The organism is Pseudomonas sp. FH4, assembly GCF_000510915.2.
Classification (GTDB): Bacteria; Pseudomonadota; Gammaproteobacteria; order Pseudomonadales; family Pseudomonadaceae; genus Aquipseudomonas; species Aquipseudomonas brenneri.
The window spans coordinates 226,049-282,625 of sequence record NZ_AOHN01000007.1 but is presented as its reverse complement, the minus strand read 5'-3'; the positions used below and the strand labels follow the sequence as shown (position 1 = coordinate 282,625).

At 61.1% G+C, this 56,577-nt stretch carries 55 protein-coding genes (2 of these 55 only partly in view); 37 read left to right on the top strand and 18 right to left on the bottom strand.

The genetic code is table 11. The annotated features are described in order from the left end of the window. The 5 genes from H097_RS06170 to H097_RS06150 form a co-directional block, all read right to left on the bottom strand. Positions 1–552, bottom strand: the 5' portion of a protein-coding gene (locus tag H097_RS06170) for an SIS domain-containing protein (RefSeq protein WP_156356776.1). It extends 471 nt beyond the left edge of the window; only the first 552 of its 1,023 coding nucleotides appear in the window; the start codon lies at positions 550–552; its stop codon lies beyond the left edge, outside the window. Further along, positions 533–1,639, bottom strand: coding sequence for an N-acetylglucosamine-6-phosphate deacetylase (nagA, locus tag H097_RS06165; RefSeq protein ID WP_032858258.1), 1,107 nt, complete (start codon positions 1,637–1,639; stop codon positions 533–535). The genes H097_RS06170 and nagA overlap by 20 nt, the downstream gene beginning before the upstream one ends. Positions 1,640–1,648: 9 nt before the next feature. Continuing rightward, positions 1,649–2,407 (bottom strand): GntR family transcriptional regulator, encoded by a 759-nt coding sequence (locus H097_RS06160; RefSeq protein WP_032858256.1) that lies wholly within the window; start codon positions 2,405–2,407, stop codon positions 1,649–1,651. 262 nt (positions 2,408–2,669) lie between these two features. Next, entirely contained in the window at positions 2,670–3,173 is a 504-nt protein-coding gene (locus tag H097_RS06155) for a L,D-transpeptidase family protein (protein WP_029296160.1), read from the bottom strand. Positions 3,174–3,196: 23 nt separating this feature from the next. Next, a complete protein-coding gene (locus tag H097_RS06150) occupies positions 3,197–3,745 on the bottom strand; it encodes an NUDIX hydrolase (RefSeq protein ID WP_032858255.1) in 549 nt (182 codons plus the stop codon). A 146-nt stretch (positions 3,746–3,891) separates the two neighbouring features. Here H097_RS06150 and H097_RS06145 point away from each other — a divergent pair, with 146 nt between their 5' ends. From H097_RS06145 to purT, 5 genes are all read left to right on the top strand, one after another. Continuing rightward, positions 3,892–4,494, top strand: coding sequence for a CoA pyrophosphatase (locus tag H097_RS06145; RefSeq protein WP_029296164.1), 603 nt, complete (start codon positions 3,892–3,894; stop codon positions 4,492–4,494). Positions 4,495–4,529: 35 nt separating this feature from the next. Beyond that, a complete protein-coding gene (locus H097_RS06140; protein WP_032858254.1) occupies positions 4,530–5,054 on the top strand; it encodes a gamma carbonic anhydrase family protein in 525 nt (174 codons plus the stop codon). Continuing rightward, positions 5,051–5,266: a DUF1289 domain-containing protein gene (locus tag H097_RS06135; RefSeq protein ID WP_032858253.1), complete on the top strand. Its 216-nt coding sequence runs from the start codon at positions 5,051–5,053 to the stop codon at positions 5,264–5,266. Before H097_RS06140 ends, H097_RS06135 begins: the two co-directional genes overlap by 4 nt. A 143-nt stretch (positions 5,267–5,409) precedes the next feature. Next, positions 5,410–5,877 (top strand): VUT family protein, encoded by a 468-nt coding sequence (locus H097_RS06130; RefSeq protein ID WP_032858252.1) that lies wholly within the window; start codon positions 5,410–5,412, stop codon positions 5,875–5,877. A 69-nt stretch (positions 5,878–5,946) separates the two neighbouring features. Continuing rightward, entirely contained in the window at positions 5,947–7,128 is a 1,182-nt protein-coding gene (purT, locus tag H097_RS06125; RefSeq protein ID WP_032858251.1) for a formate-dependent phosphoribosylglycinamide formyltransferase, read from the top strand. A 78-nt stretch (positions 7,129–7,206) separates the two neighbouring features. Here purT and H097_RS06120 read toward each other — a convergent pair whose 3' ends face one another. The 3 genes from H097_RS06120 to ccsA form a co-directional block, all read right to left on the bottom strand. Continuing rightward, complete coding sequence (locus tag H097_RS06120) at positions 7,207–8,517, bottom strand: MFS transporter (RefSeq protein WP_032858249.1); 1,311 nt, start codon at positions 8,515–8,517, stop codon at positions 7,207–7,209. 281 nt (positions 8,518–8,798) lie between these two features. After that, on the bottom strand, positions 8,799–10,037 hold the full coding sequence (locus tag H097_RS06115; protein ID WP_032858247.1) for a transporter associated domain-containing protein: 1,239 nt from the start codon (positions 10,035–10,037) through the stop codon (positions 8,799–8,801). Between the two features lie 12 nt (positions 10,038–10,049). Then, entirely contained in the window at positions 10,050–10,853 is an 804-nt protein-coding gene (gene ccsA / locus H097_RS06110; RefSeq protein WP_169852259.1) for a cytochrome c biogenesis protein CcsA, read from the bottom strand. Positions 10,854–11,096: 243 nt separating this feature from the next. On the opposite strand from ccsA, the gene ffh reads away from it, so the two are divergent. The 5 genes from ffh to rplS all read left to right on the top strand — a co-directional run bounded on the left by ffh (position 11,097) and on the right by rplS (position 14,668). Next, positions 11,097–12,473, top strand: a complete 1,377-nt coding sequence (gene ffh / locus H097_RS06105; RefSeq protein WP_032858245.1) for a signal recognition particle protein — start codon at positions 11,097–11,099, stop codon at positions 12,471–12,473. Between the two features lie 250 nt (positions 12,474–12,723). Beyond that, entirely contained in the window at positions 12,724–12,975 is a 252-nt protein-coding gene (rpsP, locus tag H097_RS06100; RefSeq protein WP_003175899.1) for a 30S ribosomal protein S16, read from the top strand. Between the two features lie 5 nt (positions 12,976–12,980). Beyond that, entirely contained in the window at positions 12,981–13,517 is a 537-nt protein-coding gene (gene rimM, locus H097_RS06095; protein WP_010565276.1) for a ribosome maturation factor RimM, read from the top strand. Further along, on the top strand, positions 13,499–14,272 hold the full coding sequence (trmD, locus tag H097_RS06090; RefSeq protein ID WP_174553279.1) for a tRNA (guanosine(37)-N1)-methyltransferase TrmD: 774 nt from the start codon (positions 13,499–13,501) through the stop codon (positions 14,270–14,272). Before rimM ends, trmD begins: the two co-directional genes overlap by 19 nt. Before the next feature lie 45 nt (positions 14,273–14,317). Next, the gene (gene rplS, locus H097_RS06085; protein ID WP_003175895.1) at positions 14,318–14,668 is read left to right on the top strand and encodes a 50S ribosomal protein L19; all 351 of its coding nucleotides are present in this window, start codon (positions 14,318–14,320) and stop codon (positions 14,666–14,668) included. 156 nt (positions 14,669–14,824) lie between these two features. Here rplS and H097_RS06080 read toward each other — a convergent pair whose 3' ends face one another. Next, positions 14,825–16,618 (bottom strand): sodium:proton antiporter, encoded by a 1,794-nt coding sequence (locus H097_RS06080; RefSeq protein WP_032858244.1) that lies wholly within the window; start codon positions 16,616–16,618, stop codon positions 14,825–14,827. A gap of 107 nt (positions 16,619–16,725) precedes the next feature. Between H097_RS06080 and xerD the strand changes: the two genes are divergently transcribed. The 6 genes from xerD to H097_RS06050 all read left to right on the top strand — a co-directional run bounded on the left by xerD (position 16,726) and on the right by H097_RS06050 (position 26,475). Then, positions 16,726–17,622, top strand: a complete 897-nt coding sequence (gene xerD / locus H097_RS06075) for a site-specific tyrosine recombinase XerD (protein ID WP_032858243.1) — start codon at positions 16,726–16,728, stop codon at positions 17,620–17,622. Positions 17,623–17,763: 141 nt separating this feature from the next. After that, the gene (dsbC, locus tag H097_RS06070; protein ID WP_032858241.1) at positions 17,764–18,495 is read left to right on the top strand and encodes a bifunctional protein-disulfide isomerase/oxidoreductase DsbC; all 732 of its coding nucleotides are present in this window, start codon (positions 17,764–17,766) and stop codon (positions 18,493–18,495) included. A 125-nt stretch (positions 18,496–18,620) separates the two neighbouring features. Continuing rightward, the gene (locus H097_RS06065; protein WP_032858239.1) at positions 18,621–19,925 is read left to right on the top strand and encodes a homoserine dehydrogenase; all 1,305 of its coding nucleotides are present in this window, start codon (positions 18,621–18,623) and stop codon (positions 19,923–19,925) included. A gap of 103 nt (positions 19,926–20,028) precedes the next feature. Further along, complete coding sequence (gene thrC / locus H097_RS06060; RefSeq protein WP_032858238.1) at positions 20,029–21,438, top strand: threonine synthase; 1,410 nt, start codon at positions 20,029–20,031, stop codon at positions 21,436–21,438. A gap of 182 nt (positions 21,439–21,620) precedes the next feature. Further along, the gene (locus H097_RS06055) at positions 21,621–25,166 is read left to right on the top strand and encodes a transporter substrate-binding domain-containing protein (RefSeq protein WP_082445533.1); all 3,546 of its coding nucleotides are present in this window, start codon (positions 21,621–21,623) and stop codon (positions 25,164–25,166) included. A gap of 73 nt (positions 25,167–25,239) precedes the next feature. Next, entirely contained in the window at positions 25,240–26,475 is a 1,236-nt protein-coding gene (locus tag H097_RS06050) for an EAL domain-containing response regulator (RefSeq protein WP_032858236.1), read from the top strand. Between the two features lie 2 nt (positions 26,476–26,477). Here H097_RS06050 and H097_RS06045 read toward each other — a convergent pair whose 3' ends face one another. Beyond that, entirely contained in the window at positions 26,478–27,140 is a 663-nt protein-coding gene (locus H097_RS06045) for a response regulator transcription factor (RefSeq protein ID WP_032858234.1), read from the bottom strand. A 272-nt stretch (positions 27,141–27,412) separates the two neighbouring features. Between H097_RS06045 and H097_RS06040 the strand changes: the two genes are divergently transcribed. Next, positions 27,413–27,697 (top strand): DUF3509 domain-containing protein, encoded by a 285-nt coding sequence (locus tag H097_RS06040; RefSeq protein ID WP_032858347.1) that lies wholly within the window; start codon positions 27,413–27,415, stop codon positions 27,695–27,697. Positions 27,698–27,867: 170 nt separating this feature from the next. Here H097_RS06040 and H097_RS06035 read toward each other — a convergent pair whose 3' ends face one another. Together H097_RS06035 and H097_RS06030 are read right to left on the bottom strand one after the other, a co-directional pair. Further along, entirely contained in the window at positions 27,868–28,752 is an 885-nt protein-coding gene (locus H097_RS06035; RefSeq protein WP_032858233.1) for a TIGR02285 family protein, read from the bottom strand. Between the two features lie 25 nt (positions 28,753–28,777). After that, entirely contained in the window at positions 28,778–29,977 is a 1,200-nt protein-coding gene (locus H097_RS06030) for a CaiB/BaiF CoA-transferase family protein (protein WP_032858232.1), read from the bottom strand. 148 nt (positions 29,978–30,125) lie between these two features. On the opposite strand from H097_RS06030, the gene H097_RS06025 reads away from it, so the two are divergent. The 3 genes from H097_RS06025 to H097_RS06015 all read left to right on the top strand — a co-directional run bounded on the left by H097_RS06025 (position 30,126) and on the right by H097_RS06015 (position 33,815). Then, positions 30,126–30,668 carry a YaeQ family protein gene (locus tag H097_RS06025; protein ID WP_032858231.1) on the top strand — a complete coding sequence of 181 codons (543 nt, stop codon included), beginning with the start codon at positions 30,126–30,128 and terminating at the stop codon, positions 30,666–30,668. 161 nt (positions 30,669–30,829) lie between these two features. Then, positions 30,830–32,539, top strand: coding sequence for a single-stranded-DNA-specific exonuclease RecJ (recJ, locus tag H097_RS06020; RefSeq protein ID WP_032858229.1), 1,710 nt, complete (start codon positions 30,830–30,832; stop codon positions 32,537–32,539). 169 nt (positions 32,540–32,708) lie between these two features. Beyond that, the gene (locus H097_RS06015) at positions 32,709–33,815 is read left to right on the top strand and encodes an NADH:flavin oxidoreductase/NADH oxidase (protein ID WP_032858228.1); all 1,107 of its coding nucleotides are present in this window, start codon (positions 32,709–32,711) and stop codon (positions 33,813–33,815) included. 79 nt (positions 33,816–33,894) lie between these two features. On the opposite strand, the gene H097_RS06010 is transcribed toward H097_RS06015, so the two are convergent. Together H097_RS06010 and H097_RS06005 are read right to left on the bottom strand one after the other, a co-directional pair. Next, positions 33,895–35,067 (bottom strand): DUF418 domain-containing protein, encoded by a 1,173-nt coding sequence (locus tag H097_RS06010; protein ID WP_032858226.1) that lies wholly within the window; start codon positions 35,065–35,067, stop codon positions 33,895–33,897. Between the two features lie 2 nt (positions 35,068–35,069). Then, entirely contained in the window at positions 35,070–35,666 is a 597-nt protein-coding gene (locus tag H097_RS06005) for a TetR/AcrR family transcriptional regulator (protein WP_032858224.1), read from the bottom strand. A 252-nt stretch (positions 35,667–35,918) separates the two neighbouring features. Between H097_RS06005 and H097_RS06000 the strand changes: the two genes are divergently transcribed. Next, positions 35,919–36,104 (top strand): hypothetical protein, encoded by a 186-nt coding sequence (locus H097_RS06000; RefSeq protein WP_032858222.1) that lies wholly within the window; start codon positions 35,919–35,921, stop codon positions 36,102–36,104. A gap of 47 nt (positions 36,105–36,151) precedes the next feature. Here the strand turns inward: H097_RS06000 and H097_RS05995 are convergent, their stop codons facing one another. Further along, the gene (locus tag H097_RS05995; protein ID WP_032858221.1) at positions 36,152–37,777 is read right to left on the bottom strand and encodes a glucan biosynthesis protein D; all 1,626 of its coding nucleotides are present in this window, start codon (positions 37,775–37,777) and stop codon (positions 36,152–36,154) included. A gap of 339 nt (positions 37,778–38,116) precedes the next feature. Between H097_RS05995 and H097_RS05990 the strand changes: the two genes are divergently transcribed. The 16 genes from H097_RS05990 (at position 38,117) to H097_RS05915 (ending at position 54,899) form a co-directional block, all read left to right on the top strand. Beyond that, on the top strand, positions 38,117–38,827 hold the full coding sequence (locus H097_RS05990; RefSeq protein ID WP_032858220.1) for a tellurite resistance TerB family protein: 711 nt from the start codon (positions 38,117–38,119) through the stop codon (positions 38,825–38,827). A 148-nt stretch (positions 38,828–38,975) separates the two neighbouring features. Beyond that, positions 38,976–40,598 (top strand): methyl-accepting chemotaxis protein, encoded by a 1,623-nt coding sequence (locus H097_RS05985; protein ID WP_032858219.1) that lies wholly within the window; start codon positions 38,976–38,978, stop codon positions 40,596–40,598. After that, positions 40,598–41,122, top strand: coding sequence for a chemotaxis protein CheW (locus H097_RS05980; RefSeq protein WP_032858218.1), 525 nt, complete (start codon positions 40,598–40,600; stop codon positions 41,120–41,122). The genes H097_RS05985 and H097_RS05980 overlap by 1 nt, the downstream gene beginning before the upstream one ends. Next, entirely contained in the window at positions 41,119–42,384 is a 1,266-nt protein-coding gene (locus H097_RS05975) for a protein-glutamate O-methyltransferase CheR (protein ID WP_032858217.1), read from the top strand. The genes H097_RS05980 and H097_RS05975 overlap by 4 nt, the downstream gene beginning before the upstream one ends. Beyond that, positions 42,381–43,079 carry a chemotaxis protein CheW gene (locus H097_RS05970; RefSeq protein ID WP_032858216.1) on the top strand — a complete coding sequence of 233 codons (699 nt, stop codon included), beginning with the start codon at positions 42,381–42,383 and terminating at the stop codon, positions 43,077–43,079. Before H097_RS05975 ends, H097_RS05970 begins: the two co-directional genes overlap by 4 nt. Next, positions 43,076–45,364, top strand: a complete 2,289-nt coding sequence (locus tag H097_RS05965; RefSeq protein ID WP_032858214.1) for a hybrid sensor histidine kinase/response regulator — start codon at positions 43,076–43,078, stop codon at positions 45,362–45,364. Before H097_RS05970 ends, H097_RS05965 begins: the two co-directional genes overlap by 4 nt. After that, on the top strand, positions 45,361–46,371 hold the full coding sequence (locus H097_RS05960) for a chemotaxis response regulator protein-glutamate methylesterase (protein WP_032858213.1): 1,011 nt from the start codon (positions 45,361–45,363) through the stop codon (positions 46,369–46,371). The genes H097_RS05965 and H097_RS05960 overlap by 4 nt, the downstream gene beginning before the upstream one ends. 51 nt (positions 46,372–46,422) lie before the next feature. Continuing rightward, on the top strand, positions 46,423–47,424 hold the full coding sequence (locus H097_RS05955; protein ID WP_032858211.1) for a diguanylate cyclase: 1,002 nt from the start codon (positions 46,423–46,425) through the stop codon (positions 47,422–47,424). A 176-nt stretch (positions 47,425–47,600) separates the two neighbouring features. Next, positions 47,601–48,696 (top strand): peptide chain release factor 2 gene (gene prfB / locus H097_RS05950; RefSeq protein WP_156356775.1). Its coding sequence is split into 2 segments (ribosomal slippage): positions 47,601–47,672 and positions 47,674–48,696, totalling 1,095 coding nucleotides; the frame shifts between segments, so codons are not numbered across the junction. A 110-nt stretch (positions 48,697–48,806) separates the two neighbouring features. Then, positions 48,807–50,309, top strand: coding sequence for a lysine--tRNA ligase (gene lysS, locus H097_RS05945; RefSeq protein WP_032858210.1), 1,503 nt, complete (start codon positions 48,807–48,809; stop codon positions 50,307–50,309). A gap of 108 nt (positions 50,310–50,417) precedes the next feature. Beyond that, positions 50,418–51,134 (top strand): TetR family transcriptional regulator, encoded by a 717-nt coding sequence (locus H097_RS05940; RefSeq protein WP_029300174.1) that lies wholly within the window; start codon positions 50,418–50,420, stop codon positions 51,132–51,134. Between the two features lie 155 nt (positions 51,135–51,289). After that, positions 51,290–51,838 (top strand): hypothetical protein, encoded by a 549-nt coding sequence (locus H097_RS05935; protein WP_032858206.1) that lies wholly within the window; start codon positions 51,290–51,292, stop codon positions 51,836–51,838. A gap of 21 nt (positions 51,839–51,859) precedes the next feature. Then, a complete protein-coding gene (locus H097_RS05930; protein WP_029300170.1) occupies positions 51,860–53,137 on the top strand; it encodes a flavohemoglobin expression-modulating QEGLA motif protein in 1,278 nt (425 codons plus the stop codon). Between the two features lie 111 nt (positions 53,138–53,248). Beyond that, a complete protein-coding gene (locus H097_RS05925; protein WP_032858204.1) occupies positions 53,249–54,163 on the top strand; it encodes an alpha/beta hydrolase in 915 nt (304 codons plus the stop codon). Beyond that, positions 54,160–54,486 carry a hypothetical protein gene (locus H097_RS05920; protein WP_032858203.1) on the top strand — a complete coding sequence of 109 codons (327 nt, stop codon included), beginning with the start codon at positions 54,160–54,162 and terminating at the stop codon, positions 54,484–54,486. Before H097_RS05925 ends, H097_RS05920 begins: the two co-directional genes overlap by 4 nt. 98 nt (positions 54,487–54,584) lie before the next feature. After that, complete coding sequence (locus H097_RS05915) at positions 54,585–54,899, top strand: hypothetical protein (protein WP_050593310.1); 315 nt, start codon at positions 54,585–54,587, stop codon at positions 54,897–54,899. Between the two features lie 90 nt (positions 54,900–54,989). On the opposite strand, the gene H097_RS05910 is transcribed toward H097_RS05915, so the two are convergent. The 3 genes from H097_RS05910 to H097_RS05900 all read right to left on the bottom strand — a co-directional run. Continuing rightward, the gene (locus H097_RS05910; RefSeq protein ID WP_032858201.1) at positions 54,990–55,772 is read right to left on the bottom strand and encodes an OmpA family protein; all 783 of its coding nucleotides are present in this window, start codon (positions 55,770–55,772) and stop codon (positions 54,990–54,992) included. 54 nt (positions 55,773–55,826) lie between these two features. Beyond that, positions 55,827–56,252: a DUF4398 domain-containing protein gene (locus tag H097_RS05905; protein WP_032858199.1), complete on the bottom strand. Its 426-nt coding sequence runs from the start codon at positions 56,250–56,252 to the stop codon at positions 55,827–55,829. A gap of 292 nt (positions 56,253–56,544) precedes the next feature. Further along, positions 56,545–56,577 carry the 3' portion of a hypothetical protein gene (locus tag H097_RS05900; protein ID WP_032858198.1) on the bottom strand. The gene runs 312 nt beyond the window's last position, so the window shows 33 of its 345 coding nt (coding positions 313–345); its start codon lies beyond the right edge, outside the window; its stop codon occupies positions 56,545–56,547.

Sequence of the window (56,577 nt, the reverse complement as noted above, 5' to 3'; positions counted from 1 at the left end):
GCGCAGGCCGGCGGGCAAGGCGTGACAGGCTTCGAGCAGACCATCTTCCTGATTCCAGTGCCCGACCAACTGGGCGCTGGCGCTCAAGGTGGCGATAAAGCTCTTGGTCGCGGCCACGCTGCGCTCGGGGCCGGCGCACAGCGGTACATGGAACTCACACGCGGCCTCCAGGGGCGAGTCCTCGGCGTTGACCAGCGACACACTCAACGCGCCGCGTTTGCGCAGCAGGCGCAGGCTGTTGACCAGGTCCGGGCTCTGCCCCGACTGGGAAAAACCGAAGGCCGCCTGGCCGCTGACCTTCAGCGGCGCCTGCGACAGCGTCACCACGGACATCGGCAACGACGCCACCGGAATGCCCACGTGCTGCATGGCCAGGTAGGCGAAGTAACTGGCAGCGTGGTCCGAACTGCCACGGGCGACGGTCATTGCCACTTGCGGCGGCTGGCGGCGCAGGCGGCCGGCGACCTCGGCCAGCAGCGGGTCGAGGCATTGCAATTGGGCCGCGACGGCCTCACAGGAGGACAGGGCCTCTTCAAGCATTTTTGAAGTCAATGGTTTCTCCTTCGACCATTACGTCGGTGAGGTGCAGGGAGCGGTCCAGGCGCACACAGTCGGCAAAGCTGCCGGGTTGCAGGCGGCCGCGTTGTTCCAGGCCCAGATAGTCCGCAGGAAATTGCGACAGGCGCTGTGAGGCTTCGTTGATAGGCAGGCCGATCTTCACCAGGTTGCGCAGCGCCTGATCCATGGTCAGGGTGCTGCCGGCCAGGGTGCCGTCGGCCAGGCGTACGCCGCCCAGGCATTTGGTCACGGTATGGCTGCCCAGCTTGTATTCACCGTCGGGCATACCGGCGGCGGCGGTGGAGTCAGTGACGCAGTACAGGCATGGGATCGAGCGCAGGGCTACGCGCATGGCGCCGGGGTGCACGTGCAGCAGGTCCGGGATCAGTTCTGCGTAGGTCGCATGGGCCAAGGCCGCGCCGACGATGCCCGGCTCGCGGTGATGCAGCGGGCTCATGGCGTTGTATAAATGGGTGAAACTGGTCGCGCCGGCGGCCAGGGCGGCGACGCCTTCTTCATAGCTGCCCAGGGTGTGGCCGATCTGCATGCGCACCCCGCGCTGGCTGAGGGCGCGGATCAGGCCGTCATGGCCGGCGATTTCCGGGGCAATGGTGATCACCCGGATCGGTGCCAGGCGCAAATACTCCTCGACCTCGGCCATCAACGCGGTGTGGGCGAAGTTGGGCTGTGCGCCGAGTTTGCCCGGGTTGATGTAGGGGCCTTCCAGATGCACCCCCAGCACGCGGGCGCTGCCGGCCGGGCGCTGTTCGCAGAACTGGCCGAGCTCGCCGAGCACCCGGGAGATTTCTTCGACCGGGGCAGTCATGGTGGTGGCCAGCAGCGAAGTGGTGCCGAAACGCACATGGGTGCGGGTGATGGTCTCGAAGGCGCTGCGGCCTTCCATGATGTCCTTGCCGCCACCGCCGTGCACATGCAGGTCGATAAAACCCGGCAGCAAGTAGGGCAGATCGTTGTCGGCCGGATCGCAAAGCACGCCTTCGACGGCGCTGACTTTGCCTTCGTGGTGCACCAGGCGGCCGCGAATCCAGCCGTGGGGCGTGAGGATATTGTCTTCGGACATGGCAGTTCTCTAAGGCCGCAACTCGGCGGCAAAGTCGTATCGACGCAGCTCTGCGACAAAGTCGTAGTAATCGTTGCGGCAGTAGGTGTCGGTGATCTCGATCGGCGTGTTGTCGGCGGTGTAGCCGACCCGGGTCATCAGCAACATGGCGGTGCCGGGGGCGATGCCCACCAGGGCGGCGAATTCGTCCGAGGCGTTGATTGCCTGGATATGCTGCAGGGCGCGCACCACCGGTTTGCCGATAGATTCCAGGTGTTCATAGAGCGAGCAGCCGATGGCCTGGGGCTTGGGAATGAGCGAGGCCGGCAGGGCGCTCATCTCGATGGCCATGACGGTGTCATCGGCTTTGCGCAGGCGCTTGAGGCGCGCCACTTTGTCGGTGGGCGACAGGCACAGGCGGATCAGCTCTTCGTGGGTCGGCGGGGTGATTTCGCGCTCCAGCCACTGGGAACCGGGGACAAAGCCCTTGAGCCGCAGCATCTCGCTGAACCCCGAAAGGCGCGACAGCGGTTGTTCCAGGCGCGGCGTGATAAAGGTGCCGGAGCCCTGGTTGCGACGGATCAGCCCTTGGGCGAACAGCACTTCGAGGGCTTTGCGGGCAGTCACCCGGGAAATGCTCAGTTGCTCGCTGAGCACGCGTTCCGAGGGCAAGGCCTGCTCGGATTTCCATTGCCCGGCATGAATCGCTGCTTCCAGGCTGCGGGCCAGTTGCAGATAAAGCGGCGTGGATTGTTTGTCGTCGGGGCGCAGGGCCTGGATAGGATTCATCTGTAGGTTTCCGATGCGGTTATTGGAGTGTTGTCGCCCGGTATTGGCCGGAAATTAATACCACTTAAATACCATGTCAATGCTGCCAAAAGCGCGCAGATGCCTGTTTTCAAGCACCTTAAAGGTGCCTGGTATCAAGTGGTATTAGAGAGGTCTTTATCGCGCGCAGAAAGACGCAGCCCCTGGCAGTGAAATGGTATTCACCGGCAGGGGCTGTGGGGGAGGCAGGTTTTTTTTGAATTATTTTACGAACGGTCGAAGGTTACGGGCGGATCTCGATCATCGTGCCGTCCTTGACCAGGTTCCACACTTCGCGCATGTCGACATTGCGCATGCCGATGCAACCGTCGGTCCAGTCCAGGGTGTGGAACCACTGTTCGGGGTATTCCTCACTGTCTGGCGTGCCGTGGATCATGATCATGCTGCCGGGCTTGACCCCCTCGCGACGGGCGCGGGCGGCATCGCTGATGTTGGGGTAGGAGATATGCATGGAGAGGTTGAAGCGGTCGCTGGTCTTGCGCCAGTCGATCCAGTAGAAGCCTTCCGGGGTGCGGCGGTCGCCTTCGATCAGCTTGTGGCCCTTGGGGTTCTTGCCCAGGGAAATGCGGTAGGTCTTGAGCGGCTTGCCGTCGTTGATCAGTTGCAACTGATGGGCAGACTTGAGCACCAGGATCTTCTCGACGGGTTTACCGCCCAGGGTTTGCAGGGTGGTGGCGCACGACAGGCTGGCGAACGACAGGCAGAGCAGGGCAAGCAACCAACGCATTGGAACGATATCCGTATAAAGGCTTATTGCGCCGGTTGAGTCAGGGGCGGCACCGATTCGCTGCGCACGGGGAACACCTGTTGCCGACGGTCGGCGAAAAAGCATTCTAAGGTACGCCTGACCGTGCGGAAAGCCAGCTCGGACCAAGGGATGTCGGCTTCGTCGAACAACCTGACTTCCAGGCTCTCGGGGCCGGCGGCAAAGTCCAGGTCGATCAGTTCGGCCCGGTAGAAGATATGTACCTGGCTGATGTGCGGGACATCGATCAGCGTGTAGATATTCAGGTTGCGCACCCTGGCGCAGGCTTCCTCCAGGGTTTCGCGCATGGCGCCCTGTTCGACGGTCTCGCCGTTCTCCATAAAACCTGCGGGCAGGGTCCAGAAGCCCAGGCGCGGTTCGATGGCGCGCCGGCACAGCAACACCTGGTCGCCCCAGACCGGCAGGGTGCCGGCGACGATATTGGGATTCTGATAGTGAATGGTCTGACAGTGGTCACACACATAACGCAGGCGTGCGTCGCCTTCGGGAATGCGCTGGGTGACCGGTTTACCGCACTGGCTGCAGAAGTTCATGCTTGGGTTCCTGGGGACTGCGCCTATCTTGGCGTGCAGGGCAGTGGCCTGCAAGTTGTCGTTTAGCGACACCGCCAGGGTTTTGGGGTTGGGCACCCGTACGCTTTGGTGCATGATGCAAGGTAGCCAACAGATCGAGATGACTCATGCTGGACGAGCTACTTCGCCGGGTAAGCAATCACACACCACGCACGCTGGAAACTGACGGCCGTTTCCCTGAGGCCGCCGTACTGGTGCCGATTACCCGCAGTGACGAACCCGAGCTGATCCTGACCCTGCGTGCCAGCGGCCTGTCGACCCATGGCGGCGAAGTGGCGTTCCCGGGTGGGCGCCGCGACCCCGAAGACCCCGACCTGGTGTTCACCGCGTTGCGCGAGGCCGAAGAGGAAATCGGCCTGCCACCGGGCCTGGTGGAAGTGATCGGCCCCTTGAGCCCGCTGATCTCCCTGCACGGCATCCGCGTGACCCCGTATGTGGGGGTGATTCCCGATTACGTCGAGTACCTGGCCAACGATGCCGAGATTGCCGCGGTATTCAGCGTGCCCCTGGAGTTTTTCCGCCAGGACCCACGCGAGCATACCCACCGTATCGATTACCAGGGCCGCAGTTGGTATGTGCCCAGCTATCGGTTCGGTGAGTACAAGATCTGGGGACTGACGGCGATCATGATCGTCGAGTTGATCAACCTGCTCTATGACGATGCCGACATCAGCCTGCACCGTCCGCCAAAAAGCTTTATCAATACTTAAGCCATCGTTTGAATGGCAAGCCGTGAGGGAAGACCATGAAATACCGCCTGGGCGATGCCCGCGTCGAGACCCATCCGCACAGTTGGGTGGCGCCCAATGCCACGCTGGTAGGCAAGGTCAAGCTGGAGGAGGGGGCCAACGTCTGGTTCAACGCGGTGTTGCGTGGCGACAACGAACTGATCCTGATCGGCAAGAACAGCAACGTGCAGGACGGCAGCGTGATGCACACCGACATGGGTTACCCGCTGACCCTGGGCACTGGGGTGACGGTGGGGCACAACGCGATGCTGCATGGTTGCACCGTTGGCGACTACAGCCTGATCGGCATCAACGCGGTGATTCTCAACGGTGCAAAAATCGGCCGGCACTGCATCATCGGCGCCAATTCGTTGATCGGCGAGGGCAAGGAAATCCCTGACGGCTCGCTGGTGATGGGCTCGCCCGGCAAGGTGGTGCGGGAATTGACCGAGCAGCAGAAAAACATGCTTGAGGCCAGCGCTGCGCACTATGTGCATAACTCCCAGCGCTATGCCCGTGATCTGGTCGAGCAGGAAGAATGAGTGCAGTCGAACGCCCCGTCGCCTCGCCCTGCGTGAGCATTTGTGCGTTGGATGACGACGATATCTGCACCGGTTGCCAGCGCAATGTCGACGAAATCACCCGTTGGAGCCGCATGGACAACGCCGAGCGGCGGGTGGTACTGGGGTTGTGTCATGAGCGGGCGCTGGCCAGCGGGGTGGTATGGATGATTCCTGGTAAATCTGGCGGCTGATAGACCGCTATCGCGAGCAAGCCTGCTCCCACATTGGAATGCATTTCAAAATGTGGGAGCGGGCTTGCTCGCGAAGGGGCCCTTCCAGACGACATCCCTTTAATTGTGTACCCTGTGCGCATTACCCACAGGTCCCTCGCCCCATGCTCTTCCTGATCGCCTACATCAGCAGCGTCGTGCTGATCAACTTCGCCTTTTCCACCGCCCCGCACCTGGACGTCATCTGGTCCGCCTGGGGGGGCCTGGTGTTTATCCTGCGGGACATGGTGCAAACGCGCTTCGGCCACGGGGCGATCATCGCCATGCTCGCGGCATTGGTGCTGTCCTACCTCACCTCCGATCCGTCCATCGCCCTGGCCAGCGCCACGGCGTTCGCAGTGTCCGAATGCATTGACTGGCTGGTCTTCAGCATCACCAAGCGACCGTTGCATGACCGCCTGTGGATCAGCTCGGCACTGAGCATTCCCCTCGATACCTTTATCTTTTTCGGCCTGATTGGCGCCCTGACGCCAGCGGTGGTCGGCACTGCACTGGCCTCGAAATTTGCCGGGGTCACCGTGGTGTGGCTGGCGATGGCCTGGCGTTTGCGTCGCCAGCGGCTCGCCAACTGAGGCCAATTGCTGCCGTTCATGTAAAATGCCGGCCTTTCTCCCCCTGATCCGCTCCCCTGAGGACCTGAGATGACCCGAATCGGAACTCCATTGTCGCCAACCGCGACCCGCGTATTGATGTGTGGCTGCGGTGAACTGGGCAAGGAAGTGGTAATCGAACTGCAGCGCCTGGGCGTTGAAGTGATTGCCGTGGATCGCTACGCCAACGCGCCGGCCATGCAAGTGGCGCATCGCAGCCATGTGATCAACATGCTCGACGGTGCGGCCCTGCGGGCGGTGATCGAGGCTGAAAAGCCGCACTTCATCGTGCCGGAAATCGAAGCCATCGCCACCGGTACCCTGGTGGAGCTGGAAGCCGAAGGTTTCACCGTGATCCCTACCGCCCGTGCGGCGCTGCTGACCATGAACCGTGAAGGCATTCGTCGCCTGGCTGCTGAAGAGCTGGATCTGCCGACCTCGCCGTACCACTTCGCCGACACCGTGGAAGACTACCGCAAGGCCGTCGAAGACCTGGGCTTCCCTTGCGTGGTCAAGCCGGTGATGAGTTCGTCGGGCAAGGGCCAGAGCCTGTTGCGCAGTGCCGACGATGTACAGAAAGCCTGGGACTACGCCCAGGAAGGCGGGCGTGCCGGCAAGGGCCGGGTGATTATCGAAGGGTTTATCGACTTCGACTACGAAATCACTCTGCTGACCGTGCGTCACGTCGGCGGCACCACTTTCTGCGCACCTGTCGGTCACCGTCAGGAGAAGGGCGACTATCAAGAGTCCTGGCAGCCCCAGGCCATGAGCCCGGTGGCCCTGGCCGAATCCGAGCGCGTCGCCAAGGCTGTGACCGAGGCGTTGGGCGGTCGTGGCCTGTTTGGTGTGGAGTTGTTCATCAAGGGCGACCAGGTGTGGTTCAGCGAAGTCTCGCCGCGCCCGCATGACACGGGCCTGGTGACCTTGATTTCCCAGGACTTGTCGCAGTTTGCCCTGCACGCGCGGGCGATCCTCGGCCTGCCGATTCCGTTGATCCGCCAGTTCGGGCCGTCGGCGTCGGCGGTGATTCTGGTGGAAGGGCAATCGACCCAGACTGCGTTCGCCAATCTCGGTGCCGCCTTGAGCGAGCCGGATACCGCGCTGCGTCTGTTCGGCAAGCCAGAAGTGAATGGCCAGCGCCGCATGGGCGTGGCGTTGGCGCGGGATGAGTCGATCGAGGCTGCCCGGGCCAAGGCGACCCGTGCCTCACAGGCGGTGGTTGTAGAGCTCTAAAAGCATCGCGGGCAAGCCCGCTCCCACATTTGGATACATTCCCAATGTGGGAGCGGGCTTGCCCGCGATAGCGGTCTATCAGGCGACCTTGTTCAAATCATTATCCCGCGTCTCTTTCAGGCACAGCACCGCAATCAAGCTGAGCAACGCTGCCGCCGACACATACCCGCCGACATAACTCAGCCCACCCATCGCCACCAGTTTGGTCGCGAAAAACGGTGCGGCCGAAGCCCCCACGATCCCGCCCAGGTTATACGCCGCCGAAGCCCCGGTATAACGCACGCGTGTCGGGAACAATTCCGGCAACAGCGCCCCCATCGGCGCAAATGTCACGCCCATCAGGAACAGTTCCAGGCACAGGAACAACGCCACCGCCCAGGTCGAGCCGTGAGTCAGCAGCGGTTCCATGGTGAAGCCGGAAAGAATCGCCAGCACCGCACCGACGATCAGCACCGGTTTGCGCCCATAACGGTCACTGGCCAGGGCTGCCAGCGGCGTGGCCGCGCCCATGAACAGCACGGCAAAGCACAGCAGGGCGAGGAAGGTTTCGCGGCTGTAGCCCAGGGTACTCACGCCATAACTCAGGGAAAACGCCGTGGTGATGTAGAACAGCGCATAACACACCACCATCGCCGCCGCGCCCAACAGCACCTGCAGCCAATGCTGGCTGAACAGTTCCACCAGCGGCACTTTCACCGGTTTTTCCTTGGCGACCGCGTTGGCGAACACCGGGGTTTCATGCAGCTTCAGGCGCGCATACAGGCCGACCATCACCAACGCTGCGCTGAGCAGGAACGGAATGCGCCAGCCCCAGCTGCGAAATTGTTCGTCGTCCAGGTTCATGGCCAGGATCAGGAACAGCCCGTTGGCCGCCAGGAAACCAATGGAAGGCCCCAATTGCGGGAACATGCCGAACCAGGCGCGCTTGCCCTTGGGCGCGTTCTCGGTGGCCAGCAAGGCCGCGCCACCCCATTCGCCGCCCAGGCCCAGGCCCTGGCCGAAACGCAATACGCAGAGCAGGATCGGCGCCCAGGCGCCAATGGAGTCGTAGCCGGGCAGCAAGCCGATCAACGTGGTACAGACGCCCATCAACAAAAGAGAGGCGACCAGGGTCGACTTGCGCCCGATGCGGTCACCGAAGTGCCCGAACAGCGCCGAGCCCAGTGGCCGGGCGATAAACGCGATACCGAAGGTCAGGAACGCCGCCAGCATCTGCGCGGTGCCGGAGCTCTGCGGGAAGAACACCGGGCCGATTACCAGCGCAGCGGCCGTGGCATAGATATAGAAGTCGTAGAACTCGATGGCCGTGCCGATGATGCTCGCGGTCGCGACCCGGCTGGTCGAGTTGGTCGGGGCAGCGGGCGCGCCCTCGTCATAGGTGGTGCTCATTGAGGTATCCCTGATGGTCATTGCGCCTTTGGCGCGGATTGTTATTGGTCTTGCACCCAGGGATCAGGGCAGTGCGCGGCATCGACTCGGGATGGGAGCGAGTGCCGGTCAGACTCGATAAAACGATGCCTGGACACGCTCAGTGCGGATAGCACGCGGTCGGGCGGGGCTTGGGTAAGCTGGATCGATTATAGGAAGGGGTTTGCGCTGCAAACAAGGGCTGGAGCGCGGTCTTTGGGGGTGAAGAGATCAAATGTGGGAGCGGGCCCATCCGCGGTGAGTCAGTTGGCTATCGGTGCCGAACCGATATGCCAGATCAACACCTTGCTCACCCGGTTGTCCTCGGTCTCAAGGATTTCCAGGCGGTAGCGACCGATTTTCAGGCACACCGCGCAATCGGGAATGGTCTCCAGGGCTTCGGTCACCAGGCCGTTGAGGGTCTTGGGGCCATCGCTGGGCAGGTGCCAACCGAGGCACTTGTTCAATTCACGGATCGATACCGCGCCGTCAATCACATAACGTCCGTCTGGCTGGGCCTGGATCAGCGGGTTGTCCAGGCTCTGTTCGCTTTCGAATTCGCCGACGATCTCTTCCAGGATGTCTTCCAGGGTGACGATGCCCAGCACTTCGCCGTATTCGTCCACCACCATGCCCAGGCGGCGTTGCTGTTTGTGGAAATTGAGCAGCTGCAACTGCAGTGGCGTGCTTTCCGGGACGAAGTACGGTTCATGGCAGGCTGCCAGCAGGGCGTCCTTGGTCAGGCTGGCATCGGGCAACAGATGCTGGATCTGCCGGGTGTTGAGCACCGCCTCGACCTGGTTGATATCGCTGTGGAACACCGGTAGCCGTGTGCGCTGGGAGGTGCGCAGTTGTTCGATGATGTCTTCGATGGGGTCGTCGAGGTTGATGCCGTCGACTTCACTGCGCGGCACCAGGATGTCATTGACGGTGATGTTGTCCAGGGCATGGATGCCAGGCATGCCCGGGGCACGGTCTTCGCTGTCGTCCGTGGCCTGCTCGTCGGCGTGGTCGGGCTGTGGCTCGTCGCTGTTCTTGACGACCCCGGACTTGCGGGCGAAAGGGCGCAGCAGCAGCAAACTGATGCCATTGAGGAGCCAGGCCAGGGGGTAGAGGATTTTCAGCGGTATGCCCAGCAGTGTATTGCCAAACCCCAGCACTGCATGTGGATAGCGGGTGGCGAGGGTGCGGGGCAGGTAGTCGGCCAGCACCAGCAGCAGCGCACTGGAGATCAGCCAGCCGAGCCAGGGACCGTTTTCGGCCCAGGCATAGATCGCCAACAGGGTGCAGAGGATCACCACCACCGCACGGCACAGGGTATTGCACAGGATCAGGCTGTTGCGGGGGAAGCTGAGGCGGGCGGCGGCCTTGTCACCCTGGCGCGTGCCGGGGCGCAAGGCCAGCAAGTGGTGCTGGGCCGCTTCGATGGCGGTAAACAGTGCCGACCATAAGACCAGCAGGGCCACTACCGCGAGCATGGGCTCAAGGGGCAAATTGTCCATAATCGCTGCCCGTCAGATATGCAGGATGAATTCGCGAACCAGCTTGCTGCCGAAATACGCCAGCATCAACAGGCAGAAGCCGGCCAGGGTCCAGCGGATTGCCTTGTGCCCACGCCAGCCGAGGCGGTTACGGCCCCACAGCAGCACGCTGAACACCACCCAGGCCAGGCATGCCAGCAGGGTCTTGTGTACCAGATGCTGGGCGAACAGGTTCTCGACGAACAGCCAGCCGGAAATCAGCGACAGCGACAACAGCGTCCAGCCGGCCCAGAGGAAGCCGAACAGTAGGCTTTCCATGGTCTGCAGCGGCGGGAAGTTCTTGATCAGCCCGGACGGGTGCTTGTGCTTGAGCTGGTGATCCTGCAACAGCAGTAGCAAGGCCTGGAACACCGCAATGGTGAACATGCCATAGGCCAGGATCGACAGCAGGATATGCGCGAGGATGCCCGGCTCCTCGTCAATCACCTGCACCGTGCCGGTGGGGGCGAATTGCGCCAGCAGCACCGTCAGCATGCCCAGGGGGAACAGCAGCAACAGCAGGTTTTCTACCGGGATCCGCGCGCAGGCCAGCAGCGTCAAGGCAATCACGGCGGCGGCAATCAGGCTGGCGGCGCTGAAAAAGTCCAGGCCCAGGCCCACCGGGGTCATCAGGTGGGTGAACAGGCTGGCAGCGTGGGCCAGCAGGGCGAGCACGCCAAGCCCGGCCAGCAGGCGTTTGTCCGCCCTGGCGCGTTGGGCCAGGCGGGTGCCCTGATAGAGGGTCGCAGCGGCATACAAGAGTGCGGCGGCGAGACTGGGTAGCAAACTGGGTGACAAAGGGAGCATAAATCCTGTTAGGCAAGCCCGAAAGCCGATGAGTTTGGCACACACCTGCGTTCCACGAAAGACCAGCGGGCCAGACAGCGGGTGTGCATGGCGACAGTCTTCGCTATAATCCGCGACCTGCCCACGCCGCAGGCTCGCCGAGCGCTGTTTTTAATAGCGATTTATCACAGCCTGGGCCGCCATTACCTCGGTCTACCAATGCATTTCGATGAATAGGGCCTGAAAGGATCGCGCATGTTTGAAAATTTGACTGACCGTCTCTCGCAGACGCTGCGCCATGTCACCGGCAAGGCCAAGCTGACCGAGGACAATATTAAAGACACCCTGCGCGAAGTGCGCATGGCGTTGCTGGAAGCCGATGTCGCCTTGCCTGTGGTCAAGGACTTCGTCAACTCGGTCAAGGAACGTGCGGTCGGCACTGAAGTGTCCCGCAGCCTGACGCCGGGCCAGGCCTTTGTGAAGGTCGTCCAGGCCGAACTCGAAAGCCTGATGGGCGCGGCCAACGAAGATTTGAACCTCAGCGCCGTGCCGCCGGCCGTTGTGCTGATGGCCGGTTTGCAGGGTGCGGGTAAAACCACCACCGCTGCCAAGCTGGCGCGCTTCCTTAAAGAGCGCAAGAAAAAATCCGTGATGGTGGTCTCGGCCGACGTATACCGTCCGGCCGCGATCAAGCAGCTGGAAATGCTCGCCGGTGAAATCGGCGTGACATTCTTCCCGTCCGACCTGAGCCAGAAGCCGGTCGACATCGCCAACGCTGCTATTAAAGAAGCCAAGCTCAAGTTTATCGACGTGGTGATCGTCGATACCGCCGGTCGCCTGCACATCGATGAAGAGATGATGGGCGAGATCAAGGCGCTGCATGCCGCGATCAACCCGGTAGAAACCCTGTTCGTGGTCGACGCCATGACCGGCCAGGACGCGGCCAACACCGCCAAGGCCTTTGGCGATGCACTGCCGCTGACCGGCGTGATCCTGACCAAGGTCGACGGTGATGCCCGTGGCGGTGCCGCACTGTCGGTGCGCGCAATCACCGGCAAGCCGATCAAGTTCATCGGCATGGGCGAGAAGACCGAAGCGCTCGAACCGTTCCACCCTGAGCGGATTGCCTCGCGGATCCTCGGCATGGGCGACGTGCTCAGCCTGATCGAGCAGGCCGAGCAGACCCTCGACAAGGACAAGGCCGACAAACTGGCCAAGAAGCTGAAGAAGGGCAAGGGCTTCGACCTCGAAGACTTCCGCGACCAGTTGCAACAGATGAAGAACATGGGCGGCCTTGGCGGCCTGATGGACAAGCTGCCGAACATGGGCGGTGTGAACCTGGCGCAAATGGGCAATGCCCAGGGTGCGGCAGAGAAGCAGTTCAAGCAGATGGAAGCCATCATCAACTCCATGACCCCGGCCGAGCGCCGCGACCCTGAGCTGATCAGCGGTTCGCGCAAGCGTCGGATCGCCATGGGTTCCGGCACCCAGGTGCAGGACATCGGTCGCTTGATCAAGCAGCACAAGCAGATGCAGAAGATGATGAAGAAATTCTCGGCCAAAGGCGGCATGGCCAAAATGATGCGCGGCATGGGTGGCATGATGCCCGGCCGTGGCATGCCTAAAATGTAAAGAATTCGCGCAAGGGCTTGCTCTTGCGCAGACCCACAGGGATGTGGGATCTCCAGCAAACCCGCCGTTGGCGGGAGCTGACTCGCCGTTTTAACCGACGGCTCTATAGCAGATCTGAATGGCGCGCGGTCAGGTGCCGGAAAAAGACATTTGCAAAAGTCCGGATATTCCTTAGAATATGCGGCCTTTCGGGCACCCATGCCCGCTGTGCATTTAGATTTGCAGCACCGACTACAGGAACGATGTTCACATGCTAACAATCCGTCTTGCCCTTGGCGGCTCCAAAAAGCGCCCGTTTTACCACTTGACCGTAACCGACAGCCGCAACCCGCGTGACGGTTCGCACAAGGAACAGGTTGGTTTCTTCAACCCTGTTGCTCGTGGTCAAGAAGTTCGTCTGTCCGTGAACCAAGAGCGCGTAGCCTACTGGCTGAGCGTTGGTGCACAGCCTTCCGAGCGTGTTGCCAAGTTGTTGAAGGACTCGGCTAAGGCCGCAGCCTGAGCAATATGAACGCGACGCCAGCTGTTGCTGATGATTTGATCGTTATCGGCAAGATTTATTCTGTTCATGGCGTTCGCGGCGAAGTGAAGGTGTATTCCTTTACTGATCCGACTGAAAACCTGTTGCAGTACAAGACCTGGACGCTCAAGCGCGAAGGTAGTGTGAAACAGGTCGAGCTGGTCAGTGGACGCGGGAACGACAAGTTCCTGGTCGCAAAGCTCAAGGGTCTCGATGATCGTGAAGAAGCGCGTCTTCTGGCCGGTTATGAGATCTGCGTGCCGCGCAACCTGTTCCCTGAATTGACCGATGGCGAGTACTACTGGTACCAGCTGGAAGGTCTGAAGGTCATTGATCAACTTGGGCAATTGCTCGGGAAAATCGATCATCTTCTGGAAACCGGCGCCAATGATGTAATGGTGGTCAAGCCTTGCGCTGGCAGCCTGGATGATCGCGAACGCCTGTTGCCCTATACCGAGCAATGCGTGTTGGCCGTCGACCTGGCAGCGGGCGAGATGAAGGTGGAATGGGATGCGGACTTCTAAGCGTGGCTAACTTGCGCGTTGAAGTGATCAGTTTGTTTCCCGAGATGTTTTCCGCCATCAGCGAGTACGGCATCACCAGTCGGGCGGTGAAACAGGGGCTCTTGCAGCTTACCTGTTGGAACCCGCGAGACTACACGACGGATCGACATCACACTGTGGACGATCGCCCATTTGGCGGTGGCCCGGGCATGGTGATGAAGATCAAGCCCCTGGAAGACGCCCTGGTTCAGGCCAAGGCAGCAGCCGGGGAGAAGGCGAAGGTAATTTACCTGTCCCCTCAAGGCCGCCAGCTTAATCAGTCGGCGGTACGCGGTCTGGCGAATGAGGAAGCATTGATCCTGATTGCCGGTCGCTATGAAGGCATTGACGAGCGTTTTATTGAAGCTCATGTCGATGAAGAGTGGTCGATTGGGGACTATGTCTTGTCTGGCGGTGAGCTGCCGGCGATGGTCCTGATAGATGCGGTTACACGACTGCTGCCTGGAGCTTTAGGGCATGCGGACTCCGCGGAGGAAGATTCCTTCACGGATGGTTTGCTGGATTGCCCGCACTACACCCGACCGGAGGTGTATGCGGATCAGCGTGTTCCCGACGTATTGCTAAGTGGCAATCACGCACACATCCGGCGTTGGCGTTTACAGCAGTCCCTTGGTCGGACCTATGAACGACGCGCCGATCTTCTGGAAAGCCGCTCGCTTTCTGGAGAAGAGAAGAAGCTGCTTGAGGAATACATCCTCGGGCGGGACGATAGTTAACAACGTATCGATGGTAAATCCGACGATTTACCTTAGGAGCACAGCATGACTAACAAAATCATCCTTGCACTCGAAGCAGAGCAGATGACCAAAGAGATCCCTACCTTTGCCCCGGGCGACACCATTGTCGTTCAGGTGAAAGTGAAGGAAGGCGACCGTTCGCGTCTGCAAGCGTTCGAAGGCGTCGTTATCGCCAAGCGTAACCGTGGTGTGAACAGTGCTTTCACTGTTCGTAAAATCTCCAACGGTGTTGGCGTAGAGCGTACTTTCCAGACCTACAGCCCGCAAATCGACAGCATGGCCGTTAAACGTCGCGGTGACGTACGTAAAGCCAAGCTGTACTACCTGCGTGACCTGTCCGGTAAAGCAGCTCGCATCAAGGAAAAACTGGCTTAAGTCCAGCTTCCCGATGCAGAAAAAAGCAGCCTACGGGCTGCTTTTTTGTGCCTGCGATTTGACAAAAATCTGTGGCAAATTCATTGCTCGAATTGACGACATTCACATGTAGGCGCTGTCGAGCCTCGGCGAGGCTTGGCAGCGCCTACAGCGTGTTCAACTTGGCTGGATTACCGCCAACAACGTCCAGCCCGCCACCGGCTTCAAGCTGCTCTCTGGGGTCACCACATGCACCCAGCCGTTGGTATCGCGGGCAAACAGCAACGTCGCTCGCTCGCCATGCAGCGTCTGATAGTCATCCCAGCCAAAACCCTCGGTCAGGTTAGTGCTGTACAGCTCGGCACCTTGCCCCAACAAGCTCGCCAGTTTGGTGTAGCTCAGCGGTTGGCTGCCCAGTAGCTGCCCGCGATGCTCACCGCTGGCCCGGTGTTTGTCGGTGCGTCGGCTTTCCTGGCTGCTCGCCAGGGCAAACAGCCGATGACCGAATTCATGACGAAAACGCATGGCGGCCAAGGTGTTCAGCTCGCCCGAGGGTGACAGCGCCAGCAGGTGGCCAAGGCCCACCAGGTCCAAGTGGGATTCGGCATGTTGCGAGGCCGGGTTGCCGAAGTAAGTGGGTAGGCCTTCCATGCGGCTGGCACGGATGTTTTCCCAACTGGAGTCGGTCAGCAGCACCCGGCTGCCCAACTGCTGGAGTGCCTTGCCCAGGATGCGCGCAGGAGCATTGGCACCGACAATCAGAAAGCCACTCGGCGCCGGCTCAGCCACTTTCAATAGGCGCGCCAATGGCCGTGCAGTGGCGCTTTGCAGCACCACCGTGCCGATAATCACCGCGAAGGTCAGTGGCACCAGCAGCAATGCACCTTCATGGCCGGCTTCATCCAGGCGGATTGCAAAAATTGCCGACACCGCCGCCGCCACAATCCCACGCGGGGCAATCCACGCCAGCAATGCCCGTTCCCGCCAGTTCAGGTTCGAGCCAAAGGTCGACAGTGCCACGTTCAAGGGGCGAGCAATGAACTGAATGATCAGCAGCAGGATCAACACGAATGGCCCCAGGGCAATCAGGGCGTTGAGGTCCAGGCGCGCGGCCAGCAAGATAAACAGCCCGGAAATCAGCAAGACACTGAGGTTTTCCTTGAAGTGCAGGATATGCCGCACGTCGACGCCCTTCATATTGGCCATCCACATGCCCATCAGCGTCACCGCCAGCAGGCCGGATTCGTGCATCACTTGATTGGACGCGATGAAGATCCCCAGCACCGCAGCTAGGGTTGCCAGGTTGTGCAGGTATTCGGGCAGCCATTGCCGGCGCATGATCTGCCCCAGCGCCCAGCCGCCGGCAATGCCGAACGCGCTGCCGCAGGCAATCACCCCGGCAAAGGTCAGCAGGCTATGGCTCAAGCCGTCGCCGGAAGCACGGGCGATGATAAAGCTGTAGACCACCACCGCCAGCAGCGCACCAATCGGGTCGATGACAATGCCTTCCCAGCGCAGGATATTGGCGATCGAGGCTTTCGGCCGGACCACCCGCAGCATCGGTACGATCACCGTCGGCCCGGTCACCAGGGTCAGCGTGCCGAACAGCAAGGCCAGCATCCAGTCAAAACCCAGTAGCCAATGGGTCGCGACGGTGATCACCGCCCAGGTCGACAGCGCGCCGACGGTGACCAGGCGGTGTACCACGCTGCCGATCTCTTTCCACTCCGACAGGTGCAGGGTCAGGCTGCCCTCAAACAAAATCAGCGCGACCGCCAGGGACACCAGCGGCATTAACAACGGTCCGAACATTTCCTGCGGGTCGAGCCAGCCCAGCACCGGGCCGGCGAGGATTCCGGTCAGCAGTAGAAACAGGATCGCCGGCAGTTTCAGGCGCCAGGCCAGCCATTGGCAGCCCAATGCCGCCGCGCCAATACCGCCAAAGGCCAACAGAATCTGTTGTTCGTTCATTGAAGCTCCCTGTTCCTTGAAGTTGCAGGCTATGAAAGACTAGTGGTCTACGTAACAGTTCACGAATATTTTGCGCAAAGCCCCGTGCCAGCGCTGCCTGAGTGCCCATGCCTGCTATCGACCATCCTCTGATTGACCGTTTCCTCGATGCCCTCTGGCTGGAAAAAGGCCTGTCGGACAACACCCGCCAGTCGTATCGCAGCGACCTGGCCTTGTTCAATGGCTGGCTGCTGGAGAGAAACCTGGAGCTGAGCCATGCCGGGCGCGACTTGATCCTCGATCATCTGGCCTGGCGCGTAGAGCAAAACTACAAACCACGCTCCACTGCGCGATTCCTCTCAGGAGTGCGTGGCTTTTATCGCTATCTATTGCGTGAAAAGCTGATAGCCGTCGACCCCACTCTACAAGTCGATATGCCACAACTGGGTAGGCCTTTGCCTAAATCCCTGTCGGAGGCTGATGTCGAAGCCCTGCTGGCCGCCCCGGACTTGAGCGAAGCCATCGGCCAGCGCGACCGCGCCATGTTGGAGGTGTTGTACGCCTGCGGCCTGCGCGTCACCGAATTGATCAGCCTGACCCTGGAACAGGTCAACCTGCGCCAGGGCGTGCTGCGGGTGATGGGCAAGGGCAGCAAGGAGCGCCTTGTACCCATGGGCGAAGAGGCGATTGTGTGGGTCGAGCGCTACATGCGCGACGCCCGCAGTGAACTGCTCGGCGGGCGCCCCAGTGACGTGCTGTTCCCCAGCCTGCGCGGCGAACAGATGACCCGCCAGACCTTCTGGCACCGCATCAAGCACCAGGCCAGGGTGGCCGGGATCGGCAAGTCGCTGTCCCCCCACACCCTGCGCCATGCCTTTGCCACGCATCTGCTCAACCATGGCGCGGATTTGCGCGTGGTGCAGATGTTGCTGGGTCATAGCGACTTGTCCACCACGCAGATTTATACCCACGTGGCACGTGCAAGGTTGCAGGACCTGCATGCCAAACATCACCCGCGGGGCTGACAGGTCCCAATTTGGCCGCTGGCGTCTGCCCTGGCGCCCAATTGTGGTAGGCTTTGCCGGTTTGCAAAGGGGACGGTCCCGAGCCGTGTTTCCAGATCGGCGTCCTGGCCTTCGTCCCTGCATCTGCCTTCAGGAGTTCCCATGCGCTTGACCCAGATTTTTGCCGCCGCAGCTATTGCGTTGGTCTCAACCTTTGCCGTCGCCGACGACGCCGCCGAGAAGACAATCCGTAAGAGTCTGGAAAGCCTCCAACTCGAAACCCCGGTCGAAAGCATCAGCGCCAGCCCGATGGCCGGTCTGTATGAAGTCAAGCTCAAGGGCAGCCGCGTGCTCTACGCCAGTGCCGACGGCCAGTACATCGTCCAGGGCTACCTGTTCCAATTGAAAGACGGCAAACCGGTCAACCTCACCGAGAAGGCCGAACGCCTGGGCGTGTCCAAGTTGATCAACGGTATTCCGGTTGCAGAAACCGTGGTGTACCCGGCCATTGGCGAAACCAAGACCCACATCACCGTATTCACCGACACCACATGCCCGTACTGCCACAAGCTGCACGCCGAAGTGCCTGAGCTGAACAAGATGGGTGTGGAAGTACGCTACGTTGCGTTCCCGCGCCAGGGCCTGGGTTCGCCGGGCGACAAGCAGTTGCAAGCGGTCTGGTGTTCGGCTGACAAGAAAGCCGCCATGGACAAGATGGTCGATGGCAAGGACATCAAGGCTGCCGCCTGTGCCAATCCGGTGTCCAAGCAGTTCGCCCTGGGCCAGTCGATTGGCGTGAACGGTACGCCGGCCATCGTTTTGGCTGACGGCCAGGTCATTCCGGGCTACCAGCCGGCACCACAAATCGCCAAACTGGCGTTGGGTGCCAAATAAGCAGTATCGTCGAGCCTTTGACGGTCAGACCCGCGACAAATCAACGGGTCATCAATAGCGAGCCGCAGTTGTGCGGCTGTTTTCACGGCCGACCTTGAGTCGGCCGTTTCATGGGGAGTGCTTCAGTGAAACCGGTCAAAGTAGGCATCTGTGGGTTAGGGACCGTCGGTGGCGGTACCTTGAACGTACTTCAGCGTAACGCTGAGGAAATTTCCCGCCGTGCAGGGCGTGGGATTGAAGTGGCACAAATTGCCATGCGTACGCCAAAGCCTCAGTACCAAACAACCGGTATTGCGATTACCAACGATGTCTTCGACGTGGCCACAAACCCTGAAATCGACATCGTCATTGAACTGGTCGGCGGCTACACCGTCGCCCGTGAGCTGGTACTCAAGGCCATCGAGAATGGCAAGCACGTGGTCACCGCCAACAAGGCGCTGATTGCCGTGCACGGCAATGAAATCTTCGCCAAGGCCCGTGAGAAGGGCGTGATCGTTGCGTTTGAAGCGGCAGTGGCCGGTGGCATCCCGGTGATCAAGGCGATCCGCGAAGGCCTGTCGGCCAACCGCATCAACTGGGTGGCGGGGATCATCAACGGCACCGGCAACTTCATCCTCACCGAAATGCGTGAGAAGGGCCGTACCTTTGAAGACGTGCTGGCCGAAGCCCAGGCCCTGGGTTACGCCGAAGCCGACCCGACGTTTGACGTCGAGGGCATCGACGCAGCGCACAAGCTGACGATTCTGGCGTCCATCGCCTTTGGCATCCCGCTGCAGTTCGACAAGGCCTACACCGAAGGCATCACCCAGCTGACCACTGCTGACGTGAACTATGCCGAAGCCCTGGGCTACCGCATCAAGCACCTGGGTGTAGCGCGTAGTACTGAGGCGGGCATCGAGCTGCGTGTGCATCCGACCCTGATTCCGGCCGATCGCCTGATTGCCAACGTCAATGGCGTGATGAACGCGGTGATGGTCAACGGTGATGCCGCTGGTTCGACCCTGTTCTACGGCGCCGGCGCCGGCATGGAACCGACCGCTTCGTCGGTGATTGCCGACCTGGTGGACGTGGTCCGCGCCATGACCAGCGACCCGGAAAACCGCGTGCCGCACCTGGCGTTCCAGCCGGACTCGCTGTCGGCCCACCCGATCCTGCCGATCGAAGCCTGCGAAAGCTCCTACTACCTGCGGATCCAGGCCAAGGATCATCCGGGCGTGTTGGCCCAGGTGGCCAGCATCCTCTCGGAGCGCGGCATCAACATCGAGTCGATCATGCAGAAGGAAGTCGAGGAACACGACGGCCTGGTGCCGATGATCCTGCTGACCCACCGCGTGCTGGAACAGCGCATGAACGATGCCATCGCCGCACTGGAAGCCCTGCAAGGCGTGGTCGGGCCGGTGGTACGGATTCGCGTCGAACATCTTAATTAATGCAGCTGCAAGCTATCAGCCACACGCTGCAAGCAAGAGCCGAATCGCTCTAACTTGCAGCTTGAGGCTTGAAGCTTGAAGCCCAAACCGAAGGTTTGCTTTTATGCGCTACATCAGCACCCGCGGCCAGGCACCGGCCCTGAATTTCGAAGACGTCCTGCTCGCAGGCCTCGCCACTGACGGCGGCCTGTACGTGCCGGAAAACCTGCCACGCTTCACCCAGGAAGAAATCGCCTCCTGGGCCGGCCTGCCGTACCACGAGCTGGCGTTCCGGGTCATGCGCCCGTTCGTCACCGGCAGTATCCCCGATGCCGATTTCAAGAAGATTCTCGAAGAAACCTACGGCGTGTTCTCCCACAACGCCATCGCCCCGTTGCGCCAGTTGAATGGCAACGAATGGGTGTTGGAGCTGTTCCACGGCCCGACCCTGGCGTTCAAGGATTTCGCCTTGCAACTGCTCGGTCGCCTGCTGGACTACGTGCTGGAGAAACGCGGCGAGCGCGTGGTGATTATCGGTGCCACCTCCGGTGATACCGGCTCGGCGGCCATCGAAGGCTGCAAGCACTGCGAAAACGTCGATATCTTCATCCTGCACCCGCACAACCGTGTGTCGGACGTGCAGCGCCGGCAGATGACCACCCTCTTTGGCGAGAACATCCACAACATCGCCGTCGAAGGCAACTTCGATGACTGCCAGGAAATGGTCAAGGCCAGCTTCGCCGACCAGAGCTTTCTCAAGGGCACGCGCCTGGTGGCGGTGAACTCGATCAACTGGGCGCGGATCATGGCCCAGATCGTCTACTACTTCCACGCCTCGCTGCAGCTGGGCGGGCCGGCACGTTCGGTGTCGTTCTCGGTGCCAACCGGCAACTTCGGCGATATCTTCGCCGGTTACCTGGCGCGCAACATGGGCCTGCCGATCAACCAGTTGATCGTCGCCACCAACCGCAACGACATCCTGCACCGCTTCATGAGCGGCAACCAGTACGTCAAGGAAACCCTGCACGCGACCCTGTCGCCGTCGATGGACATCATGGTCTCGTCGAACTTCGAGCGTTTGCTGTTCGACATGCATGGTCGCAACGGTGCAGCCCTGGCCGGCCTGATGGACAGCTTCAAGCAAGGTGGCGGTTTCAGCGTCGACCAGGAGCGCTGGACCGAAACCCGCAAGTTGTTCGACTCCCTGGCCGTGGACGATGCCCAGACCTGCGAGACCATTGCCGAAGTCTACGCCCAGACCGGCGAGCTGCTGGACCCGCACACCGCCATTGGCGTCAAGGCCGCGCGTGAATGCCGCCGCAGCCTGGATATCCCGATGGTCATCCTCGGTACCGCCCACCCGGTGAAATTCCCCGAGGCGGTGCAGAAGGCCGGTGTCGGCAAGGCCCTGGAACTGCCGACGCACCTGGCGGACCTGTTCGAGCGTGAAGAGCGTTGCACCGTGCTGCCTAACGACCTGAAAGCCATCCAGGCGTTTGTCAGCCAACATGGCAATCGTGGGAAACCGCTCTGAGAGCTGGCTGATCCAATGCTGTTCGCTTGAAAAAACGGCGTTTACCCAGTAATGGGAAGCGTCGTTTTTATTTGGGGTACATCGCTCACCGCACTCCCCCTGTGGGAGCTTCGCGTCAAATAACCCACAAGGAAACCCCCGCAGTGCGGTTCACGATTCGATGGCACCAGTGCCTATTGAGCATGCTGCTACTCGGCCACCTGCCGGCCAGCCTGGCCGCTGTCAGCCTGCCGTTCAATCTGGTGCCGGCGTTTATCGCCCTGTCGCCCATGGCCCTGGCACCGGCCGAGCGACAGTGGCTGGCGCGTCACCGCACCTTGAAAGTGGGGATCTCCATCGATGATTACCAACCGATTGATATCACCCGCGATCGCAATCGCTACCAGGGCATCAGCGCCGATTACTTGAGCCTGGTGGGTGCCCGGCTCGGCGTACCGATGCAGGTGATGGGCTTTGCCGAGCGGGCCCAGGCCGTGGAGGCCTTGCGCGCCGGTAGCATCGACATCCTCACCAGCGCCAATGGCTACGAACGTGACGTGCCCGGCCTGGCCTTTACCGCAGACTATATGCCCGACCGCTCGGTGGTGGTGATGCGCGGTGACGGCGCCGCGCAGAACGACGCGCTCCAGGACAAGAAGGTGGTGTTGCTCGACGGCTACGCCAACGTCAAGAACGTGCATGCGGCCTACCCGCAAAGCCACATCATGCTGGCCCCCAACCTCTACAGCGGCCTGGAAGCCCTGGAGCAGGGCGATGTGGATGCCTTTATCGGCAATGAAGTGATCGTGCGTGCCTACAAGTCCCTGCGCCCTTACCTGAGCATGCAGATCAAGGAGCAAAGCCGCCTGGCGCCAATTGGCTTTGCCTTTGCCACGCGCCAGGCCGATCCCTTGCTGGGCCAGATGATGGACCGCGCGCTGCAGAGCATCGATGACTCGGTGCGCCGCGAGATCCTGGCCCGCTGGACCACCGGCCTTGGGGTTGACGTTGCCGGCGAACGCATCCCCTTATCGGCAGCCGAGCAGGCCTGGGTACTGCACCATCCCCATGTCGTGGTGGCGTCCCAGCAATACTCGCCCTATGTGTTCAAGGACAAGGATGGCCGCTGGGTCGGATTGAACGTCGATTTGCTCAACCGTCTCTCGCGCATGACCGGTTTGCAGTTCGTCATGGAGGAAGTGTTTTCCACCGCGCAAAACCTCGCACTCCTGGAAACGGGCGGCGCAGACATGAGTACCACCCTGGTGGAAAACACTGAGCGTCGGCGCTTTCTCGATTTCAGCCATGGGTTTGGCGGTGCCGGCTGGGTGTTTGTCGAACGTCTGGATGCGCCGCCGCTGACCAGCCTTAGCCAACTGACGGGCGAGGTATTGGCGCTGCCGGCGCGGCATGTGCTGCAAGCGTATATCCGTCGCGAATACCCCGGGATCCGGCTGCGGTTGGTGCCCAACTACACCGAGGCCCGCGCCCTGGTGGCCCGGGGTGATGCGGCAGCGACTATCCAGAGTGAAGTGGAGGTGCAGAGTTATCCGGCCGATGAGTTACGCGCCGGTCGCAGCGTCGATGGCAAGTGGTCCAGCGACAGCCTGTCGGTACGCAAGGACCATCCCGAGCTGCTGAGTATTTTGAACAAGGCCCTTGAAGCAATGCCGGTGGCGGAGTTGAGTGCCCTGCGCTTGCGCTGGATGGGCGCAGTGGCCGTCCCGGTGCCGGCCTGGCAGCGGGTGCCGCCGTGGGCCTATTGGACGGTCGCCACGGCCATCCTGTTTGTCCTGGTGTCGCTGGTCTGGAACAGCCGGCTCAAGCGTCAGATTCGCCAGCGCGTCGAGGCCGAGCAGCGGCTCAATGACCAGTTGGCGTTCAAGCGTGCGCTGCTCGATGGCATGCCCAACCCGGTGTTTGTGCGTGACCTCGAAGGCCGTCTGGTCACGTGCAACAAAAGTTATGAGCAGCAGTTGGCCACCCGGCTTGAGCAGATCCAGGGCCTGACCCTGCCGGAGAGTGGAATACTGCCCGCCGCCACGGCCTTGCGCCTGCATGTGGGGCACATGGAGCAGTTGGTCACGCAGCAATCGCTGTTTATCGACCGTCAGTTGGACTTCAACGGCGGCGCCGCCCATGTCTATCAGTGGACCGTGCCGTTCTATGATGCCCAGGGGCGGTTGCAGGGGCTGCTCGGTGGTTGGGTCGATATCAACGAGCGCAAGGTCCTGGAGACCCAACTGATGGATGCGCGCCGCGCCGCCGATGACGCGAATTTCGCCAAGAGTGCCTTTGTGTCGAACCTCAGCCATGAGATTCGTACACCGATGACGGCGATCATCGGCCTGCTGGAGCTGGAACAGGAGCGTGCGCTGGCCTCGGGCACTCCCGTCTCCGAGGCGCTGCAGGTTGCCCACCGCTCGGCACACGAGCTGATCGCCTTGATGGGCGACAGCCTGGACCTGGCGAAGATCGAAGCTGGCCACCTGCAACTGGCGCCACAGACTACCGACCTGCAAGGTTTCTTCGAGGGTATCCAGCGGCTGTTTGAAGCCACCGCGCAGAAAAAGGGCTTGCACCTGACCCTGGCTTTCGACCCCCAGGCGCAAGGCTTTTACTGGTTCGACCCACTGCGCCTGCGCCAGGTCATGCATAACCTTTTGGGCAATGCGCTCAAGTTCACACAGCACGGAGAGGTGCGTTTGCGTGTCGCCTGCCAGGTGGATGGGGAGGGGCATGAATACTTGCACCTGTGCGTCGAAGATACCGGCCCCGGCATCAGCGTCGAACAGCAGGCGCGGGTGTTCAAGCCGTTCATCCAGGGCAGCCCACTGACAGCCGCCGAGCATGGCGGCACCGGGTTGGGCTTGAGCATCTGCCAGCAACTGGTGGACCTGATGGGCGGGCACATCACCCTGCACAGTGCCCTGGGCGAAGGCACCACCGTGTGCATCGACCTGCGCCTGGACCGGGTCGGCAGTGATGATCTGCCTGAGCCTGCGGCCGTCGTGCCGTTGCTGCCGGCGGGCAGGGCATTGTCGGTGCTGATTGTCGACGACCTGCCGGCCAACCGCCTGGTACTGGCCCAGCAGTTGCAATTCCTCGGGCATCAGGTGGTGGCCCTCGATAACGCCGAGGCCGCCTTGCAGCGCTGGCGCAGCGAGGCGTTTGACGTGCTGGTGACCGATTGTCATATGCCGGGCATGTCCGGTTATGCCCTGGCCGAAGCCATTCGTCAGATAGAAGCCCAGGAGCAGCGCCCGCGTTGCGCGTTGGTTGGTTGCACCGCCGACGCCCAGGAAGGCGAAGACCGGCGCAGCCAATTGGCGGGGCTGGATGTGCTGCTGGTCAAGCCCGTGACGCTGGAGCAATGGACTCAGGTGCTGGCCCGGGTCACGGCTGTGCGGGCTTTCGATCTGCAGGCCCTGCGCAAGATGACCCAGGCCGACGGGCCGATCCTGCAAAGCATGTTGCAGGAGCTTTCGAACAACCTTGAGCATGAGCACCACCTGCTGGGCAGCGCCATGGCCGAGCACGACCTGACGCAGTTGCGGGCCAGCCTGCACCGCCTCAAGGGTATTTGCTGCCTGGTGGATGCGTTGCCATTGGCCAAGGCCTGCATCGCCCTTGAGGCCAGTGCGCGAGAACACCGGGATGATGAACTGGCGCAGCGCTGGCAAGCCTTGTCGACGGCAATCCAGGTATTGCAGCAGCAGATCCGGCCTTATCTGAAGGTGCAAGAATAGGACGCGTCCTATGGGGAACTCTCCAACTATTGCGTAGTGTGGGCAATCTCGCTCGTGCTCACAGAAGTTTCCCATGCGCTCACTTAAAGTCCTGATCCTCGAAGATCATCCGTTCCAGCTGATGGCCTTGCACCAGATGCTTAACGCCAATGACGTGTTCAACGTGTTGACGGCCGAAAGCGTCGACGCTGCCCGTCAGTCTTTGGCGAGCAAGGGACCGGTGGATATTGCCATCTGCGATCTGTACCTGGAGCAAGGTGACTCCCTGGAACTGATCCGCGAATTGGGCGAGCGCGGACAGGCTCAGGTGTTGATCCTGTTGAGCAACGCCGAGCCTGATGTATTGGAAGGGGTGGCGAACATGGCCCGTCAGGCCGGGCTCAATGTGCTGGGCTGCGCACCCAAACCGGCTTCGGCGACGTTGATTGGGCAAATGCTCGCTGCGTGCCAGCAACGCCTGCGGCCAAGCCCACAGGCATTGGGCTGGGAGCGCGTGCGGCAGATGCTTGGGATGAATGAGTTCGAGGCACCACCGCTGGCGCCCAAGGTCGGCGAGGCTGCAATCAAGCGCTACGCCAGTGTGTGGTTCCAGCCCATCGTCAGCCAGGCTGGTGATTTGCAAGGCGTGGAGGCGCTGGCACGGTGGCAAGACCCCGAGCGAGGCCAGTTGTTGCCCCACGAATTCCTGCCGGTGCTGGAGTTGGCCGGCCTGGAAGAAGCCTTCACCTGGTATGTACTGGAAGAGACGTTGCGCCTGTGCGCTCAAATGTCCCAGGACACAGGCAAGGACTTGCCCGTGGCGGTCAATATTCCCGGGCGGCTGCTGGAGCTGGATCACTTCGCACTGACCCTGCAAGGCCTGCTGCAACGCTTCGCTGTACCCGCCCACAACCTGACCCTGGAACTGGTGGAAACCTCGCGCCTGAAGACTGACAGTGCCCACTTCACGGGTTTGCTGCGCCTGCGGATGATCGGCTGCAAGCTGTCCATTGGCGATTTCGGCATCGGCGGCACCAGCCTGCAACGCTTGCTGGAGTTGCCATTCACCGAGTTGAAAATCCCCCCGGCATTTGCCAGCGGGATGGCCGGCGACGAGCGCAAGTGTGCGGTGGTTGCCGGGGCCATGAGCATGGCCGGGCATTTGGGGGTGGGGGTGGTAGTGACCGGCATTGAAACCCTTGCCGACCGTGATGCGGTCTGTGCACTGGGGCCGGCCTGGCTGCAAGGTTGCCTGATCGCCCGGCCAATGAGCGCCCAGGCGCTGCAACCGTGGGTTGCGCAATCGGCGGCGCCTACCGTGATGTTTTGATCTCAGGCCAGCCCGTGTTCCTGCACATAGATGAATAACGCGGCATCGCTGATCAGCCCCAGCTTGCGCATGGCACTGACTTTCTGCGCGCTGACGGTCTGTTTGCTGCGATTGAGATGGGCGGCAATCTCGCCCACCGTCTTGCCACCCGCCAACAGGCGGATCACTTCCAGCTCCCGAGGCGACAATTGCTGCTGTGAGTGCAGGCGATCAGCTCCCACCTGGCCGGCCAGGGCCAGCGCCTGATTGATCGTGCGCGCGACATAAGGCCGCTGTTGGCGCACCTGAGCGATGGCATCGGGCAGCTCATCGGCCAGGCTGGCCTTGCTCAACAGGCCCATGACCCCCAGCTCCAGGATCGAGTGAAACAGGCCGGCGTTATTGAGCATGGTCACGACCACGATAGGCAGGTCCGGGTAATGCCGGCGCAGGTGTTCGATCAGGCGCAGGCCATCGGCCTGGGGTTCGGCGGGCATCATGAAATCGGTGACCAGTACATCGCAGGGGCAGTGTTGCAGCAGGGCGGTAAGGGCCTGGGGCGAGTTGGCCTCGCCGACGATGCGCACCTGCGCGTCGCGTTCGAGCACTGCACGCAAACCAATCAGGAAAATCGGATGATCGTCGGCGATGATAATGCGCAAGGGCTGTTCAGACGCGTCTCTCACGGTGGACTCCGGCAATAATCAGGGGATTCTAGCCTGTCGGCGGCTGTTTTCTCTCTGTCATCTTTGCCATGCATGCTCGATAGGCTCAGCTCAAAGGCGAACTTTGTGCTTCGCACGAAGGTCATTTACCTGTAGGAGCGAGCTTGCTCGCGAAAAACGTCAACGATAATGCGTTCATACGGAATGACCGCGCCGCCCTCAGGTTTTTCGCGAGCAAGCTCGCTCCTACAGTAGTGGTTATTTATTTCTCCCATGATTGAGTGGTGATCGAGATGGAAAGTATCAGCCTATTGCTCGGTGAAGCGCTGAGCCCTTATCAGGTCACGCTGACTGCCTCGGGTGTACACGGCGAGTGTCTGGTGACGGTGAAGAATCCTACGGGGGCTATCGTGGTCGAGCGCGAAGTGGATCGCGCACAATTGAGCGACAAACGCGCCCTGGTGGACGTGGTGGATTGCCTGCACCGCGACCTGAAAATCGCTGAAGGGCGCCTGGAACCCTCGGTGATTGCGGCCTTGCGCAACGCTGCCCAGACGCGCATCACCGCCCAGGCATGAAGAAATTTTTATCTTTGGAACCTTCCTACAGGAGGGTGAGTCAGACGATGTAACAACAAGATCAAGCATTGTGCTCCGGTGCTTGTAGCTTGTTGTACTGGTCTTTGTAGGCCACGTTTAACCCCGAGTTGTCTCCCCACTGCTCGGGGTTTCTTTTTGCCTGGGATTTATCAAGGCTGCGACGTTTCGTTGAAAAACCTCGGGTTGTCCCTGAGGTATTGCTCGCGCATCAGCGGGTCCAGCCCGTTGGCGTAGGACTGGAGTAACGGTTCCTGTGGAATATTCTGTAATTCGCGGTTGATATGGCTCATGGCCTGACGCCCCAGCGGGGAGTTCGAGCAAGCGATATGGATGCGCTGATAACGCGGCGTGCCGCTGATGGGATAAAACAGCAGGTCCTGGGGATCAAGGCCCTGTTGTGCAGCCTGATAACGGATTTCCGTCCAGTACCCCAGCACGGCCTCCAACCGACCCAGGCGCTGCATCTGCAACAGACTGCCGAGGGCTTCGTTGCCGTAGTGGGGCGTCACCTTGAGCGGTGCGGCGTGGCTCAACTGCTCGTCAATGCCGGAGCCGTAGCTGCGTTCGGCGATCACCCCAAGACGGGACTGCTGCCCATCAAGAAATTTCGCCAGATCGAACGTGCCGTCAGCCACATACGGCGCCATGGCATCCAGTTGGCTACGGCGAATGGCAATGCCATTGCTCAACACGGCGAAGGCCGGGGTGGAAAAGACGATGGTCTTGGCCCGCGCCGGTGTCCACAGCAACGACGGATCACAGGTGAGGGAGGGCGCGTGGAGCATTTGCATGCCACGGGCGCGGTTGACGTGCTGGATCTGGTGGTGATATAGCGGCAGACGTTCGATCAACAACGCCAGCAGTTTGTCCACGCTGCCCTGGCCTTGTTTCGGACCCTCGAAAATGGTCATCGGCGGCAGGTCGCGCACCACCCAGGTCAACGTCTCCTGTGCCAGGCTCGATAGCGGCCAGGCCCCGAGCAGCGGGGCGATGAGCCACAAGCGCCGCAGCGCCCTGATGAAGCGGCCGGCCATTATCTTGAGCGTGCTCCGAACCGCATCAGATCGCGCCATCCTTGCGCAAACGGGCCACGGCGGTACTGTCGTAGCCCAATGATTGAAGGATCACGCCATTGTGCTCGCCCAGTTCCGGCCCGACCCACTCGCAACTGCCGGGTGTATCCGAAAGCTTGGGCACGATGCCGGGCATCTTGAAATCCTTGCCGTCGGGTAATTGGGCCTTGAGGAACATTTCCCGGGCAAGGTATTGCGGGTCGCCGAGCATGTCTTCGGCGCTGTAGATCCGGCTGGCAGGTACTTCGGCCAGGTTCAACTGTTCCACCACTTGCGCCAGTGGCAAGCCGTTGACCCAGCGGTCGATCACGCCATACAACTCGTCACGCCGGCTGTCGCGACCATCGTTGCTGGCCAGTTGCGGGTCATTGGCCAGGTCCTCACGGCCGATGGCCTGCATGAAACGCTTGAAGATCGCATCGCCATTGGCGCCAATCTGTACATGCTTGCCATCGGCGGTGGTATGGATCGATGACGGGGTGATCCCCGGCATGATGTTGCCGGTGCGCTCGCGGATAAACCCGAACACATCGAACTCGGGGATCATGCTTTCCATCATGGCGAAGATGGCTTCATACAGCGCCACATCCACCACTTGGCCGAGGCCGCCGTTGACCTCGCGATGGCGCAAGGCCATGAGTGCGCCAATCACTGCCCACAGCGCGGCGATGGAGTCGCCGATGGAAATCCCGGTGCGCACCGGCGGGCGGTCCTCGAAACCGGTGATGTAGCGCAGGCCGCCCATGGATTCACCGACCGCACCGAACCCCGGTTGATCCTTCATTGGCCCGGTCTGGCCAAAACCGGAGAGCCGTACCATCACCAGTTTGGGGTTCAGGGCGTGCAGGGTGTTCCAGTCCAGGCCGAGCTTTTCCAGCACGCCGGGGCGGAAGTTCTCGATCAGGATGTCGGCATCTGCCAGCAGTTGCTTGAGAATCGCCAGGCCGTCCGGGTGCTTGAGGTTCAGGGTCAGGGACTTTTTATTGCGCGCCTGCACAAACCACCACAGTGACGTGCCTTCATACAACTTGCGCCATTTGCGTAGCGGGTCGCCGCCGTCGGGGGATTCGACCTTGATCACTTCAGCGCCGAACTCGGCGCAAATGCGCGAAGCGAACGGGCCGGCGATCAAAGTGCCCAGTTCGATGACTTTCAGGCCGGCAAGCGGTTTGGCGGTAAACGACATGAGGATCCTTACAAGCGCAGGGCAGGTGTGTATTGCCTTTTAACATAGGCGAGCGGTGCAGGGATAAGGATGATACAGCGCAGGATTCGTTGAATGACCTCGCCATCGGTTAGACTGGCCGCCTTTTCCTGTCTCTAGAAGCCCGTTCATGGCCCAGCCGTCCACGACCTACAAGTTTGAACTCAACCTGACCGACCTCGATCGTTCGGTGTACGAGAGCGTCAAGCAAACCATCGCCCGTCACCCCTCGGAAACCGAAGAACGCATGACCGTGCGTTTGCTGGCCTACGCCCTTTGGTACAACGAGCAGTTGTCGTTTGGTCGCGGACTGTCAGATGTAGACGAACCAGCCCTGTGGGAAAAAAGCCTGGATGATCGGGTTTTGCACTGGATCGAAGTCGGCCAGCCCGATGCTGACCGCCTGACCTGGTGTTCGCGTCGCACCGAGCGTACCAGTCTGCTGGCCTATGGCAGCCTGCGAGTGTGGGAAGGCAAGGTGGTGCCGGTGGCCAATAACCTGAAGAACGTACACATCGCTGCGGTGCCCCAGGAAGTTTTGGAAACCCTGGCCAAGGACATGCCGCGGGTGATCAAGTGGGACGTGATGATCAGCGAAGGCACGATCTTCGTCACCGATGACCGCGGCCAGCACGAAGTGCAGCTGCAGTGGCTGGTCGGCGAACGCGGCTAATACTCAACACCGCCCTCTGTAGGAGCGAGCGTGCTCGCGAAGGGCATCAACGATAACGCGGGTATCCAGAATGAATGCGGTGCCCATGCGTTCTTCGCGAGCAAGCTCACTCCTACAGGGTGAGCATTTTTATCTATAGCTAGAGAAGCCCCCACCACCCCATGCGTATCGATCCCCGCCCATTGCCCGCCGTCCTGCCGTTCCTCGGTGAATTGCCACCGTTGCTGACCCGTCTTTACGCCGCCCGTGGCGTGACCTCGCAGGATGAGCTGGATAAAAGCCTGGCGCGGCTGATTCCGTATCAGCAGCTCAAGGGGATCGAGGCTGCCGTGGACTTGCTGGTGACGGCCCTGGAGCAGCGCCAGCGCATCCTGATCGTCGGCGACTTCGACGCCGACGGCGCCACCGCCAGCACCGTGGGCACCCTTGGCCTGCGCTTGCTCGGCGCTGCCCATGTCGATTACCTGGTGCCCAACCGCTTCGAATACGGCTACGGCCTGACCCCGGAAATCGTTGCCGTGGCCTTGCAGCGTGAGCCGCAGTTGCTGATCACTGTGGACAACGGCATCTCCAGTGTCGAAGGCGTGGCGGCGGCGAAGGCGGCGGGGCTCAAGGTGCTGGTCACCGACCACCACTTGCCCGGCGATGAACTGCCGGCGGCCGATGCCATCGTCAACCCGAACCAGCCTGGATGCACGTTCCCCAGCAAGGCCCTGGCCGGCGTGGGGGTGATTTTCTACGTGCTGATGGCCTTGCGTGCGCGCTTGCGCAGCCTGGGTTGGTACGACAAGCAGCCACAGCCCAACATCGGCGAGCTGCTCGACCTGGTGGCCCTGGGCAGTGTGGCCGACGTGGTACCGCTGGATGCCAACAACCGCATTCTGGTCTATCAGGGCCTGGAGCGTATCCGCGCCGGGCGTGCACGGCCAGGCATCAAGGCGATCCTCGAAGTGGCCAAGCGCGACCATGCACGTATCACCTCCACCGACCTGGGTTTTATTCTTGGCCCACGACTCAATGCGGCCGGGCGCCTGGATGACATGAGCCTGGGCATCGAGTGCCTGCTCACCAGCGACTTTGCCCAGGCCCGGGAAATGGCCGCGCAACTGGATGGCATGAACCAGGACCGCAAGGCCATCGAGCAGGGCATGCAGCGTGAAGCCCTGGCCCAGATCAAGGACTTGCCGGTGGAGTCGATGCCATTTGGCCTGTGCCTGTTCGACCCGGAGTGGCACCAGGGCGTGATCGGGATTCTGGCTTCACGTATGAAAGAGCGCTATTTCCGCCCGACCATCGCCTTTGCCGATGCCGGTGACGGTCTGCTCAAGGGCTCCGGGCGTTCGGTGCCGGGGTTCCATATCCGCGATGCCCTGGCGGTGGTGGCCAGCCAGCACCCGAACCTGATCGCCAAATACGGCGGCCACGCCATGGCGGCGGGCTTGACCTTGCCTGAAGCGAACTTCCCGCTGTTCGCCGAAGCCTTCGACGCCGAAGTACGCCGGCAACTGCGTGAAGAAGACCTTACCGGGCGCCTGTTGTCCGATGGCACCCTGGCGGTGGAGGAGTTTCACCTGGAACTGGCTCGCGCCCTGCGCAATGCCGGGCCTTGGGGCCAGCATTTTCCCGAGCCGCTGTTTCACGGGGTGTTTCAACTGGTGGAGCAGCGGGTGGTGGGCGAGCGTCACCTCAAGGTGGTGCTCAAGAGCGAGTGTGGCGCGGTGAAACTCGATGGCATTGCCTTTGGTATCGACCGCGAAGTCTGGCCGAACCCGACCATTCGCTGGGTAGAGCTGGCCTACAAGCTCGATGTGAATGAATTCCGTGGCCAGGAAACCGTGCAATTGATGATTGCCCACATCGAACCACGCTGAACCCTGTGCAATCCCCGGTTGTCGACTAGTCTCTAAGCACTGTGTGATTGGTCTGGTGACCTCGTCTGTTTTTAGCCCGAAGGGGACGGGCCTTTCATCTTCTCGTCACGTGCACCGGTCAGACAGAACCCTGGAGCCAATGCCCACCGGATACGAGAAGAGGTGCCCCATGAGTCTGTTGCTTGAACCCTATACCCTGCGCCAATTGACCCTGCTCAACCGCATTGCCGTGTCGCCGATGTGCCAGTACTCCGCCGTCGATGGCCTGGCCAATGACTGGCACCTGGTACACCTGGGCAGCCGCGCTGTCGGGGGCGCCGGGTTGGTTTTCAGCGAAGCGATCGCCGTGACCGCCGATGGCCGGATCACCGCCCAGGACCTGGGGCTGTGGAACGATGCCCAGATTGAACCCCTGCAGCGCATTACCCGCTTTATCAGCGCCCAAGGGGCGGTGGCAGGCATTCAACTGGCCCACGCCGGGCGTAAGGCCAGCACCCATCGGCCGTGGCTCGGCAAGCATGGCAGCGTCAAGCCCGAAGACGGTGGCTGGGTACCCGTTGGGCCCTCGCCGATAGCCTTCGACCCGCAGCACACGGCGCCGAAACAGCTTGATGAAGGGCAAATCCAACAGGTGATTGCTGACTTCGTGGCCGCCGCCAAGCGTGCCTTGAGCGCCGGGTTCAAAGTGGTGGAAATCCATGCGGCTCATGGCTACCTGCTGCATCAGTTTCTCTCGCCCCTGAGCAATCAGAGGCAGGATCAATACGGCGGCTCCTTTGCAAACCGCATCCGCCTGGTGCTGCAAGTTACCGAGGCTGTGCGCGGGGTGTGGCCGCAAGAGCTGCCGCTGTTTGTGCGTGTCTCGGCCACCGACTGGGTGGAGGATGGCTGGAACCCGGACGAAACCGTGGAGCTGGCGCGCCGCCTGAAAGACTTGGGCGTCGACCTGATCGACGTGTCCTCCGGTGGCACGGCGGCCAACGCAGAAATTCCTATCGGGCCTGGTTATCAAACGCGCTTCGCTGAACGCGTGCGCAAGGAGTCCGGCATGGCCACGGGCACCGTGGGGATGATTACCGAACCGGCCCAGGCCGAACATATTCTGCGCACCTATCAGGCCGATATCATCTTTCTTGCCCGGGAACTGTTGCGTGACCCGTATTGGCCACTGCATGCCGATGACGACCTGGGCGGGCGCAAGGCGATTTGGCCGGCGCAATACCAGCGGGCCACCCACCGCGACCAGCCGATCCATGAGTCTGACTTGCGCGACTGACTGTTTGCGCTTGTCAGCCAAACCCACCGTTGATCGCGGTGGGTTTTTTCTTGCCTATCATCGCCCGCTCCCCTGAGGTTTATTCGCTGCGCCGCCAGCTCGGCCAGGCCAGCAAAGTCACGGCTCGCAACAACCATTCGAACGGTCCGTAGGGATGGCGGCGCAGCCAGCGCGCACTCAGCCACATCTGCCCGATAAAAATCACACCGGCGATTGGCAGCAGCAGCCATGGCTCGATTTGGTTGATCCAGCCTGCACCATAGCCGGTGAATAGCAGCCCCAGCACGGCCGACTGCAGGAGGTAATTGCTCAAGGCCATCTTGCCCAGGGGGGCCAGCAGTGTGCACAGTCGCGCGCCGCCAGGCGTGTTGAACAGTGCGAGCATCAACAAGCAATACGTGGCGGTGAGCAACGGGGCGGTCAGTTGGCCGAGGCCGAAGGCAAAGGTTTCCAGGCCGCCGCCGGGCGCGTAGGCGGCTGCCAGGGCGTAGATCAAGGCGCCGAACAGGCCCACGGGAGCAGTGACTTTCAGCAAGCGTTGCAGCTTCCAGGCCGGCGGCGAGGCGAGCCAGTGTTGCCGTCCGGCGGCATAGCCGAACAGGAACATCGCCAGGGCGCTCGGCCCTTGCAGCAGCCACAACGCCGGCAACGTTTCCCACAGATGCAGGCTATGAAACTGCAAGGTCTGCCAGGCACTGCCGGAAAAGGCTGCCAGTTTGTCCGAGGCGTCACCGTTGGTGGCGCTGCTGGCCTCGCCCGCCAATCCCTGCAAAACCCCCAGGATCATCCAGGTCGAACAGGCGACTACCACCAGCCTGATCGCCCACCGTCGGGCGCGGGCCGGTGACAGGTTGCGCGCGGCCAGCAGCACCAGGCCCAACAGCGCATAAGTGGAGAGAATCTCCCCGTAGTACAGCAGGGCGCCATGGGCCAGGCCCAGCGCCAACAGTGCCAGTTGCCGGCGCAGCATACGCGGGACAAATGCAGCCTCGGCACGCTCGGCGGCAGCCATTTGCAGGGTGAAGCTGTAGCCAAACAGAAAGGAGAACAGCAGGTAGAACTTGGTTTCGAACAGCAAGGCCACCAGCAGGCGCACCCCATGATCGAGTGAACGGGTGTAGGCCGGGTTGCTGGAGATCGAGGCGTAGTAGGGATCGGCAAAGGCCCAGATATTGACGCTGAGAATGCCCAGCAGGGCAAACCCGCGTAACGCGTCGACTTGTATCAAGCGTGCATTGGTTACTGATGGCATGTTCAACGCCCCTGTAGAAGGTGAACCACCAAGCCTTGCAGGACCGTGGTCTGTTGCGCGGGGTGGAAGTTCGGGTCGGCAGCCACGCGAGCGAACATGCCGTCGATCAGGGCGGCGAGCCAATTGGCGGCTTCTGGCGCGCTCAATGAGGTCTGCAATTGCCCGGCCTTATCCGCCGCCAGTACCAGTGCTTGCAGGCCGTCACGCAAGGCGCGGTCATTGGCCTTCACCAGGCGCGCCACGGCTTCGTCGCGATGCCCCAGGGCCGAGATCTCCAGCGCCAGGCCTGCGTAGTGGCGGTCGCAGGCCAGTTGGCAGACCTGATCGAGGAAGGCCAGCAGCTGCGCCATTGGATCCGCCGCCTTGGCCAGCGGTGCCATGGCCTGTTGGATCTCTTCACCTTCGCGGGCCACCAGCGCCAGCAACACCTCGTGCTTGCTGGCGAAATAGTGGAACAGATTGCCGGCGCTCATGCCGGCCAGGGCACAGATGTCAGCGGTACGCGTGGCGACAAAACCCGCCTCGGCAAAACACTGGGACGCGGCGTCCAGGAGGGCCATGCGTTTGCTTTCGCGTTGCTGGGGATCAATGGTGCGCACGCTGGGTCTCATTAATTAATTGAGTGGTCACTCAATTTATGAGGTGTAAGAATTTTCTGCAAGCTTTTTGCTTCAAGGCAATTATTTAAGTGAATGCTCTAAAAAAATCTCACAAGCGTCTGGATAGTTTCTACGCTTGAAGTAAGACGGCTTCTGGCCCAGGAAGTCAGTCAGTTTGCTCGCTGAGGTATTGCACTTCGCGGACAGAGTTGTGGGGCGGGAGTTGTTGTTTATTAAACGGAGAAACATTCCATGGCCAAGTCCATTGGTGTCGCAGGGGTTCTGGCGCTTTTTTTCAGCCGCAAATTGTCATTGCATGGCCGCCGGCTGAGCTCGGATGAGGCGCAACTGCTTGAGCAGTACCGTGCCTTGACCGAAAACGATCAAGTGGCAATGCGCTATTTGATCGGGGCAATGAAGAGCATTTCGCGTTTCTGAATCGGGTGGGGCGTTCCCACGCCGTAACCAGCGTGGGAACGCATGCATCAGGTGTACTTGCGCTTGTCCGCGGCTGGCGGGAAGTACTGGTACAACCAGGTTTCACTCAAGGTCCGGTCATTGCTGCGAATGAACAGGCGCATTTCCACCGGCTCCACGCTGTCGCTGGTCGGGTACCAGTCAAAGAGAATGCGATAGCCCTTGATGTCGTCGAGTACCAGCACGCTGAAGTCTTTCACTTCACCATGGGAACAGGTGACCACCGGCTCGATCCCGGTGCCTGCGGGCAGGCGGTCGAGGCCACCACCCTTGAAATCCACGGCAAAACGGCGGGCCCAGACCGGCGGGTAATGCTCGCCCGGCGCCCAGCCTTCGGTAAAACCGCCCATGCCGGAACGGGTGGCATTGACCTGTGCCAGCGGCGTGCTGACCGGGGGCAGGGCGCTCCAGTAGAGCTTGTAGCCAAAGGTCAGGGAGTCGCCGGCGGCCACCGGTTTCTTTGGGGTCCAGAAGGCGACGATGTTGTCCATGGTCTCGCCGGTGGTAGGGATTTCCAACAGGTCGACAGAGCCTTCACCCCACGCGGTGGTCGGTTCTACCCACAGGCTCGGGCGCTTGCTGTACCAGTCGACGGTGTCCTGGTAACTGGCGAATTCATGGTCGGTCTGCACCAGGCCGAAACCTTTCGGGTCTTTATCGGCGAAGGCATTGAATTGCAGCTTGGCCGGGTTGTTCAGCGGGCGGCAGATCCACTCACCGTTGCCACGCCACATCGCCAGGCGGTCGGAGTCGTGGATCTGTGGGTGGATGGTGTCGCACATGCGCCGTTCATGGGTGCCGCAACTGAACATGCTGGTCATCGGCGCGATGCCCATCTGCTGGATAGCGGTACGCGCATTGATATGGGCGTCGATGGCCATCACCACCTGCGTGGCCTGGCAGTCGATGTCGAAGCGGTAAGCGCCGGTGGCGCTGGGCGAGTCGAGCAGGGCGTAGACCACGAAACGGGTGCTGTCCTTGTCCGGCGTCTCGAACCAGAACTGGGTGAAATCGGGGAACTCTTCGCGTTTGTTGGCGTAGGTGTCGATGGCCAGGCCGCGGGCCGAAAGGCCGTACTGGCCGGTGTTATCCACCGCGCGGAAATAACTGGCGCCAAGGAAAGACACCACATCGTGACGATCCAGCTCCGGGGCCTTGAACAGCTTGAAACCGGAAAAACCCAGGTCGCCCTTGAGCTGCTGGGTATCGACTGTGGTTTTTTCATAGTTGAACAGCGACGGGCGGAAATGCACCTCCCGCGCCTGGCGGGTCTTGGGGTCGACACTGTGCATGCGCACCGGGGTCTTGAAACCCATGCCGACGTGGAAAAACTGCACGTCCAACTGGCCTTTGAGGTCTTTCCACAGCGAATGATTACCGTCGTAGCCGATGGCATTGAAATTTTGCGGGGTCATGGTCGCCAGGGTGGGCGGCAGTACCTGCTTGGTGTCCTGATACTGTTTGCCGGCCAGTTGCTTGGCCTGGCTCTTCAGCCAATCGAAGTCGAACGCCTTGGCGTCGCCATCGGCTGCACGATTACCGGCCCAGGCCTGGGCGGCCAACAGGCCACTGGCCGACAGCCCGGTGTAGGCCGCGATGGCCATGGACGCTTTGAGCAAATTCCTGCGGTGCATAAATACAACCTGTGGTGAGCAATCCCGTGCCGTTCCTGGCGCGTGCTGGATCAGAAATAACTGTTCGGACATGCCTTCGGCCAAACGCAGCGGACTTTAAACAGATACCCGATAGCTTAAGGGGTTCGATGGGGAAGGAAAATTGATTGATAGCGGGATGATGGCGTTGCATATGAAACAAGACGTGTCAGCAGGGGGGTAAAGGGGGATATGTACCCAACCCCAACCCCAACCCCAGTTGAGTTACATCTGGAAGCACTCTATATCCAGGAATATTGGCACTTAGTTTTACGCTGAGAGCCTATTGATCCTATGAACCCAAGTCTCTGGAGGCTATGAATGAATACCCGTGGATTGCTTGATCAGTTGCTCAAGTCCGGCCAGGACATGCTGCAAAACAAGGCTGGCGGTCAACGTAAAGGCGATGACAAAGGTGCACTCGGCGGCCTGTTGGGCGGCGGCGGCCTTGGCAGCCTGTTGGGCGGCGCGGGTGGCGGGGCATTGGCCGCCGGGGCCATGGGCCTGTTGCTGGGCAATAAAAAAGCCCGCAAGTTTGGCGGCAAAGCCCTCACCTATGGTGGTCTTGCAGCATTAGGCGTGATTGCCTACAAGGCCTACGGCAACTGGCAGGCCCAGCAGGCCGGCGCGCCCAAAGGCGAGCCGCAAACCCTCGACCGCCTGCCACCGGCCCAGGTCGAGCTGCATAGCCAGGCCATTCTCAAGGCCCTGGTGGCAGCGGCCAAAGCCGATGGGCATGTGGACGAGCGCGAGCGCGCGTTGATCGAAGGTGAGTTCGTCAAGTTGGACAATGACCAGGAACTGCAGCACTGGCTGCATGCCGAACTTAACAAACCCCTGGACCCCACGGATGTGGCCCGCGCCGCGAGCACGCCGGAAATGGCCGCCGAAATGTACATCGCCAGCGTCATGCTGGTGGACGAAGAGAACTTCATGGAGAAGTCCTACCTCGACGAGTTGGCCCGTCAGCTCAAGCTGGAACCCGGCCTCAAGGCCGAGTTGGAAAAACAGGTGCGCCAAGCCACCGTGTGAACGGCAGCATGCTCTACCGACACCCCGTATGCGCCTGCGCTGCGGGGTGTTTTTGTATTCCTTGAGAACTGGCCCACAACCCATTGATAAATGATGGCACTGCCTCAGCTATACTCCTCGGCATTTGATCGGCCCTTGAGGAAATACTGTGAAGAACTGGACCTTGCGCCAACGCATCTTGGCGAGCTTTGCGGTCATTATCGCCATCATGCTGCTGATGGTTGTGGTCTCGTACTCACGGTTGCTGAAGATTGAAGCGAGTGAAAACCAGGTGCGCGACGACGCAGTGCCAGGGGTGTTTTTCAGTTCGATGATCCGCAGCGCCTGGGTCGACAGCTACCTGCAGACTCAGGAACTGATCGGGTTGCGTGAGCACCTGGGGGTTTCTGAAGCCGACAAGCAGGAATACAAGTCGTTTGAGCAGCGCCTTGAGCAGCACATGGCCAGCTACGTCAGCACGATCAATCTCGATCAGGATCGCACCGAGTTCGATGCCTTCGAAGCCCTGCACCAGAACTACAACAAGGTGCTGGCCCAGGTGCTGGAATTGCACATGGCCAATAAGGAAGCCGAGGCCGTCAAGATGTTCGACGAGCAACTGACCCCGGCCTGGACCGCAGGGCGCTTGAAGCTCAACGACATCATCAACGAGAACAAAAAGATCGCCGATGAAGCCACTGCCGCCATCGATGACGCCGTGGCCGCGGCGAAAATCAGCATGGGCGTTTCGCTGCTCCTGGCAATCCTCGCCGCCGCCCTGTGCGGGCTGCTGCTGATGCGCGCGATCATGGCGCCGATGAAACGCATCGTCGATATCCTCGAAACCATGCGTACCGGCGACCTGAGCAAACGTCTGAACCTGGAGCGCAAGGACGAGTTCGGCGCGGTCGAGACCGGCTTCAACGACATGATGACCGAGCTGACTGCCCTGGTATCCCAGGCCCAGCGTTCGTCGGTGCAGGTCACCACCTCGGTGACCGAAATTGCCGCCACCTCCAAGCAGCAACAGGCGACCGCCACCGAAACGGCGGCCACCACCACCGAAATCGGCGCCACTTCGCGGGAAATCGCCGCCACGTCCAAGGACCTGGTGCGCACCATGACCGAAGTGTCCACCGCCGCCGACCAGGCCTCGGTTGCCGCCGGTTCCGGCCAGCAAGGCCTGGCCCGCATGGAAGAAACCATGCACTCGGTGATGGGCGCCGCCGATCTGGTCAATGCCAAGCTGGCGATCCTCAATGAGAAGGCCGGCAACATCAACCAAGTGGTGGTGACCATCGTCAAAGTGGCCGACCAGACCAACCTGCTGTCCCTCAACGCCGCCATCGAGGCCGAGAAGGCCGGTGAATATGGACGCGGCTTTGCCGTGGTTGCCACTGAAGTGCGGCGCCTGGCCGACCAGACCGCCGTGGCGACCTATGACATCGAACAGATGGTGCGCGAGATCCAGTCGGCGGTATCGGCCGGCGTGATGGGCATGGACAAATTCTCCGAAGAAGTGCGTCGCGGCATGTTCGAAGTGCAGCAAGTGGGCGAGCAACTGTCGCAGATCATCCACCAGGTGCAGGCCCTGGCGCCGCGCGTGCTGATGGTCAACGAGGGCATGCAGGCCCAGGCTACCGGTGCCGAGCAGATCAACCATGCGCTGGTGCAGTTGGGCGATGCCAGCAGCCAGACCGTGGAGTCCCTGCGCCAGGCCAGCTTTGCCATTGATGAATTGAGCCAGGTTGCGGTCGGTCTGCGCAGCGGCGTGTCGCGTTTCAAAGTCTGATGAGTGATCCAGCGGCGAAACGCGGCGCCGTGACGGCAGCCAAAAAAGCCTTGTTCCTGGTGTTTCATATCGGCAGCGAGCGCTACGCCCTCAAGGCCACGGAAGTGGCCGAGGTGTTGCCGCGCCTGCCGCTCAAGCCCATCGCCCATGCGCCGATGTGGGTCGCCGGGATCTTTGCCCATCGCGGCAACATGGTGCCGGTGATCGACCTCAGCGCCCTGACCTTTGGCACGCTGGCCCAGGCCCGCACCAGTACGCGGCTGGTGCTGGTCAACTATCAGCCTGAAACCTGGCTGGAGTCGCGTTGGCTGGGGCTGATCCTCGAACAGGCCACCGACACCCTGCGCTGCGATCCGGCGGATTTCCAGGCCTATGGCCTGGATAATCGCCAGGCGCCCTACCTGGGGCCGGTGCGCGAAGACGAACGGGGGCTGATGCAGTGGATCGGGGTGGGTGACTTGCTCACCGCCGAGGTCCGCGCCTTGCTGTTTGCCCCCGACCTGAGCGTTGGGGAGGCGAGATGAGCAATGACCAACGTTTTTTCGACTTCCTCAAGGAGCGCATCGGCCTGGACGTCGCCTCGGTGGGCGAAGCGATTATCGAGCGTGCCGTGCGCCAGCGCAGCCAGGCGTTGCAGGGGCTGAGTGCCGATCAGTACTGGCAGCGCCTGCAAACCAGCGGTGAGGAACAGCAGGCGCTGATCGAAGCGGTCATCGTCCCCGAGACCTGGTTTTTCCGTTATCCCGAGTCCTTTGCCACCCTGGCGCGGCTGGCGGTGACGCGGCTGGGCGAGATCAAGCACATGCGCGCCTTGCGCATTCTCAGCCTGCCGTGCTCTACCGGTGAGGAACCCTATTCCATCGCCATGGCCCTGCTCGATGCGGGCCTTTCGCCCCACCAGTTCAAGGTGCAAGGCATGGACGTCAGCCCCCTGTCGGTGGAGCGGGCGCGGCGCGGGGTGTATGGCAAGAATTCCTTTCGTGGCCAGGACCTTGAGTTTCGTGAGCGGCACTTTTGCGCTGAGGAGGACGGCTACCACGTCGCCGACCGGGTGCGTGAACAGGTGCGGCTGCAAGTGGGTAACCTGCTGGACCCGCAATTGCTGGCCAATGAGCCGACCTATGATTTCGTGTTTTGCCGCAACCTGTTGATCTACTTCGATCAGCCAACCCAGAAGCAGGTGTTTGAAGTGCTCAAGGGCCTGACTCACGTTGAGGGTGTGCTGTTTATCGGCCCAGCCGAAGGCAGCCTGCTGGGGCGCCTGGGCATGCGCTCGATTGGTGTGCCGCAGTCGTTTGCCTTCAGTCGTCATGCCGAAGTCGCGCCTGAGCCGGTCTTTGCCCCAATACCGCCTCCGGTACCCCAGCGCAGTGCTGCACCGATCCCCACCAAACCCCGACCGTTCAGTGCATTCGCGGCGCCGGTGGTACCGATCAAGCCTGCGCCCGAGCACTCGGATGCCGCCGATCTGCTTGGTCAGATCGCGACCCTGGCCAATGAAGGCAAAAGCCTTGAGGCCCGTGCTGCCTGCGAGCGCTACCTGCAGAACCATCCACCGGCGGCCCAGGTGTTCTACTGGCTGGGCTTGCTCAGTGATGTGGCGGGTAGCGCCCTGGAAGCCCAGGGGTATTATCGAAAAGCCTTGTACCTGGAACCCCAGCATCCGCAGGCCTTGATGCACCTGGCCGCGTTGCTGGAGTCCCAGGGCGATACGGCGGGGGCACGGCGCTTGCAAGCCCGTGCCGCCCGTAGCGAGCGAGCCGCTGACAGTGAGCGTAAACGATGAGTAGCTCCGCATCCCCGGACACCGACCTGGACCTGACGGTAGCCGATACCCAGGCCATCGACGATTGCTGGAACCGCATTGGGATCCATGGCGATAAATCCTGCCCGTTGCTGGCCGAGCATATCCACTGCCGCAACTGTGCGGTGTATTCCGCAGCGGCCACTCGCCTGCTGGATCGTTACGCCTTGCAGCAGGAAGACCGTCACCCCAACGCCAGCACAGAAGCCGACGATGAGATCGCCACCCGTTCATTGCTGATGTTCCGCCTGGGCGAGGAGTGGCTGGGCATCGCCACCCGTTGCCTGGTGGAAGTGGCGCCGTTGCAGCCGATCCATTCCTTGCCCCACCAGCGCTCCCGGGCGCTGCTCGGGGTTGCCAATGTGCGCGGAGCACTGGTGGCTTGCTTGTCCCTGGTGGAGTTGCTCGGGCTCGACAGCACCGCCGGCGGCCCCAGTGGCGGGCGGATCATGCCGCGCATGTTGATCATCGCTGCGCAGGATGGGCCGGTGGTGGTGCCGGTGGATGAAGTGGATGGCATCCATGCCATTGATGAGCGCACCCTCAGCGCGGCGTCTGCCTCCGGTACCCAGGCCAGTGCGCGCTACACCCAGGGCGTGTTGCAGTTCAAGGGCCGCAGCCTGCGCTGGCTGGACGAGGCGCAACTGTTGTCTGCCGTGACCCGGAGCCTCACATGACCCCCGACCAGATGCGCGATGCCTCGCTGCTGGAGCTGTTCAGCCTGGAAGCCGATGCCCAGACCCAGGTGCTCAGCGCCGGCCTGCTGGCCCTGGAACGCAACCCGACCCAGGCCGATCAGCTTGAAGCCTGTATGCGTGCGGCACATTCGCTCAAGGGCGCGGCGCGGATTGTCGGGGTCGACGCTGGCGTCAGCGTGGCCCACGTGATGGAGGACTGCCTGGTCAGCGCCCAGGAGAGCCGGCTCTACCTGCAACCCGAACATATCGACGCATTGTTGCAGGGCACTGACCTGCTGATGCGCATCGCCACGCCGGGCAATACCGTGGGCCCGGCCGATATCGAGGCGTATGTGGCGCTGATGGAGCGCTTGCTCGATCCGTCACAGCCGACCGCCAAGGTTGTGCCTGCGCCCGCACCTATTCCGCAACCGCTGCCGTCCCTTGAGGAATCGCTGTTACTGCCCCTGGAGCCGGAGGCTGCTGCGCCCATCCACAGTGATGCGCCACGCCAGAGCAAACACATGACCGAAGGTGGCGAGCGCGTCTTGCGGGTCACGGCCGAGCGCTTGAACAGTCTGTTGGACCTGTCCAGCAAATCCCTGGTGGAAACCCAGCGGCTCAAGCCGTACCTGTCCAGCCTGCAACGCCTCAAGCGTATCCAAAGCAACGGCGCCCGGGCCCTGGATAACCTCGATGGGCAGCTCAAGACCCTCGACTTGAACCTCGAAGCCCAGGAAGCCCTGGCCGACGCCCGCCGCCTGCTGAGCGAAGCGCAGTTGCTGCTGGCAGAAAAGACCGCCGAGCTCGATGAGTTCGGCTGGCAGGCCGGGCAACGCGCCCAGGTGCTGTATGACACGGCGCTGGCGTGCCGGATGCGGCCGTTTGCCGATGTGCTGGCGGGGCAGGTGCGCATGGTGCGCGACCTGGGCCGCAGCCTGGGCAAGCAAGTGCGTCTGGAAATCGAGGGCGAGAAGACCCAGGTTGACCGCGATGTACTGGAAAAACTTGAAGCGCCGCTGACCCATTTGTTGCGCAATGCCGTCGATCACGGTATCGAGATGCCCGAGCAGCGCCTGCTGGCGGGCAAGCCGGCCGAGGGGTTGATCCGCCTGCGCGCCTCGCACCAGGCGGGTCTGCTGGTGCTGGAGTTGAGCGATGACGGCAACGGTGTCGACCTGGAACGCCTGCGCGCCAGTATTGTCGAACGCAACCTCTCGCCGCTGGAAACAGCCTTGCGCTTGAGCGAAGAGGAACTGTTGACGTTCCTGTTCCTGCCGGGCTTCAGCCTGCGCGACAAGGTTACTGAGGTCTCCGGACGCGGCGTCGGCCTGGATGCGGTGCAGCACATGGTCCGCCAATTGCGCGGTGCAGTGGTGCTGGAGCAGACGGCGGGGCAGGGCAGCCGCTTTCACTTGGAAGTACCACTGACCTTGTCGGTAGTGCGCAGCCTGGTGGTTGAAGTCGGCGAAGAAGCCTACGCCTTTCCCCTGGCCCATATAGAGCGCATGTGTGACCTGGAACCCGACGAAATCGTGCAATTGGAAGGCCGCCAGCATTTTTGGCACGAGGGCCGGCATGTCGGTCTGGTCGCAGCCAGCCAGTTGTTGCAGCGCCCGCCAGGGCAAAATAGTCAGGACACCCTCAAGGTCGTGGTGATCCGCGAGCGGGATGCGGTGTACGGGATTGCCGTGGAGCGGTTTATCGGTGAGCGCACGCTGGTGGTGCTGCCGCTGGACGATCGCCTGGGCAAGGTGCAGGACATTTCTGCCGGTGCGCTGCTCGATGACGGCTCGGTGGTGTTGATCGTCGATGTCGAGGACATGCTGCGTTCGGTGGACAAGTTGCTCAACACCGGTCGCCTGGAGCGCATTGCCCGGCGCGCCCAGCAAACCGTCGAGGCCGCGCGCAAGCGCATTCTGGTGGTAGATGACTCGCTGACCGTGCGCGAATTGCAGCGCAAGCTATTACTTAACCGTGGATATGACGTAGCGGTCGCCGTCGATGGCATGGATGGCTGGAATGCTCTGCGTTCCGAAGACTTCGACCTGCTGATTACTGACATTGATATGCCTCGCATGGACGGTATTGAATTGGTCACACTGTTGCGCCGTGACACTCGCCTGCAATCGCTGCCGGTGATGGTGGTGTCCTACAAGGATCGTGAAGAAGATCGGCGTCGTGGCCTGGATGCCGGTGCCGATTATTACCTGGCCAAGGCCAGCTTCCATGACGATGCCCTGCTGGACGCAGTGGTGGAGTTGATTGGAGGCGCCCGGGCATGAAGATCGCCATCGTCAATGACATGCCTCTGGCGGTCGAGGCTCTGCGTCGGGCCTTGAGCTTCGAGCCGGCCCATGAAGTGGTGTGGGTTGCCACCAATGGCCTGGAAGCCGTGCAACGCTGCGCCGAGTTGACCCCGGATCTGATCCTGATGGACCTGATCATGCCGGTGATGGATGGTGTGGAGGCGACCCGGCAGATCATGGCCGAGACGCCATGCGCTATTGTTATCGTTACCGTGGATCGCCAGCAGAATGTCAGCCGCGTGTTCGAAGCCATGGGGCATGGCGCGCTGGATGTGGTGGACACCCCGGCGCTGGGCGTTGGTGATGCCAAGGAGGCGGCAGCGCCCTTGCTGCGCAAGATCCTCAACATTGGCTGGCTGATTGGCCAGCGCGGCAGCCGGGTGCGGGCCGAACCGGTGCATCCGCGAAGTACGGGCAAGCGCCGCAGCCTGGTGGCCATTGGCTCTTCGGCAGGTGGTCCGGCGGCGCTGGAAATCCTCCTCAAGGGCTTGCCTCGGGACTTTGCGGCAGCCATTGTGCTGGTGCAGCATGTGGATCAGGTGTTCGCCGCCGGCATGGCCGAGTGGCTGAGCAGCGCCTCGGGCCTGCCGGTGCGTCTGGCGCGCGAGGGAGAACCACCACAAAGCGGCGTGGTATTGCTGGCCGGCACCAATCATCATATCCGGCTGCTGAAAAACGGCACGCTGGCCTACACGGCGGAGCCCGTGAACGAGATTTATCGGCCGTCCATCGACGTGTTTTTCGAGAGCGTCGCCAGCCACTGGAACGGCGATGCCGTCGGCGTATTGCTGACTGGCATGGGACGCGACGGAGCCCAGGGACTCAAATTGATGCGTCAGCAGGGCTATCTGACCATCGCTCAGGATCAGCAGAGCTGTGCAGTTTACGGCATGCCCAAAGCGGCGGCGGCGATTGATGCCGCTGTTGAGATTCGCCCATTGGACAGAATTGCGCCACGATTGCTGGAGGTATTCGCAAAATGACCGATATAACTCGCTGTCCTGGCCTGCACGTAGTAATTCAGGTGACCGCAAATGAATGATTTACAGCTCGACGACTTCAAAACCGATGAAAACGCCGCCATGGTGTTGCTGGTCGACGACCAGGCGATGATCGGCGAAGCCGTGCGGCGCGGTCTGGCCCATGAGGAGAATATCGACTTCCACTTTTGTGCCGATCCCCACCAGGCCATCTCCCAGGCGATCCGCATCAAGCCGACGGTGATCCTGCAGGACCTGGTCATGCCCGGGCTGGACGGCCTGACCCTGGTGCGTGAATACCGCAACCACCCGGCGACCCAGAACATCCCGATCATCGTGCTTTCCACCAAGGAAGACCCGCTGATCAAGAGTGCCGCGTTTGCCGCCGGGGCCAATGACTACCTGGTCAAGCTGCCAGACAATATCGAGCTGGTGGCGCGCATCCGCTACCACTCGCGCTCGTACATGACCCTGCTGCAGCGGGACGCGGCCTATCGCGCGCTGCGGGTCAGCCAGCAACAGTTGCTGGACACCAATCTGGTGCTGCAACGCTTGATGAATTCCGACGGTTTGACCGGGTTGTCCAACCGCCGGCACTTCGACGAGTACCTGGAGCTGGAATGGCGGCGCGCCATGCGTGACCAGACCCAGTTGTCGTTGCTGATGATCGACGTGGACTTCTTCAAGACCTACAACGACAGCTTTGGCCACCTGGAAGGTGACGAAGCATTGCGCAAGGTAGCGGCGACCATTCGCGATGCCAGCAGCCGTCCTTCGGACCTGCCGGCGCGCTACGGGGGCGAGGAGTTTGCCCTGGTGCTGCCCAATACTTCGCCTGGCGGTGCGCGACTGGTGGCCGAGAAACTGCGCCAGGCCGTCGCGGCACTGAAGATCCCGCACATAGCCCCGGCGGATGGTGCGAGCCTGACCATCAGCATTGGTTTGGCGACCATGACGCCGCTGTTGGGCACCGATTGTCGGCAGTTGATCTCGGCGGCGGACAAGGGGTTGTACCTGGCCAAGCATAATGGGCGCAACCAGGTGGGGATCGAATAGCCCACAGATCGCCACGGCCCAATGTGGGAGCGAGCAAGCCCGCTCCCACATTCGATTCCTGCCGGGCTGTGGATATCGCACAAACCCCGCCTTTTCGGCCAAGCGGACTGCCGTTTTCGGCCTTTTGCCGTTATACTCGCCGGCTTTCAAAAGTTCGCCAACGAGTGCTGCCCGCCATGGAAATCAACCCGATCCTTAACACCATCAAGGACCTGTCCGAGCGCTCCGAAACTATTCGGGGGTATCTTTGACTACGATCAAAAGCATGAGCGTCTGACCGAAGTCAATCGCGAGCTTGAAGATCCGGCTGTCTGGAACAAACCTGAATACGCCCAGGAACTGGGCCGCGAGCGCGCTGCGCTGGCGCAGATCGTGGATACCCTCGACGAATTGAACACTGGTCTGGGCGATTGCCGCGACCTGCTGGACATGGCCGTCGAAGAAAACGACGAAGGCGCAGTGGGCGATGTCGTCGCCGAGCTGGCCCGTCTTGAGGACAACCTCGCCAAGCTTGAATTCCGCCGCATGTTCAGCCACGAAATGGACCCGAACAACGCCTACCTGGATATCCAGGCTGGTTCCGGTGGCACCGAAGCCCAGGACTGGGCCAACATCCTGCTGCGCATGTACCTGCGCTGGGCTGACAAGCGCGGTTTCGAAGCAACCATCATGGAGCTGTCGGCCGGTGAAGTCGCCGGTATCAAGGGCGCGACCGTGCATATCAAGGGTGAATACGCCTTTGGCTGGCTGCGCACCGAGATCGGCGTACACCGCCTGGTGCGCAAGAGCCCGTTCGATTCCGGCAACCGTCGCCACACCTCGTTCTGCGCCGTGTTCGTCTCGCCAGAGATCGACGACAAGGTGGAAATCGAGATCAACCCGGCCGACCTGCGCATCGACACCTACCGCTCCTCCGGTGCCGGTGGCCAGCACGTAAACACCACCGACTCGGCCGTACGTATCACCCACGTACCGACCAACACCGTGGTCAGCTGCCAGAACGAACGTTCCCAGCACGCCAACAAGGACACCGCCATGAAAATGCTGCGGGCCAAGTTGTACGAGCAGGAAATGCAGAAACGCAATGCCGCGTCCCAGGCGCTGGAAGACACCAAGTCGGATATCGGCTGGGGTCACCAGATCCGTTCGTATGTGCTTGATGCATCGCGGATCAAGGATCTGCGCACTAACATCGAACGCAGCGATTGCGACAAGGTGCTCGACGGTGACATCGACGAATACCTGGAAGCCAGCCTGAAATCAGGCCTGTAATACATGCAACGCGGGATTGGCTGACACTCCTCGACCCCTGTGGGAGCGGGCTTGCCCGCGATCCCCGGCCGCAGGCCGGGGACAACGAACCAGATGGAATATTTAAAGACATGAGCGACCAACAACTCGATCCGCAAGCCCTGCAACAGGAAGAAAACTCCCTGATCGCCCTGCGCAAGGAAAAGCTTGCTGCCGAGCGCGCCAAGGGTAACGCCTTCCCCAACGACTTCCGCCGCGAAAACTACTGCGATGCCTTGCAGAAGCAATATGCGGACAAGACCAAGGAAGAGCTGGCAGAAGCTGCGATCCCGGTCAAGGTGGCAGGTCGCATCATGCTCAACCGTGGTTCGTTCATGGTGATCCAGGACATGACCGGGCGCATCCAGGTCTACGTCAACCGCAAGACCCTTTCGGAAGAAACCCTGGCCTCGGTGAAAACCTGGGACATGGGCGACATCATTGCCGCCGAAGGTACCCTGGCCCGCTCCGGCAAGGGCGACCTGTACGTGGAAATGACCAACGTGCGCCTGCTGACCAAGTCGCTGCGCCCGCTGCCGGACAAGCACCACGGCCTGACCGACACCGAGCAGCGCTATCGCCAGCGCTACGTCGACCTGATCGTCAACGAAGAAGTGCGCCAGACTTTCCGCGTGCGTTCGCAAGTGATCGCGCACATTCGCAGCTTCCTGATGGCGCGCGACTTCCTTGAAGTCGAGACCCCAATGCTGCAAACCATTCCGGGTGGCGCGGCAGCCAAGCCATTCGAAACCCACCACAACGCACTGGACCTGGAAATGTTCCTGCGTATCGCGCCGGAGTTGTACCTCAAGCGCCTGGTGGTTGGTGGCTTTGAAAAGGTGTTCGAGATCAACCGCAACTTCCGTAACGAAGGTGTCTCGACCCGCCACAACCCAGAATTCACCATGTTGGAGTTCTATCAGGCGTACGCCGACTACGAAGACAACATGGACCTGACCGAAGAACTGTTCCGCGAGCTGGCGCAGTTGGTCCTGGGTAGCACCGACGTGCCGTACGGCGACAAGGTGTTCCACTTCGGCGAGCCGTTCGTGCGCCTGTCGGTGTTCGACTCGATCCTCAAGTACAACCCTGAGCTGACCGCTGACGACCTGAACGACATCGACAAGGCCCGTGCTATCGCCAAGAAAGCCGGCGCCAAGGTGCTGGGCTTCGAAGGCCTGGGTAAGTTGCAGGTGATGATTTTCGAAGAGCTGGTGGAGCACAAGCTGGAACAGCCGCACTTCATTACCCAGTACCCGTTCGAAGTCTCGCCGCTGGCCCGTCGCAACGATGACAACCCGAACGTCACCGACCGTTTCGAGCTGTTTATCGGTGGTCGCGAAATCGCCAACGCCTATTCCGAGTTGAATGACGCGGAAGACCAGGCCGAGCGTTTCATGGCCCAGGTGGCTGACAAGGACGCCGGTGACGACGAAGCCATGCACTATGACGCTGACTTCGTCCGCGCGCTGGAGTACGGCATGCCGCCGACAGCCGGTGAGGGCATCGGTATCGACCGTCTGGTCATGCTGCTGACCAACTCCCCATCGATTCGCGATGTGATCTTGTTCCCGCACATGCGGCCGCAAGCGTAACCTTAGCGAATCCCGAAGCCGCCTTTTATAAGGCGGCTTTTTTGTGTGGCCTGTACTAACGTCAAGCGTACGGCGCCAGACTATTGTTGAGTGAGAGGACGATCTTTCGTGAAGCGCGTAATGGCTCAAGAAGGCGCCGCTGGCATTGCGGCTGCCGTGGCTGAAAGTGTTCAGTACCAGGGACGCAAGGCCAGCCGCCAGGGCAGTGAACAGCGTCGCCAGGATATTCTCGACGCGGCCATGCGCATTGTCGTGCGCGATGGCGTGCGTGCGGTGCGCCATCGGGCAGTGGCGGCGGAGGCCGGTGTGCCGTTGTCGGCCACCACCTACTATTTCAAGGACATCGATGATCTGCTTACCGACACGTTTGCCCAGTATGTGGAACGCAGTGCGGCGTTCATGGGCAAGTTGTGGGTGCGCAACGAGGGCCTGTTGCGCGAGATGGTGGCCTACGGTGACGGCAGTGCCGAGTCGCGCTCGCAACTGGCGGATGACATTGCGCGCCTGACCGCCGATTACGTCCTGCGCCAACTGCTCAACCGCCGCGAGTACCTGATGGCCGAACAGGCGTTTCGCCAGGAGGCTTTGTTGAACCCGCGCCTGGGCGAGTTGGTGCGCTCTCACCAGCAGATTTTGTTGCAGGGCACTTGCCAGTTCTTCCAGGTCCTGGGCTCCCGCGAACCTCAGCAAGATGCCAAAGTGTTGACGGCGATTATCAGTCGGATGGAATATCAGGGCCTGCTGTTCGAGCCCGAGGCGCTGACCGGCGAAGAGATGCTGGAAATTCTCAAGCGCTACATGCACTTGGTGCTGGCTTCGGTCTGAGGTTTTTGCCGCACTATGGACCTACCCATGTAGGAGCGAGCTTGCTCGCGAAGGGCGTTAACGATGACGCGGGGAACCTGACTCCCCGCGTTGCCCTCAGGCTTTTCGCGAGCAAGCTCGCTCCTACAGAAGATCGCTCATTGCTGGAGTATCCGATGAAAGCTTGGCGTGTACTGGTGATCGCAATGTCGTTCCTGTTGCTCAGTGGCTGCTTGGTGACTTTCAAGGAGCCCTTGCCGGCCAGCGAGGCCGCCCCTGACGCGCTGCTGGGCAAGTGGGCCAGCCGCAATGCCTGGGGCGAGCCGCTCGACCTGCAGATCAGCCGGACGGGCCAGCATCGCTACAAGGCGGTGAGCACCTCGCAGGCCGAGCCGGTCAAGCGCGATGAGTATGAGTTCAGCGTGTCCCGCCACGGTAGCCGCTGGTACCTGTCGGCGCCGCTGCCAGACAAGCTCGGTGGGCATTTTATCCTTGCCGGCTTCGAATTGAATGATGCCCGCGAACTGGTGGTCTATAACCTCGATCCCGAGGCGGTCAACCAGGCCATCGCGCAGAAAATCCTGATTGGCAGCAGCGTGGAAACAGCCGAGGGTGACGGGATATTGATCGACAGCCCCATGAATCAGGTCCTGGCTTACCTGGACGACCCGGCCAACGCCGATGTGTTTGTCGAAGCCGTGCGCTATCAGCGCGTGGGCAAATAACGTTTAAAGAGGAAGCACCGGGTGGACGATTACCAGCAGACGATACGCACCTTGTCCGATCGCATTGTGCTGGCGCAAACACCGATTCGCGTCCTCGACGCCGTGAAGTGGGACGACAACATTCGCAAGGGGTTCCTGCAGGGCAAAGGCAAGCACATGCCGGCGGTGGACCGCGACTATTACCTGAACCGGCCATTGTCGTTCGATTCGAGCAAGGTGAAGCTGGAGTTCCAGAACATCGAGCGCGATATCACCCGCCAGTTGGGCCAGTTCAACCCGGTCGGGCAAATCATGCGGCGCATGTGCAAGGAGTACCGCATGGTGGTGCGCATGCTCGAAGCCCGTGGCACCGAGGACTTCGGCCTGATTTCCCAGGAACTCTACGGCGCCGCGTCCGATGCATTCCATGCCGGCGACCCGACCCTGGCCGACCTGGGCCTGATGCTTTCCGATTACCTGAACAACATCGACGGTCGTGGCGATCTCAAGGACGAAGCCAAGACCCTGACTGCCAAGGACGCCGTGAGCCTGCTGCAAAGCCGCTTGAACAAGGTGTTTGGCGAGGCCGAGGAAACCATCCGCGTATTTGAGTCCGACGGTATCGTCGCGGACGCGGCGGCGGGGGCCGACTACATCAAGATTCGCGCCGATGCGATGTTCAACGAGCGCGATGTGCGGGCCCTGGAAGTCCACGAAGGCCTGGTCCACGTTGGCACCACGCTCAATGGCCAGAACCAGCCGATCTGCACGTTCCTGTCCAAGGGACCGCCGTCCTCGACCGTGACTCAGGAAGGCCTGGCGATCCTGATGGAGATCATCACCTTTGCCTCCTACCCCAGCCGCCTGCGCAAGCTGACCAATCGCACCCGCGCGATCCATATGGTGGAAGAGGGCGCGGATTTCTTGCAGGTGTTCGAGTTCTTTCGCGAACAGGGCTTTGAAATGGCCGAGAGCTATGGCAACGCCAGCCGGGTGTTCCGTGGCTCGACGCCGACGGGCCTGCCGTTTACCAAGGATTTGTCCTACCTCAAGGGTTTTATCATGGTCTACAACTACATCCAACTGGCCGTGCGCAAAGGCAAGCTGGAGCAGGTGCCGCTGTTGTTCTGCGGCAAGACCACCCTGGAAGACATGCGCACCTTGCGCCAGTTGGTGGACGAAGGCCTGGTGGTCCCGCCCAAATACCTGCCGGACCAGTTCCGCGATATGAACGCGCTGTCGGCGTGGATGTGCTTCTCCAACTTCCTCAACCACCTGAGCCTGGACCGGATCGAGGCGGATTACTCCAATATCCTCTAAGCAATATCCCTGAAGGAGGCCAAGTCAAAATGTGGGAGCGAGCAAGCCCGCTCCCACTTTTGATTTTCATCGGCCTGTCGATTTCCAACTCCATTTGCGAGGTTTCAACGGATGAGACTCCTCGGCATTCTATGCCTGCTCCTGACCCTCAACGGCTGCAGCTCGCTGCTGTTCTACCCCGAGCCCGGCCTGCCGTTTACCCCACAGCAGGCGCGCCTGGAATACCGCGACATCACCCTGACCACCGCCGATGGCTTGAAATTGCGGGCCTGGTGGCTGCCGGCCAAGCCTGGCGTGCCGCTCAAGGGCACGGTGCTGCACCTGCACGGCAACGGTGGCAACCTGGCCGGGCACCTGGGTGGCAGTTGGTGGCTGCCAGCCCAGGGCTATCAAGTGCTGATGCTGGACTATCGCGGCTATGGCGTATCAGAAGGCAAACCTTCGTTGCCGGCCATCTACCTGGACCTGGACGCGGCCTTCCAGTGGCTCGACCAGGCCCCCGCAACCCAGGGCCAGCCGCTGATAGTCCTCGGCCAGAGCCTGGGCGGGGCGTTGGCCGTGCATTACCTGGCTGCCCATCCCGAGCGCCAGCCTCGGCTCAAGGCGTTGGTATTGGACGGTGTACCCGCCAGTTATCGTGATGTAGGGCAATTCGCCCTGAGCACTTCCTGGTTAACATGGCCGTTTCAGGTGCCGTTGTCGTGGCTGGTACCGGACGCCGACAGTGCGATCCACGCCATGCCACAGCTGACTGGCGTGCCGAAACTGCTGTTCCACAGTCTGGATGACCCGATCGTGCCGCTTTCCAACGGCATCCGCCTGTATCAAGCTGCGCCGCCACCCAGGGTGCTGCAACTGACCCGGGGTGGGCATGTGCAGACTTTTGCCGACAAGACCTGGCAAACCGTGATGCTGCGTTATCTTGACGACCCGCAGCATTTCAATGGCCTGCGTCGCCTGGGGGAAATTCCCAATTACCCGGCGGCGCCCAACTCCAACATTGAATCATCAGAGAGCCCGCAATGAGCGAAGAACGCAACATGATCCCCCTGATCCTCACTGGCATCGGCACCATCATCGGCACCGTCGGCTGCCTGTGGTACTACGGCTACCTGCACTTCGCCAAGCCCGAGGATGCGTTGCTGCTCAGCGACTTCACCATGCTCAAGACCGTTCCCGGTGAGGACTATAAGGTCTCCCTCACGCCGGCTCCCCAGGTGGCGCAGTGCGTTGACGGTGTGCTGGTGTTGTTCGATACCGAGCAAAAAGGCCTGACGGGCGTGCTGGTGAATAACAAGAAGCAGGCGGTGCGTTGCATGGGCCAGGAAACCCCGCAATTGCAGGAGTAAGCCGGTCGGTAGTTTTTGGAACCATATCCTGTATGACACCACTGATTGGGTTGTCAGCGTTGCTGACAAGTAACCCTTTAATTCAGTGGAGTATCACTATGAGTATTGGTGGCGTAGGTGGTGGTAGCGGGTTTGGCAACTTCGGCGGCGCCGGCATGGGTGATTCCGGCAATATGGTCGGCAAGGGCGCCGAGGGTGGTCAACAGCAGGGCGGTATTGACCCTGAAGCGCTGAAGAAACTCCTGGCGCAACTGTTGGGCGGTGCGGGTGGCGCAGGCGGATCCCAGGGCAGTGGCGGCAGTGGTGGCGGCGAGGAGGGTGATCAAGGCCCTATGAGCAAGCAGATGAGTGGCGAGGGACAGCAAGGCATGCAGATGCCTCAAGAGAACGACAGTAAGATCAACTTCGGCTAATCGCAAGAAATCTGCCGACAGGTGTTTTTTTGCAAAAAAAGCCTTGCCTGGAACACAGGCAAGGCTTTCAGGCCAGTAGACGTCAGTCGGTTATTGCACCGAAGAGCGTGGCTTGACCGGCTGGTTGTCGTTGGAGATGGTCACTTCAACGCGACGGTTCATGGCACGGCCCGAAACGCTGGCGTTATCGGCAACCGGGTATTCCTTGCCGTAGCCGGCAGTCACGATGCGGCTTGGATTAACGCCCATCTTGATCAGCGCAACCTGTACCGAAGTGGCACGGCGCTCAGACAGGGTCTGGTTGTAGGCCGCGCTGCCGGTGCTGTCGGTGTAACCTTCAACAATCACTTTGCGATCCGGGTTTTCCTGGAGGAACTGCGCCAGTTTGTTGATGTTCACCAGGCCACTGGATTTCAGGTCGGCCTTGTTGGTGGCGAACAGCACATCACCGAAAGTCACCAGGGTACCGCGTTCAGTCTGCTTGGCATTCAAGCTGTTTTGCAGTTGCTTGATCTGCGCATCGCGGGCTTCGAGCAGGGCACGGGCACGTTGGTCACCGGCGTTTTTCAGCTTGGCTTCGGACTCGCGCAGGGCGATGGTGTCCTTGGCTACTTCAACACGCTGGTTGGTCAGGTAGGCCAGTTGGTCGACCTTCTTCTCGTCTTCCTTGTCACGGTAGGCCTTGTCGGCCTTGTCCAGCCATTCGCTGGCGTCCTTGGTTTCCAGGGCGGCGATTTTGGTCGCTTGCGGGTTGGCTTGCAGGGCCGAGAAGTTGGTCCGTGCATTTTCCAGGTTCGCGTTCGGCGGGGTGGAGCAAGCCGCCAGTGCAACGCTCATCGCCAGCAGGGCAGGGATCATCAATTGTTTACGCATAGTGGTGTCGTCCTTTCAATTCGATTTCGGGTGCGATGCAAACAAGGGCGGTGCTTACTTCTGCTGGATCACAGCAGGGCGCATGCCTTCGTTACGCAGCTCCTCGACAGCCTTCTGGGAATCCTTCACCGACAGCTCGGCCTTGGCCGCCTGGGCCTTGCGCTCTGCAACGCGCGCATCCCATTCAGCCTGTTCGGCCAGACGACGGGCTTCGTCGTACTTCTTGTCATGCATGGCCAGCTCGGCTTGCTTGAGCTTGTCCTGGGCTGCCTTCATTTCCACGGCCGCGTATTCGGTACCGCCAGCGCTTACGGCGCTGTTCACAGCCGATTGGGTCACGGCGTACTGCTCGGTCGGCGGGTTGCCGGCACAGCCCGCCAGGACGAAGCTGGTACCGATTGCCAACGCGGCCAATTTGAGCCCGCGCAGATGGTTAAACGAGGATTTGGCAGTGCTGGTCTTCATCGTCTTCAACTCCATTGGATAACTCCTGAAAAACATCAAATCCATCTTCGGTGGTCAGCGTTTGCGGTTTGGCGATGAACCTGTGCATGCCTTTTCAAACGCCTGTTACAGGTGATGGCTTACTGGCTGTGACCCGAGGCTTTTTTGAATAGTTCAGCGAAAGATGGCGATTTGCCCGAAAAAACATCTGAACAAATCTGACTAAGAGGTCGGCGTTTAAAAAACGGAACTTTTGCCACGTGCAGCGGTATGCCGGGCCTATAAAAGGCCCGGAGTTCAAGGGGTTGGTGGTTTTAACAGATGTTTATCAGTGCTTCTGATCGTCAGGCATGGCCGACAT

What these genes read in the sequence shown, in the direction of transcription:
- nagA (WP_032858258.1), bottom strand. Translation starts at nt 1,639, where the DNA reads ATGTCCGAAGACAATATCCTCACGCCCCACGGCTGGATTCGCGGCCGC.
- H097_RS06160 (WP_032858256.1), bottom strand. Translation starts at nt 2,407, where the DNA reads ATGAATCCTATCCAGGCCCTGCGCCCCGACGACAAACAATCCACGCCG.
- H097_RS06155 (WP_029296160.1), bottom strand. Translation starts at nt 3,173, where the DNA reads ATGCGTTGGTTGCTTGCCCTGCTCTGCCTGTCGTTCGCCAGCCTGTCG.
- H097_RS06150 (WP_032858255.1), bottom strand. Translation starts at nt 3,745, where the DNA reads ATGAACTTCTGCAGCCAGTGCGGTAAACCGGTCACCCAGCGCATTCCC.
- H097_RS06145 (WP_029296164.1), top strand. Translation starts at nt 3,892, where the DNA reads ATGCTGGACGAGCTACTTCGCCGGGTAAGCAATCACACACCACGCACG.
- H097_RS06140 (WP_032858254.1), top strand. Translation starts at nt 4,530, where the DNA reads ATGAAATACCGCCTGGGCGATGCCCGCGTCGAGACCCATCCGCACAGT.
- H097_RS06135 (WP_032858253.1), top strand. Translation starts at nt 5,051, where the DNA reads ATGAGTGCAGTCGAACGCCCCGTCGCCTCGCCCTGCGTGAGCATTTGT.
- H097_RS06130 (WP_032858252.1), top strand. Translation starts at nt 5,410, where the DNA reads ATGCTCTTCCTGATCGCCTACATCAGCAGCGTCGTGCTGATCAACTTC.
- purT (WP_032858251.1), top strand. Translation starts at nt 5,947, where the DNA reads ATGACCCGAATCGGAACTCCATTGTCGCCAACCGCGACCCGCGTATTG.
- H097_RS06120 (WP_032858249.1), bottom strand. Translation starts at nt 8,517, where the DNA reads ATGAGCACCACCTATGACGAGGGCGCGCCCGCTGCCCCGACCAACTCG.
- H097_RS06115 (WP_032858247.1), bottom strand. Translation starts at nt 10,037, where the DNA reads ATGGACAATTTGCCCCTTGAGCCCATGCTCGCGGTAGTGGCCCTGCTG.
- ffh (WP_032858245.1), top strand. Translation starts at nt 11,097, where the DNA reads ATGTTTGAAAATTTGACTGACCGTCTCTCGCAGACGCTGCGCCATGTC.
- rpsP (WP_003175899.1), top strand. Translation starts at nt 12,724, where the DNA reads ATGCTAACAATCCGTCTTGCCCTTGGCGGCTCCAAAAAGCGCCCGTTT.
- rimM (WP_010565276.1), top strand. Translation starts at nt 12,981, where the DNA reads ATGAACGCGACGCCAGCTGTTGCTGATGATTTGATCGTTATCGGCAAG.
- trmD (WP_174553279.1), top strand. Translation starts at nt 13,499, where the DNA reads ATGGGATGCGGACTTCTAAGCGTGGCTAACTTGCGCGTTGAAGTGATC.
- rplS (WP_003175895.1), top strand. Translation starts at nt 14,318, where the DNA reads ATGACTAACAAAATCATCCTTGCACTCGAAGCAGAGCAGATGACCAAA.
- H097_RS06080 (WP_032858244.1), bottom strand. Translation starts at nt 16,618, where the DNA reads ATGAACGAACAACAGATTCTGTTGGCCTTTGGCGGTATTGGCGCGGCG.
- xerD (WP_032858243.1), top strand. Translation starts at nt 16,726, where the DNA reads ATGCCTGCTATCGACCATCCTCTGATTGACCGTTTCCTCGATGCCCTC.
- dsbC (WP_032858241.1), top strand. Translation starts at nt 17,764, where the DNA reads ATGCGCTTGACCCAGATTTTTGCCGCCGCAGCTATTGCGTTGGTCTCA.
- thrC (WP_032858238.1), top strand. Translation starts at nt 20,029, where the DNA reads ATGCGCTACATCAGCACCCGCGGCCAGGCACCGGCCCTGAATTTCGAA.
- H097_RS06055 (WP_082445533.1), top strand. Translation starts at nt 21,621, where the DNA reads ATGCTGCTACTCGGCCACCTGCCGGCCAGCCTGGCCGCTGTCAGCCTG.
- H097_RS06050 (WP_032858236.1), top strand. Translation starts at nt 25,240, where the DNA reads ATGCGCTCACTTAAAGTCCTGATCCTCGAAGATCATCCGTTCCAGCTG.
- H097_RS06040 (WP_032858347.1), top strand. Translation starts at nt 27,413, where the DNA reads ATGGAAAGTATCAGCCTATTGCTCGGTGAAGCGCTGAGCCCTTATCAG.
- H097_RS06035 (WP_032858233.1), bottom strand. Translation starts at nt 28,752, where the DNA reads ATGGCCGGCCGCTTCATCAGGGCGCTGCGGCGCTTGTGGCTCATCGCC.
- H097_RS06030 (WP_032858232.1), bottom strand. Translation starts at nt 29,977, where the DNA reads ATGTCGTTTACCGCCAAACCGCTTGCCGGCCTGAAAGTCATCGAACTG.
- H097_RS06025 (WP_032858231.1), top strand. Translation starts at nt 30,126, where the DNA reads ATGGCCCAGCCGTCCACGACCTACAAGTTTGAACTCAACCTGACCGAC.
- recJ (WP_032858229.1), top strand. Translation starts at nt 30,830, where the DNA reads ATGCGTATCGATCCCCGCCCATTGCCCGCCGTCCTGCCGTTCCTCGGT.
- H097_RS06015 (WP_032858228.1), top strand. Translation starts at nt 32,709, where the DNA reads ATGAGTCTGTTGCTTGAACCCTATACCCTGCGCCAATTGACCCTGCTC.
- H097_RS06010 (WP_032858226.1), bottom strand. Translation starts at nt 35,067, where the DNA reads ATGCCATCAGTAACCAATGCACGCTTGATACAAGTCGACGCGTTACGC.
- H097_RS06000 (WP_032858222.1), top strand. Translation starts at nt 35,919, where the DNA reads ATGGCCAAGTCCATTGGTGTCGCAGGGGTTCTGGCGCTTTTTTTCAGC.
- H097_RS05995 (WP_032858221.1), bottom strand. Translation starts at nt 37,777, where the DNA reads ATGCACCGCAGGAATTTGCTCAAAGCGTCCATGGCCATCGCGGCCTAC.
- H097_RS05990 (WP_032858220.1), top strand. Translation starts at nt 38,117, where the DNA reads ATGAATACCCGTGGATTGCTTGATCAGTTGCTCAAGTCCGGCCAGGAC.
- H097_RS05980 (WP_032858218.1), top strand. Translation starts at nt 40,598, where the DNA reads ATGAGTGATCCAGCGGCGAAACGCGGCGCCGTGACGGCAGCCAAAAAA.
- H097_RS05975 (WP_032858217.1), top strand. Translation starts at nt 41,119, where the DNA reads ATGAGCAATGACCAACGTTTTTTCGACTTCCTCAAGGAGCGCATCGGC.
- H097_RS05970 (WP_032858216.1), top strand. Translation starts at nt 42,381, where the DNA reads ATGAGTAGCTCCGCATCCCCGGACACCGACCTGGACCTGACGGTAGCC.
- H097_RS05965 (WP_032858214.1), top strand. Translation starts at nt 43,076, where the DNA reads ATGACCCCCGACCAGATGCGCGATGCCTCGCTGCTGGAGCTGTTCAGC.
- H097_RS05960 (WP_032858213.1), top strand. Translation starts at nt 45,361, where the DNA reads ATGAAGATCGCCATCGTCAATGACATGCCTCTGGCGGTCGAGGCTCTG.
- H097_RS05955 (WP_032858211.1), top strand. Translation starts at nt 46,423, where the DNA reads ATGAATGATTTACAGCTCGACGACTTCAAAACCGATGAAAACGCCGCC.
- lysS (WP_032858210.1), top strand. Translation starts at nt 48,807, where the DNA reads ATGAGCGACCAACAACTCGATCCGCAAGCCCTGCAACAGGAAGAAAAC.
- H097_RS05935 (WP_032858206.1), top strand. Translation starts at nt 51,290, where the DNA reads ATGAAAGCTTGGCGTGTACTGGTGATCGCAATGTCGTTCCTGTTGCTC.
- H097_RS05925 (WP_032858204.1), top strand. Translation starts at nt 53,249, where the DNA reads ATGAGACTCCTCGGCATTCTATGCCTGCTCCTGACCCTCAACGGCTGC.
- H097_RS05920 (WP_032858203.1), top strand. Translation starts at nt 54,160, where the DNA reads ATGAGCGAAGAACGCAACATGATCCCCCTGATCCTCACTGGCATCGGC.
- H097_RS05915 (WP_050593310.1), top strand. Translation starts at nt 54,585, where the DNA reads ATGAGTATTGGTGGCGTAGGTGGTGGTAGCGGGTTTGGCAACTTCGGC.
- H097_RS05910 (WP_032858201.1), bottom strand. Translation starts at nt 55,772, where the DNA reads ATGCGTAAACAATTGATGATCCCTGCCCTGCTGGCGATGAGCGTTGCA.
- H097_RS05905 (WP_032858199.1), bottom strand. Translation starts at nt 56,252, where the DNA reads ATGGAGTTGAAGACGATGAAGACCAGCACTGCCAAATCCTCGTTTAAC.